The sequence below is a fragment of the Micromonospora sp. NPDC047521 genome, from assembly GCF_055587305.1.
The window spans coordinates 55,900-111,896 of record NZ_JBVJGN010000011.1; the positions used below are offsets into that span (position 1 = coordinate 55,900).

The 55,997-nt window shown below is 71.7% G+C and carries 59 protein-coding genes (2 of these 59 only partly in view); 14 read left to right on the top strand and 45 right to left on the bottom strand.

Features of this window, described 5'->3' with window-relative positions:
• Together ACZ6N8_RS22915 and ettA are read right to left on the bottom strand one after the other, a co-directional pair.
• Positions 1-53, bottom strand: the start of a protein-coding gene (locus ACZ6N8_RS22915; protein WP_139585602.1) for an acyl-CoA thioesterase. It extends 394 nt beyond the left edge of the window; 53 of the gene's 447 nt are visible here — the first part of the coding sequence; its start codon is at positions 51-53; the stop codon falls past the left edge of the window.
• A 12-nt stretch (positions 54-65) separates the two neighbouring features.
• A complete protein-coding gene (ettA, locus tag ACZ6N8_RS22920) occupies positions 66-1,742 on the bottom strand; it encodes an energy-dependent translational throttle protein EttA (RefSeq protein WP_364373553.1) in 1,677 nt (558 codons plus the stop codon).
• 330 nt (positions 1,743-2,072) lie between these two features.
• Between ettA and ACZ6N8_RS22925 the strand changes: the two genes are divergently transcribed.
• A complete protein-coding gene (locus ACZ6N8_RS22925; protein WP_139585604.1) occupies positions 2,073-3,473 on the top strand; it encodes an alpha,alpha-trehalose-phosphate synthase (UDP-forming) in 1,401 nt (466 codons plus the stop codon).
• Positions 3,474-3,514: 41 nt separating this feature from the next.
• Positions 3,515-6,076 carry a trehalose-phosphatase gene (otsB, locus tag ACZ6N8_RS22930; protein ID WP_466012748.1) on the top strand — a complete coding sequence of 854 codons (2,562 nt, stop codon included), beginning with the start codon at positions 3,515-3,517 and terminating at the stop codon, positions 6,074-6,076.
• A 301-nt stretch (positions 6,077-6,377) separates the two neighbouring features.
• On the opposite strand, the gene cobA is transcribed toward otsB, so the two are convergent.
• From cobA to cobC, 3 genes are read right to left on the bottom strand one after another with little or no spacing between them, the layout of a single operon-like run.
• Positions 6,378-7,607, bottom strand: a complete 1,230-nt coding sequence (gene cobA, locus ACZ6N8_RS22935) for a uroporphyrinogen-III C-methyltransferase (RefSeq protein ID WP_466012542.1) — start codon at positions 7,605-7,607, stop codon at positions 6,378-6,380.
• A complete protein-coding gene (gene cobT / locus ACZ6N8_RS22940) occupies positions 7,604-8,689 on the bottom strand; it encodes a nicotinate-nucleotide--dimethylbenzimidazole phosphoribosyltransferase (RefSeq protein WP_466012544.1) in 1,086 nt (361 codons plus the stop codon). The genes cobA and cobT overlap by 4 nt, the downstream gene beginning before the upstream one ends.
• Positions 8,689-9,774, bottom strand: coding sequence for an Rv2231c family pyridoxal phosphate-dependent protein CobC (gene cobC, locus ACZ6N8_RS22945; protein ID WP_466012546.1), 1,086 nt, complete (start codon positions 9,772-9,774; stop codon positions 8,689-8,691). Before cobC ends, cobT begins: the two co-directional genes overlap by 1 nt.
• Before the next feature lie 121 nt (positions 9,775-9,895).
• Between cobC and ACZ6N8_RS22950 the strand changes: the two genes are divergently transcribed.
• On the top strand, positions 9,896-12,025 hold the full coding sequence (locus ACZ6N8_RS22950; protein ID WP_466012548.1) for a transglycosylase domain-containing protein: 2,130 nt from the start codon (positions 9,896-9,898) through the stop codon (positions 12,023-12,025).
• A gap of 12 nt (positions 12,026-12,037) precedes the next feature.
• Here ACZ6N8_RS22950 and ACZ6N8_RS22955 read toward each other — a convergent pair whose 3' ends face one another.
• Both ACZ6N8_RS22955 and ACZ6N8_RS22960 read right to left on the bottom strand, forming a co-directional pair.
• Positions 12,038-12,607: a GNAT family N-acetyltransferase gene (locus tag ACZ6N8_RS22955; protein ID WP_364373567.1), complete on the bottom strand. Its 570-nt coding sequence runs from the start codon at positions 12,605-12,607 to the stop codon at positions 12,038-12,040.
• Positions 12,604-14,007 (bottom strand): cobyrinate a,c-diamide synthase, encoded by a 1,404-nt coding sequence (locus tag ACZ6N8_RS22960; RefSeq protein ID WP_466012549.1) that lies wholly within the window; start codon positions 14,005-14,007, stop codon positions 12,604-12,606. Before ACZ6N8_RS22960 ends, ACZ6N8_RS22955 begins: the two co-directional genes overlap by 4 nt.
• A gap of 173 nt (positions 14,008-14,180) precedes the next feature.
• On the opposite strand from ACZ6N8_RS22960, the gene ACZ6N8_RS22965 reads away from it, so the two are divergent.
• Positions 14,181-15,002 (top strand): SURF1 family cytochrome oxidase biogenesis protein, encoded by an 822-nt coding sequence (locus tag ACZ6N8_RS22965; RefSeq protein ID WP_466012551.1) that lies wholly within the window; start codon positions 14,181-14,183, stop codon positions 15,000-15,002.
• A 10-nt stretch (positions 15,003-15,012) separates the two neighbouring features.
• On the opposite strand, the gene ACZ6N8_RS22970 is transcribed toward ACZ6N8_RS22965, so the two are convergent.
• From ACZ6N8_RS22970 to ACZ6N8_RS22990, 5 genes are all read right to left on the bottom strand, one after another.
• The gene (locus ACZ6N8_RS22970) at positions 15,013-16,596 is read right to left on the bottom strand and encodes an ATP-dependent DNA ligase (protein ID WP_466012553.1); all 1,584 of its coding nucleotides are present in this window, start codon (positions 16,594-16,596) and stop codon (positions 15,013-15,015) included.
• Between the two features lie 94 nt (positions 16,597-16,690).
• The gene (locus ACZ6N8_RS22975; RefSeq protein ID WP_139585616.1) at positions 16,691-16,897 is read right to left on the bottom strand and encodes a hypothetical protein; all 207 of its coding nucleotides are present in this window, start codon (positions 16,895-16,897) and stop codon (positions 16,691-16,693) included.
• A gap of 71 nt (positions 16,898-16,968) precedes the next feature.
• On the bottom strand, positions 16,969-18,312 hold the full coding sequence (locus ACZ6N8_RS22980; RefSeq protein WP_466012749.1) for a M20/M25/M40 family metallo-hydrolase: 1,344 nt from the start codon (positions 18,310-18,312) through the stop codon (positions 16,969-16,971).
• Positions 18,313-18,348: 36 nt separating this feature from the next.
• On the bottom strand, positions 18,349-19,491 hold the full coding sequence (locus tag ACZ6N8_RS22985) for a M48 family metallopeptidase (protein ID WP_466012556.1): 1,143 nt from the start codon (positions 19,489-19,491) through the stop codon (positions 18,349-18,351).
• A 68-nt stretch (positions 19,492-19,559) separates the two neighbouring features.
• Positions 19,560-20,264 (bottom strand): uridine kinase family protein, encoded by a 705-nt coding sequence (locus ACZ6N8_RS22990; RefSeq protein ID WP_466012557.1) that lies wholly within the window; start codon positions 20,262-20,264, stop codon positions 19,560-19,562.
• A gap of 184 nt (positions 20,265-20,448) precedes the next feature.
• On the opposite strand from ACZ6N8_RS22990, the gene ACZ6N8_RS22995 reads away from it, so the two are divergent.
• Positions 20,449-20,850 carry a rhodanese-like domain-containing protein gene (locus ACZ6N8_RS22995; RefSeq protein WP_364374269.1) on the top strand — a complete coding sequence of 134 codons (402 nt, stop codon included), beginning with the start codon at positions 20,449-20,451 and terminating at the stop codon, positions 20,848-20,850.
• 103 nt (positions 20,851-20,953) lie between these two features.
• Here the strand turns inward: ACZ6N8_RS22995 and ACZ6N8_RS23000 are convergent, their stop codons facing one another.
• From ACZ6N8_RS23000 to ACZ6N8_RS23030, 7 genes are all read right to left on the bottom strand, one after another.
• Positions 20,954-22,495, bottom strand: a complete 1,542-nt coding sequence (locus ACZ6N8_RS23000) for a cobyric acid synthase (protein ID WP_466012559.1) — start codon at positions 22,493-22,495, stop codon at positions 20,954-20,956.
• A complete protein-coding gene (locus tag ACZ6N8_RS23005) occupies positions 22,492-23,520 on the bottom strand; it encodes a cobalamin biosynthesis protein (protein WP_466012561.1) in 1,029 nt (342 codons plus the stop codon). Before ACZ6N8_RS23005 ends, ACZ6N8_RS23000 begins: the two co-directional genes overlap by 4 nt.
• A 268-nt stretch (positions 23,521-23,788) precedes the next feature.
• A complete protein-coding gene (locus ACZ6N8_RS23010) occupies positions 23,789-24,526 on the bottom strand; it encodes a single-stranded DNA-binding protein (RefSeq protein WP_466012563.1) in 738 nt (245 codons plus the stop codon).
• A 58-nt stretch (positions 24,527-24,584) separates the two neighbouring features.
• Complete coding sequence (locus tag ACZ6N8_RS23015; protein ID WP_466012565.1) at positions 24,585-25,076, bottom strand: hypothetical protein; 492 nt, start codon at positions 25,074-25,076, stop codon at positions 24,585-24,587.
• Positions 25,077-25,204: 128 nt separating this feature from the next.
• Positions 25,205-26,155: a hypothetical protein gene (locus ACZ6N8_RS23020; protein WP_466012566.1), complete on the bottom strand. Its 951-nt coding sequence runs from the start codon at positions 26,153-26,155 to the stop codon at positions 25,205-25,207.
• 308 nt (positions 26,156-26,463) lie between these two features.
• Positions 26,464-27,210 carry a helix-turn-helix domain-containing protein gene (locus tag ACZ6N8_RS23025; RefSeq protein WP_466012567.1) on the bottom strand — a complete coding sequence of 249 codons (747 nt, stop codon included), beginning with the start codon at positions 27,208-27,210 and terminating at the stop codon, positions 26,464-26,466.
• Between the two features lie 114 nt (positions 27,211-27,324).
• Positions 27,325-27,585: a hypothetical protein gene (locus ACZ6N8_RS23030; protein ID WP_466012569.1), complete on the bottom strand. Its 261-nt coding sequence runs from the start codon at positions 27,583-27,585 to the stop codon at positions 27,325-27,327.
• A gap of 111 nt (positions 27,586-27,696) precedes the next feature.
• Here ACZ6N8_RS23030 and ACZ6N8_RS23035 point away from each other — a divergent pair, with 111 nt between their 5' ends.
• From ACZ6N8_RS23035 to ACZ6N8_RS23075, 9 genes are all read left to right on the top strand, one after another.
• Entirely contained in the window at positions 27,697-27,876 is a 180-nt protein-coding gene (locus ACZ6N8_RS23035; RefSeq protein WP_466012571.1) for a hypothetical protein, read from the top strand.
• A complete protein-coding gene (locus ACZ6N8_RS23040; RefSeq protein WP_466012573.1) occupies positions 27,873-29,084 on the top strand; it encodes a hypothetical protein in 1,212 nt (403 codons plus the stop codon). Before ACZ6N8_RS23035 ends, ACZ6N8_RS23040 begins: the two co-directional genes overlap by 4 nt.
• A 75-nt stretch (positions 29,085-29,159) precedes the next feature.
• Positions 29,160-29,342, top strand: a complete 183-nt coding sequence (locus ACZ6N8_RS23045; RefSeq protein ID WP_466012574.1) for a hypothetical protein — start codon at positions 29,160-29,162, stop codon at positions 29,340-29,342.
• Positions 29,343-29,449: 107 nt separating this feature from the next.
• Positions 29,450-29,821: a hypothetical protein gene (locus ACZ6N8_RS23050; RefSeq protein ID WP_466012576.1), complete on the top strand. Its 372-nt coding sequence runs from the start codon at positions 29,450-29,452 to the stop codon at positions 29,819-29,821.
• Positions 29,822-29,830: 9 nt separating this feature from the next.
• The gene (locus tag ACZ6N8_RS23055; RefSeq protein ID WP_466012578.1) at positions 29,831-30,088 is read left to right on the top strand and encodes a hypothetical protein; all 258 of its coding nucleotides are present in this window, start codon (positions 29,831-29,833) and stop codon (positions 30,086-30,088) included.
• Between the two features lie 10 nt (positions 30,089-30,098).
• The gene (locus tag ACZ6N8_RS23060) at positions 30,099-30,581 is read left to right on the top strand and encodes a hypothetical protein (protein WP_466012580.1); all 483 of its coding nucleotides are present in this window, start codon (positions 30,099-30,101) and stop codon (positions 30,579-30,581) included.
• 1 nt (position 30,582) lies between these two features.
• Complete coding sequence (locus ACZ6N8_RS23065) at positions 30,583-31,608, top strand: hypothetical protein (RefSeq protein WP_466012582.1); 1,026 nt, start codon at positions 30,583-30,585, stop codon at positions 31,606-31,608.
• A gap of 78 nt (positions 31,609-31,686) precedes the next feature.
• On the top strand, positions 31,687-33,615 hold the full coding sequence (locus ACZ6N8_RS23070; RefSeq protein ID WP_466012583.1) for a hypothetical protein: 1,929 nt from the start codon (positions 31,687-31,689) through the stop codon (positions 33,613-33,615).
• Positions 33,616-33,694: 79 nt separating this feature from the next.
• Positions 33,695-34,207 carry a hypothetical protein gene (locus tag ACZ6N8_RS23075; protein ID WP_466012585.1) on the top strand — a complete coding sequence of 171 codons (513 nt, stop codon included), beginning with the start codon at positions 33,695-33,697 and terminating at the stop codon, positions 34,205-34,207.
• 74 nt (positions 34,208-34,281) lie between these two features.
• Here the strand turns inward: ACZ6N8_RS23075 and ACZ6N8_RS23080 are convergent, their stop codons facing one another.
• The 26 genes from ACZ6N8_RS23080 to ACZ6N8_RS23205 all read right to left on the bottom strand — a co-directional run.
• Positions 34,282-34,473, bottom strand: a complete 192-nt coding sequence (locus ACZ6N8_RS23080) for a hypothetical protein (protein ID WP_466012587.1) — start codon at positions 34,471-34,473, stop codon at positions 34,282-34,284.
• A 223-nt stretch (positions 34,474-34,696) separates the two neighbouring features.
• The gene (locus tag ACZ6N8_RS23085) at positions 34,697-34,969 is read right to left on the bottom strand and encodes a hypothetical protein (protein ID WP_466012589.1); all 273 of its coding nucleotides are present in this window, start codon (positions 34,967-34,969) and stop codon (positions 34,697-34,699) included.
• Between the two features lie 324 nt (positions 34,970-35,293).
• Entirely contained in the window at positions 35,294-36,016 is a 723-nt protein-coding gene (locus ACZ6N8_RS23090) for a VldE C-terminal domain-containing protein (RefSeq protein ID WP_466012591.1), read from the bottom strand.
• A 9-nt stretch (positions 36,017-36,025) separates the two neighbouring features.
• The gene (locus ACZ6N8_RS23095) at positions 36,026-37,732 is read right to left on the bottom strand and encodes a DUF8189 domain-containing protein (RefSeq protein ID WP_466012593.1); all 1,707 of its coding nucleotides are present in this window, start codon (positions 37,730-37,732) and stop codon (positions 36,026-36,028) included.
• Positions 37,729-38,340 (bottom strand): hypothetical protein, encoded by a 612-nt coding sequence (locus ACZ6N8_RS23100; RefSeq protein ID WP_466012595.1) that lies wholly within the window; start codon positions 38,338-38,340, stop codon positions 37,729-37,731. The genes ACZ6N8_RS23095 and ACZ6N8_RS23100 overlap by 4 nt, the downstream gene beginning before the upstream one ends.
• 8 nt (positions 38,341-38,348) lie before the next feature.
• A complete protein-coding gene (locus ACZ6N8_RS23105; RefSeq protein WP_466012597.1) occupies positions 38,349-39,632 on the bottom strand; it encodes a hypothetical protein in 1,284 nt (427 codons plus the stop codon).
• Positions 39,632-41,773, bottom strand: a complete 2,142-nt coding sequence (locus ACZ6N8_RS23110) for a hypothetical protein (protein WP_466012599.1) — start codon at positions 41,771-41,773, stop codon at positions 39,632-39,634. The genes ACZ6N8_RS23105 and ACZ6N8_RS23110 overlap by 1 nt, the downstream gene beginning before the upstream one ends.
• 4 nt (positions 41,774-41,777) lie before the next feature.
• Positions 41,778-42,029 (bottom strand): hypothetical protein, encoded by a 252-nt coding sequence (locus ACZ6N8_RS23115; RefSeq protein ID WP_466012600.1) that lies wholly within the window; start codon positions 42,027-42,029, stop codon positions 41,778-41,780.
• A 143-nt stretch (positions 42,030-42,172) separates the two neighbouring features.
• Positions 42,173-42,676, bottom strand: coding sequence for a hypothetical protein (locus ACZ6N8_RS23120; protein ID WP_466012602.1), 504 nt, complete (start codon positions 42,674-42,676; stop codon positions 42,173-42,175).
• Positions 42,677-42,753: 77 nt separating this feature from the next.
• A complete protein-coding gene (locus tag ACZ6N8_RS23125; protein ID WP_466012604.1) occupies positions 42,754-43,233 on the bottom strand; it encodes a phage tail tube protein in 480 nt (159 codons plus the stop codon).
• A gap of 3 nt (positions 43,234-43,236) precedes the next feature.
• Positions 43,237-43,503: a hypothetical protein gene (locus tag ACZ6N8_RS23130; protein ID WP_466012606.1), complete on the bottom strand. Its 267-nt coding sequence runs from the start codon at positions 43,501-43,503 to the stop codon at positions 43,237-43,239.
• A 3-nt stretch (positions 43,504-43,506) separates the two neighbouring features.
• The gene (locus ACZ6N8_RS23135) at positions 43,507-43,839 is read right to left on the bottom strand and encodes a hypothetical protein (protein WP_466012608.1); all 333 of its coding nucleotides are present in this window, start codon (positions 43,837-43,839) and stop codon (positions 43,507-43,509) included.
• A gap of 52 nt (positions 43,840-43,891) precedes the next feature.
• Positions 43,892-44,305 (bottom strand): tail completion protein gp17, encoded by a 414-nt coding sequence (gene gp17, locus ACZ6N8_RS23140; protein WP_466012610.1) that lies wholly within the window; start codon positions 44,303-44,305, stop codon positions 43,892-43,894.
• A gap of 3 nt (positions 44,306-44,308) precedes the next feature.
• Positions 44,309-44,695: a hypothetical protein gene (locus ACZ6N8_RS23145; RefSeq protein ID WP_466012612.1), complete on the bottom strand. Its 387-nt coding sequence runs from the start codon at positions 44,693-44,695 to the stop codon at positions 44,309-44,311.
• Positions 44,692-45,087, bottom strand: a complete 396-nt coding sequence (locus ACZ6N8_RS23150) for a DUF6093 family protein (RefSeq protein WP_466012613.1) — start codon at positions 45,085-45,087, stop codon at positions 44,692-44,694. Before ACZ6N8_RS23150 ends, ACZ6N8_RS23145 begins: the two co-directional genes overlap by 4 nt.
• The gene (locus tag ACZ6N8_RS23155; RefSeq protein ID WP_466012615.1) at positions 45,084-45,476 is read right to left on the bottom strand and encodes a hypothetical protein; all 393 of its coding nucleotides are present in this window, start codon (positions 45,474-45,476) and stop codon (positions 45,084-45,086) included. The genes ACZ6N8_RS23150 and ACZ6N8_RS23155 overlap by 4 nt, the downstream gene beginning before the upstream one ends.
• A 78-nt stretch (positions 45,477-45,554) precedes the next feature.
• On the bottom strand, positions 45,555-45,812 hold the full coding sequence (locus tag ACZ6N8_RS23160; RefSeq protein ID WP_466012616.1) for a hypothetical protein: 258 nt from the start codon (positions 45,810-45,812) through the stop codon (positions 45,555-45,557).
• A gap of 11 nt (positions 45,813-45,823) precedes the next feature.
• Positions 45,824-46,732: a phage major capsid protein gene (locus ACZ6N8_RS23165; RefSeq protein ID WP_466012618.1), complete on the bottom strand. Its 909-nt coding sequence runs from the start codon at positions 46,730-46,732 to the stop codon at positions 45,824-45,826.
• A gap of 65 nt (positions 46,733-46,797) precedes the next feature.
• Positions 46,798-47,190, bottom strand: coding sequence for a capsid cement protein (locus tag ACZ6N8_RS23170; RefSeq protein WP_466012620.1), 393 nt, complete (start codon positions 47,188-47,190; stop codon positions 46,798-46,800).
• Positions 47,191-47,199: 9 nt separating this feature from the next.
• Positions 47,200-47,703, bottom strand: coding sequence for a hypothetical protein (locus tag ACZ6N8_RS23175; RefSeq protein WP_466012621.1), 504 nt, complete (start codon positions 47,701-47,703; stop codon positions 47,200-47,202).
• Between the two features lie 47 nt (positions 47,704-47,750).
• Positions 47,751-49,757: a Hint domain-containing protein gene (locus ACZ6N8_RS23180; RefSeq protein ID WP_466012622.1), complete on the bottom strand. Its 2,007-nt coding sequence runs from the start codon at positions 49,755-49,757 to the stop codon at positions 47,751-47,753.
• The gene (locus ACZ6N8_RS23185; protein ID WP_466012624.1) at positions 49,741-51,111 is read right to left on the bottom strand and encodes a phage portal protein; all 1,371 of its coding nucleotides are present in this window, start codon (positions 51,109-51,111) and stop codon (positions 49,741-49,743) included. The genes ACZ6N8_RS23180 and ACZ6N8_RS23185 overlap by 17 nt, the downstream gene beginning before the upstream one ends.
• Positions 51,108-52,604 (bottom strand): hypothetical protein, encoded by a 1,497-nt coding sequence (locus tag ACZ6N8_RS23190; protein WP_466012626.1) that lies wholly within the window; start codon positions 52,602-52,604, stop codon positions 51,108-51,110. Before ACZ6N8_RS23190 ends, ACZ6N8_RS23185 begins: the two co-directional genes overlap by 4 nt.
• A 143-nt stretch (positions 52,605-52,747) precedes the next feature.
• Positions 52,748-53,203, bottom strand: a complete 456-nt coding sequence (locus ACZ6N8_RS23195; protein WP_466012628.1) for a phage terminase small subunit — start codon at positions 53,201-53,203, stop codon at positions 52,748-52,750.
• 1,236 nt (positions 53,204-54,439) lie between these two features.
• A complete protein-coding gene (locus tag ACZ6N8_RS23200) occupies positions 54,440-55,066 on the bottom strand; it encodes a DUF7341 domain-containing protein (protein ID WP_466012629.1) in 627 nt (208 codons plus the stop codon).
• A 280-nt stretch (positions 55,067-55,346) separates the two neighbouring features.
• Positions 55,347-55,997 carry the 3' portion of a recombinase family protein gene (locus ACZ6N8_RS23205; RefSeq protein WP_466012631.1) on the bottom strand. It continues 87 nt past the right edge of the window, so 651 of the gene's 738 nt are visible here — the last part of the coding sequence; its start codon lies off the right edge, out of view; the stop codon is at positions 55,347-55,349.

Below are 55,997 nucleotides of genomic sequence, written 5' to 3' on the forward strand. Positions count from 1 at the left end.
GCGTCCAGGTCGGACCAGCGCAGTGTGCAGTGGTAGACGAACCGGTCAGACACCGTCTCGGCCGGTCAGTCGCGGGTCAGCTTGCGGTACGTCACCCGGTGCGGCCGGGCGGCCTCCGCGCCGAGGCGGTCGATCTTGTTCTTCTCGTACGCCTCGAAGTTGCCCTCGAACCAGAACCACTTAGCCGGGTCCTGGTCGTCGCCCTCCCAGGCCAGGATGTGCGTGGCGACCCGGTCCAGGAACATCCGGTCGTGGGAGATGACCACGGCGCAGCCGGGGAACTCCAGCAGCGCGTTCTCCAGGCTGGAGAGCGTCTCCACGTCCAGGTCGTTCGTCGGCTCGTCGAGCAGGATGACGTTGCCGCCGATCTTCAGGGTCAGCGCCAGGTTGAGCCTGTTGCGCTCACCGCCGGAGAGCACCTTCGTCGGCTTCTGCTGGTCCGGCCCCTTGAAGCCGAACGCGGCGATGTACGCCCGCGACGGCATCTCGACCTTGCCCACCATCAGGTAGTCCAGCCCGTCGGAGACGACCTCCCAGACGGTCTTGTCACCGTCCAGGCCCTGCCGGTTCTGGTCGACGTACGACAGCGAGACTGTCGGACCGACCCGTACCTCGCCGGCGGTCGGCTCCTCCAGCCCGACGATGGTCTTGAACAGCGTGGTCTTGCCGACGCCGTTCGGACCGATGATGCCGACGATGCCGTTGCGGGGCAGCGAGAACGACAGGTTGTCGATCAGCAGCCGGTCACCGAAGCCCTTGCTGAGGCCCTGCGCCTCGATCACCGTGCTGCCCAGGCGTGGGCCCGGCGGGATCTGGATCTCCTCGAAGTCCAGTTTGCGGGTCTTCTCCGCCTCGGTGGCCATCTCGTCGTACCGGTCCAGACGGGCCTTGGACTTGGTCTGCCGGGCCTTGGCGTTGGAGCGGACCCACTCCAGCTCCTCGGTGAGGCGCTTCTTCATCTTCGCGTCGCGGCGACCCTCGACGGCCAGGCGGGCGGCCTTCTTCTCCAGGTAGGTGGAGTAGTTGCCCTCGTAGCCGATGGCCCGGCCCCGGTCCAGCTCCAGGATCCAGCCGGCCACCTTGTCCAGGAAGTACCGGTCGTGGGTGATCGCCATGACGGTGCCCGCGTACTTGGCCAGGTGCTGCTCCAGCCAGGAGACGCTCTCCGCGTCCAGGTGGTTGGTGGGCTCGTCGAGCAGCAGCAGGTCGGGGGCCTCCAGGAGCAGCTTGCAGAGCGCCACCCGGCGGCGCTCACCACCGGAGAGCTGGGTCACGTCGGCGTCCGGCGGCGGGCAGCGCAGCGCGTCCATCGCCAGTTCGAGCTTGGAGTCGATGTCCCACGCGTCGGCGTGGTCCAGCTCCTCCTGGAGCCGGCCCATCTCCTCCATCAGCTCGTCGGAGTAGTCGGTAGCCATCTGCTCGGCGATCTTGTTGAACCGCTCCAGCTTGGCCTTGGTCTCGGCGACCGCCTCCTCGACGTTGCCGAGCACGGTCTTGGCGTCGTTGAGCGGAGGCTCCTGGGCGAGCATGCCGACCGTGTAGCCGGGCATCAGCCGGGCCTCGCCGTTGCTCGGCTTGTCCAGCCCTGCCATGATCTTGAGGAGGCTGGACTTACCGGCGCCGTTCGGGCCGACCACACCGATCTTGGCCCCCGGCAGGAAGCTCAGCGTCACGTTGTCGAGCACGACCTTGTCGCCGTGCGCCTTGCGCGCCTTTTCCAGGACGTAGATGTACTGGGCCACGGTGCGGGCTACCTCCGTCGGTTTGCTGTCGCCTGATCGGCGGCGCGGCGCGGGCTCGGACCTCCACCCGCCGCCGCCGGCCGGGAGCCGGCCGCGCGCACGCCATCGTCAATCCTGACAGGTACGGCGAGCTTCGCCCACATCACCCCGCCCGAGGAGTACGCGGCGAGCCGATCGTCGACTCCGCGCAGCGCGGCTGTCGACAAGATCACCTCGAGGATTCGGCGAGTCCGGGGCGGGTAGGAGACTCCGGCACGGGGGCCCAGAGGCCGCAGCTACGCTCAGTACGCTCATCGCGGTGGACCCGTCAGTACCCGGAGGTGGCCGATCGTGACCGTCCGTAGCTCCTTTGTCGTAGTGGCGAACCGTCTGCCTGTCGACGAGGTGAGCACACCCGAGGGACGGCAGTGGCGACGCAGCCCCGGAGGGCTGGTCACCGCGCTGCATCCCGTACTCGCCGAACACCAGGGCACCTGGGTCGGCTGGGCCGGTGGCACAGGCGCCGCGCCCGAGCCGTTCGACCTGGAGGGGATCCGGCTGCACCCGGTCCCGTTGAGTGCCGAGGAGCTGGAGCGCTACTACGAGGGCCAGTCCAACGCGACGATCTGGCCGCTCTACCACGACGCCGTGGAGACGCCCGCCTACAAGCGCCGCTGGCGCGAGGCGTACCGCCTGGTCAACGCCCGGTTCGCGGAGGCCGCGGCGGACGTGGCGGCCGAGGGCGCGACGGTCTGGGTGCAGGACTACCAGCTCCAGCTCGTCCCGGCGATGCTGCGGGAGCTGCGACCGGACCTGCGGATCGGGTTCTTCCTGCACATCCCGTTCCCGCCGATCGAGCTGTTCATGCAGATGCCGTTCCGCACCGAGATCCTGCGCGGCCTGCTCGGCGCCGACCTGGTCGGCTTCCAGCAGCGGCTGGCCGCGCAGAACTTCGTCCGGCTGGCCCGGCACCTGCTGGGGCTGCGCTACGAGGGGCAGATGATCCAGGTCGACGGGCGGCAGGTGAAGGCGGGCGCCTTCCCCATCTCGATCGACACGCAGGAGATGGAGCGGATGGCCGCCGATCCGGCGGTCCAGGCCCGCGCCAAGCAGATCCGCGCCGAACTGGGTGACCCGAAGACGATCATCCTTGGCGTGGACCGGCTGGACTACACCAAGGGCATCGAGTTGCGGCTCAAGGCCTTCCGCGAACTTCTGGCTGACGGAAAGTTGACAGTTCCCGATGCGGTTATGGTGCAGGTCGCCACACCGAGCCGTGAGCGCGTCGAGCACTACCAGGCACTTCGAGTCAAGGTAGAGCGCGAGGTTGGTCGGATTAATGGCGAATTCGGCAGGGTCGGCGTGCCGGCGGTGCATTACCTGCATCAGTCGTACAGTCGCAGTGAACTGGCCGCGATGTACGTTGCTGCCGACGTGATGATGGTGACACCGCTGCGAGACGGAATGAACCTGGTAGCCAAGGAGTACGTCGCATCGCGCGCCGACCAGGGCGGTGCGCTCGTGCTCAGTGAATTCGCTGGCGCCGCAACGGAGCTGCGCCAGGCCTTTCTGTGTAACCCGCACGATCCGGACGCGGTCAAGGACGCCCTGCTCCGGGCAGTGCACGTGGAGAAAACCGAGGCACGCCGCCGGATGCGGACAATGCAACGTCACCTGCGTACCCACGACGTGGGGCACTGGGCCAAGTCTTTCCTCTCCGAACTGGGAGTTTCCGAGGCGGAGGCCGAGTGAACACGTCCGTCAACGACGGAGCGCCGATCGTCACCGAGGTGATGGACCCTGAGCTGCGCTCCGCCATCGGCCGGATCGCCCGGGTCCCCCAGCTCCTGATCGCCTGCGACTACGACGGCACACTGGCGCCGATCGTGGAGGACCCGAGCACCGCCGTACCCCTGCCCGAGTCGGTCGCCGCGATCCGCGCGCTCGCCGCGCTCCCGCAGACCACCGTGGCTGTCGTCTCCGGCCGGGCGCTGCGCGACCTGGCCGCGCTCTCCCGCCTGCCCAGCGAGGTGCACCTCGTCGGCAGCCACGGCTCCGAGTTCGACATCGGCTTCGTCGAGCGACTCTCCCCCGAGCTGGTGGCGGTACGCCAGCGGGTGCGCAACGCGCTTCGCGAGATCGCCGCCGAGCACCCCGGGATCCGGCTGGAACGCAAGCCGGCAAGCGTCGCCATGCACACCCGCGGGGTCGACCCGCAGGTCGCCGCCGCCGCCATCGAGGCGGTCCGCACCGGCCCGGCCACCTTCGACGGGGTCACCGTCACCCAGGGCAAAGAGGTGATCGAGCTCTCCGTGGTGGCCACCCACAAGGGCACCGCTATCGACCAGCTCCGGACCCAGCTCGCGGCCAGCGCCGTGCTGTTCATCGGCGACGACGTCACCGACGAGAACGCGTTCGGCAACCTGCACGGTCCGGACCTCGGCATCAAGATCGGCCCCGGCGAGACCCAGGCCGCCTACCGGGTGGCCGAGCCGCTCGACGCGGCCCGCACACTCGGGCTGCTGCTGGAGACCCGCCGGCACTGGCTGTTCGGTGAGCGGGCGGTGCCCATCGAGCGGCACTCGATGCTCTCGAACGGCCGTACCGTCGCGCTGCTCACCCCCGAGGCCAAGGTCAGCTGGCTCTGCCACCCCAAGCCCGACTCGGCGGCGATCTTCGCGGACCTGGTCGGCGGCAGCCCGGCCGGTCACTTCAGCGTCGCCCCGGAACGCGGGGGCATCCCGCTGGGTCAGCGCTACCGCTCGGGCACGATGACCGTGGAGACCCGGTGGTCCGGGCTCACCGTCACCGACTGGCTGGACAAGCCGGCCCGGGAGACCACCCCCGACGGCCCGGCCGTCGTCACCGGCGACTCGACCCTCGTCCGGGTGCTCACCGGCCACGGCAAGGCCCGGCTGGAGTTCGCCCCCCGGCCCGAGTTCGGTCAGGTCGCCGTGCAGTTGCAGCCGCTCGGCGACGGCCTGCTGGTGCTCGGCTCCAACGAGCCGATCGCCCTCTACTCCCCCGGCGTCGAGTGGCAGGTCAACAACGACGGCGGGTACGAGACCGCCAAGGCCGTCGTCGACCTCTCCGGCGCCGGTGGGCAGGTCGTGCTGGAGCTGCGCTTCGGCACGCACAGCCTGGAGCACCACCGGGTGCCGATCCACGAGCGGCAGACAGCCGCCGAGCAGCCGTGGAAGGACTGGGTGGCCTCGCTGCGGCTGCCCTCGACCTCCCGCGACCTGGTCGCCCGCAGCGCGCTCACCCTGCGCGGCCTCTGCCACGAGGCCACCGGTTCGATCCTGGCCGCGGCCACCACCTCGCTCCCCGAGGAGCTGGGCGGCGTCCGCAACTGGGACTACCGCTACTGCTGGCTGCGGGACGCGGCGCTTACCGCCCGCGCGCTCGTCGACCTCGGTTCCATCGAGGAGGCCGAGGCGTTCCTGCGCTGGGTGGACGGCTGCATCGAGCGCACCGGCGGCCACCCGGAGCGCCTGCACCCGCTGTACACCATCGACGGGTACGAGCTGGGCGCCGAGGCCGTCATCGACACACTGCCCGGGTACGCCGGCTCCCGGCCGGTACGCGTCGGCAACCTCGCCAACCACCAGCTCCAACTGGACGTCTTCGGCCCGATCGCCGACCTGATCGCGGCCGTCGCCGACGCCCGTGGCTCGGTCCGCGACGACGAGTGGCGGGTCCTGGAGAACATGGTCGAGGCGGTCCGCCGCCGCTGGCACGAGCCCGACCACGGCATCTGGGAGGCCCGGCTGCCACCACGGCACCACGTGTTCTCCAAGGTGATGTGCTGGATGACAGTCGACCGGGCGCTGCACGTGATGCGCCAGCACGGTGGCGAGGACCGACCCGAGTGGAAGGACCTGCGCGACCGGATCGGCGCCAACGTGCTGGAGCACGGCTGGCACGACGAGGTCGAGGCGTACAGCGTCGCGTACGGCGACGAGGACATGGACGCGTCGTCGTTGTGGATCGGCCTGTCCGGTCTGCTCCCGGGTGACGACCCGCGCTTCCTGTCCACCGTGCTGAAGATCGAGGCGGACCTGCGCAGCGGCCCGGTCGTCTACCGGTACCACTGGGACGACGGCCTGCCCGGCCGTGAGGGCGGCTTCCACATCTGCACGGCGTGGCTGATCGAGGCGTACCTGCGCACCGGCCGCCGCACCGACGCCGAGGAGCTGTTCGCGCAGATGGTGCTCACCGCGGGCCCCACCGGCCTGCTCCCCGAGCAGTACGACCCGCTCGCCGAGCGCGGGCTGGGCAACCACCCGCAGGCGTACAGCCACCTGGGGCTCATCCGCTGCGCCCTGCTGCTGGACAACATGCTCAAGCAGTAGTTCGACAGACAGACCACGACGGGCCGGAGCATCGCTGCTCCGGCCCGTCGTCAATTCGGCAGGCGCCTCGATTCGACAGCACCGGCGGGTGCCGGTCACCCGAGCGCCGCCGTCACCACCCTGGCCCTGGCCCCGGCCCCGTGCGGGTCCTTTGCTCTGCTTCACTGCACGCAACACAACGCCTTCTCCGTGTTGCGTCGGTTGAAGCAGAGCAAAGGACCCGCAGGGACCAGGCAGTGTCCGCTGCCCGGGCCGCTGAGCCGCCCGCACCGCCCGGGGTCGCGTCGCCCCGGGCCACCGATCACTCGTCGAGGGCACCCACCACGTCGCCAACCACCACGACGGCGGGTGGACGGAGGTCGGCCGCCAACGCCTCGGCGGCCACCGCTTCAAGCGTCGAGCGCAGGACCCGCTGGGCACCGGTGGTGGCCTCCTGGACCACTGCGGCCGGTGTCCGTGGCGAACGCCCGTGCGCGATGAGGGTGGCCGTGATGGCGGCGAGGTTCTTCAGCCCCATGAGGATCACAAGCGTGCCGCGCAGGCCCGCGAGGGCGTCCCAGCGCACCAGCGAGGCCGGCGAGTCGGGTGCCAGGTGCCCGGAGACGACTGTGAACTCGTGCGCCACCCCCCGGTGGGTGACCGGGATGCCGGCGGCGGCCGGAGCGGCGATCGAGCTGGTCACCCCCGGCACGACAGTCACGGGTACGCCGGCCTCCGCGCACGCCAGCAACTCCTCCCCGCCCCGCCCGAAGACGTACGGGTCACCGCCCTTGAGCCGGACCACGAAGGCGCCCGCCAGGGCACGGTCGACCAGGATCTGGTTGATCTCCTCCTGCGCCCGGGACGGGCCGTAGGGGATCTTCGAGGCGTCCACCAGCTCGACGTCGGGGCGCAGCTCGTCCAGGAGCAGCCCGGGAACCAGCCGGTCGGCGACCACCACGTCGGCCACGGTGAGCAGCCGCCAGCCCTTCACCGTGATCAACTCCGGGTCACCCGGCCCGGCGCCGACCAACGCCACCCGCCCGACCGTCGCAGCGGAGGTGGCCTCGGCGTCGGGCCGGCCCCGGGTGGGAGCGGCGTCGCGCACGGCGAGCAGGTCGCGGATCGCGTCACGGACACTCATCGCCCGCCGGGGATCCCCGCCGCCCAGCACCGCCACGGTGACCGGACCCTGCCGGGTCACCGCCGGGGTCCAGGCCGTGGCGGCCGCCCGGTCGTCGGCCCGTACGCAGAAGATCCGCCGCTCGGCGGCGACGGCGCTCACCGACGCCGCCGCGATCGGGTCGTCGATCGCGACCTGGACCAGCCACGCCCCGTCCAGGTCCTCCGGCGCGAACCGGCGCGGCGCCCAGCGCAGCCGGTCGGCGTTCACGTGGGCGCGCAGCGCCGGGGTCAGCTCCGGCGCCACCAGCAGGACGTCCGCGCCGGCGTCCAGCAGCGCCGGGACCCGCCGAGTGGCGACCGCGCCGCCGCCCACCACCACCACCCGCCGCCCGGCCAACCGCAGGCCCAGAGGGTACGGACTTGTCACTTCTCGGCCACGCCTGCGGAGTCGAAGGTGGCCACCTCGTGCAGCACCCGGACCGCGCCGGTGACCACTGGCAGCGCCAGCAGCGCACCGGTGCCCTCGCCGAGGCGCAGCCCCAGGTCGATGAGCGGGTCGAGACCCAGGTGGCGCAACGCCACGGTGGCGCCCGGCTCGGCCGAGCGGTGACCGGCGACCATCGCGCCGACCGCGTCCGGGGCGAACGCGGCGGCGGCGAGCGCGGCGGAGACCGCGATGACGCCGTCCAGCAGCACAGGCGTACGGCGGGCCGCGGCGCCCAGGATCAGGCCGGCCAGCGCGGCGTGCTCCAGCCCACCGACGGCGGCCAGCACACCCAGCGGGTCGGCCGGGTCGGGCGTGTGCCGGGCCAGCGCGGCCCGCACCACCGCCACCTTGTGCGCGTACGTCGGGTCGTCGACCCCGGTGCCCCGGCCCGTGGCGTCGAGCGGGTCGGCCCCGGTGAATGCCGCGATCAACGCGGCGGCCGGGGTGGTGTTGCCGATACCCATGTCCCCGGTGAGCAGGATGCCGGCACCGGCGTCGATCAGCTCGTCGGCGATCCGGATGCCGGTCCGCACGGCCGCCAGCGCCTCGTCCCCGGTGAGCGCGGCGGTCACCGTGAAGTCCCGGGTGCCCCTGCGGACCGACGCGGTGACCAGTCGGGGCGCGGACGGGTCGAGCACCGCCGTGCCGGGGACCTCGGGGGCGGGCAGCGGGGTGGCCACGCCGACGTCGACGACGGTGACCGAGGCGCCTGCCTGCCGGGCGAACGCGTTGACGACCGCCCCGCCGGCCAGGAAGTTGCCGATCATCTGCCCGGTGACCTCCTGCGGCCACGGGGACACGCCCTGGGCGTGCACCCCGTGGTCACCCGCGAAGATCGCGACCGCGGCCGGCTCGGGCAGCGGCGGCGGGCAGGCGCCGGCCAGGCCGGCGAGGCGTACCGACAGCTCCTCCAGCAGACCCAGCGAGCCCGCCGGCTTGGTGAGCCGGCCGTGCAGCTCCCGGGCGGCGGCCATCGCCGACTCGTCGAGCGGTCGGATCGCCGCGATCGTGTTCTCCAACATCATGCCTCCATGGTCTCGCGCAGCACCTCGACGAACGCTTCTGTGGTGTTTCGGTCGCGTACCGCCACCCGCAGCCAGTCCGGGCCGAGGCCGGGGAACGTGTCGCCCCGGCGCACCGCCCAGCCCCGGTCCCGCAGGGCTGACCGGATCCGGCTCGCACCGGGCAGGTGCAGCAGCACGAACGCGCTGGCGGGGCGGCCTGCGACGCGTACACCTGGAAGGTCGGCCAGGCGGGCGACCAGATGGTCGCGGTCGGCGGCGAGATCGGCGGCGATCGCGCGTTCGGCCCGGACCGCGACGGACGTGGCGCAGGCCGACGCGGCGGCCAGCGCCGGGGTGGATACGGCCCACAACGGCTGGACGGCGGCCAGCCGGGACAGCAGCTCCGGCGCGCCGAGCAGGTAGCCGATCCGCAGGCCGGCCAGGCCCCACGTCTTGGTGAGGCTGCGCACCACGAGCAGGCCGGGCAGGTCGCGCCGCTCGGCCAGCGACTCCGGCTCGCCGGTGCGCCCGGGCGCGATCGTGGTGTCGGCGAACGCCTCGTCGACCACGAGCACCCGGCCGGGGCGGGCCAGCGCGGCCACCGTCTCCGCCGGGTGCAGTACGGAGGTGGGATTCGTCGGGTTGCCGATCATCACCAGGTCGGCGTCGGCGGGCACCCGACCGGGATCGAGCCGGAAGTCCTCGGCGGGATCCAGCAGCACCCGCTCGACCTGGTGGCCGGCGGCCCGCAACGCCGCCTCCGGCTCGGTGAACTGGGGATGCACCACGACCGGGCGGCGGACGCCCCGCAGCGCCTGGGCGATCAGCACGAAGCCCTCGGCGGCCCCGGCGGTGAGCAGCACCTCGTCCGGGTGACGCCGGTGCCGGGCGGCGACCGCGGCGCGGGCCGGCGCCGGGTCCGGGTATCGGGCCAGATCGGTGAGGCTTGCGGTGATCGGCCCGGCCAGCCACTGCGGCAGGGGCGCCCGACGCACGTTGACGGCGAGGTCGACCAGGCCGGCTGTCGCCTCCGCGTCGCCGTGGTGCGCGAGGTCCGGCTCAGTCCCGCCGGGCGGGGTCGGCGCGCTCGGCTGATCAGGCATGTCCGCGATCCTGCCGGGAAGGCGGCCCGTGGGACAGCCGATCTCGACGTAAGCCGCGTCACCACTCGCCGGTTTAAGAGTTCTTCTCATGTACGAATCGGAAATGTCATAACTTGACCGTGTGAGCAACCGACCCCTTGCTGCCGCTGGTCGACTCGTCCCTCTCCTGCGCGCCGGACTGATCGCCGGCATCGTGATCGCCGCCGCCGCGTACCCGCTGGTCGCCCTCACCGGGCTCGGCGCCAAGGCCACCGCGCACGCCGTGGAGCAGAAGACCAAGCTGCTGACCACAGCCCTGCCCGCCGAGACCTCGTACCTCTACGCGCCGGACGGCAAGACCGTGCTGACGATGTTCTACGAGGAGTACCGGCAGTACACGAAGCTGTCGGACATGTCGCCGAACATCCAGCAGGCGATCGTCGCCGCCGAGGACTCCCGCTTCTACCAGCACCACGGCGTCGATCCCAAGGGCGTGGCCCGCGCCTTCGTGGCGAACGCCCGCTCCGGCGGCTCCCAGGGCGCGTCGACCCTGACCATGCAGTACGTCCGGATGGCCCTACGGGACAGCGCGACCACCCCCAAGCAGGTCCAGGAAGCCACCCAGCAGACCAGCCTGCGCAAGGTCAAGGAAATGCGGATGGCCCTGGACCTGGAGAAGGAGATGAGCAAGGAAGACATCATGGAGCGGTACCTGAACTCGGCGTACTTCGGTCACCGGGCGTACGGCATCTACGCCGCCAGTGAGATCTTCTTCTCCAAGACCCCCAAGGACCTCACCCCCGTCGAGGCGGCCACCCTCGCCGGGCTGGTCAAGTCGCCGTCCGAGTACGACCCGGCCGACTCCGACCAGAAGGAGGCCACCGGACGGCGCAACTACGTCCTGGACCGGATGAGCCAGCTCGGCTACATGTCCCCCGACTCGGCCGCCGCCGCCAAGTCCGAACCGATCCGGCTGAAGCTCACCAACCCGCCGAACGACTGCGCCGCGATCCCGCAGAAGTACAACAGCTGGGGATTCGCCTGCGACTACCTGAAGAACTGGTGGAGCGCGCAGCCCGCGTTCGGCGCGAACCGGCTGGAGCGGATCGACAAGCTGCGCCGCGGCGGCTACCGGATCGTGCTCAGCATCGACCCCAAGATCCAGGAGGCGGCCGAGAAGAACGTCGGCGCCCAGGAAGCCACCGGCAGCCCGTTCGCCAACGGCATCGTGGTCGCCGAACCGGGCACCGGACGGGTCAAGGCCATGGCCGTCAACCGCACCTACTCGCTGGACCTGGCCGAGAACCCGCAGAGCTCCAACCCCGAGGCCGGGCCGAACGTGAAGGCCAACTACCCGAACACCGTGGCACCCCTGCTCGGCGGCGGCGACCTGCCCGGCTACCAGGCCGGATCGACGTTCAAGATGTTCCCGATGCTCGCCGCGCTGGACTCCGGCATGACACTCTCCACGTCCTTCAACGCCCCGTACCGCTACAAGTCGTCCGTGTACGACGGCTGGGCGCCCTCCAACGCCAGCGGCGCGATGACCGGCCAGCAGACCATGTGGTCCGGCTTCGGCAAGTCGGTGAACACCTACTTCGTGTGGCTGGAGGAGAAGGTCGGCGCGGACCGGGCCGTCCGACTGGCCGAACAGCTCGGGCTGCGGTGGCGCACCGACGTCGACCGGGAACAGGCGTCCCCGGGCAAGGCGAAGAAGTGGGGCGCGTTCACCCTGGGCGTCTCCGACGCCACCCCACTGGAGATGGCCAACGCGTACGCCGCAATCGCCGCCGACGGCAGGTACTGCGAGGCGATCCCCGTACAGGCGATCATGAACCGGGACGGCACACCCGCCACGTACGCCACCCCCGGTGGCATCCACCGTGAGGTCGCCAAGCCCCGCTGCCGGCAGGTGGTGAGCGCGGACGCCGCCCGGGCGGCCACCGACGCGGCCCGCTGCCCGACGGGCGACACCCCGGCACGCGGTGGCTGCGGCGGCTGGTCCACCGCCGACAGCGTGCGAGGAACCGTCGGTCGCCCGGTCGCCGGCAAGACCGGCACCACCGACAGCACCCGGTCCGCCTGGTTCGTCGGCTACACACCGGAACTGGCGGCGGCGAGCTTCATCTCCGACCCCGACAACCCGTTCAACGCGGTAGGTGACGGGCAGTCCCAGATCCCCATCGCGGCGGTCGCCAAGACGCTGCGGGACGGACTGAAGGGACAACCCACCCGCCAGTTCACCCCACCGTCGGACGCCATCGTCGGCTGAGAACGGCGGGACTCAGCGCAGGTCGGCGGCCACGAACGACCACAGCTCCAGGTCCACCCGGCCACCGCGGACGAACCCGGCGTTACGCAGCAGGCCCTCGTAGCTGAAGCCCGCCTTCTCGGCGACCCGACGCGAGGCAAGGTTGCCGGGGGCCACCCGCAGCTCGACCCGCTGGAAGCCGTGCTCCAGGATCAACGCGATGGCCACCGCGTCCACCGCCTCGGCGGCCAGCCCGAAGCCACGCGCGTGCGGCGCCATCGCGTACGAGACCTCGGTGGCCCGGGCACCCCAGTCGGTACGCCGCGTCCAGAGCGCACCCACCACCAGGTCGTCCTCACGGCGGAGCACCGAGTAGTGGTCACCGTCGCCGCTGTCGCGCCGCTGCCGGGCCAGATCGGTGCACCAGGCGTGCCCGTCGATCGGGCCGGAGTCGTCGGCAAGCGGCAGCCACCGCCGGGTCAGCCGGTCGGCGAAGATCTCCCCGGCCGCCGCCGCGTCCGCGGCGGTGACCCGCCGCACCTCCGTACGCGGGGTCGACACTGTCAACTCCGGGAAGCGGCGTACCGCCACCTGACCGATCATGCAGGCACCCCACCGGGCTGCGCGGGCACCACCTCGTCCACCGGGTCGGCCGCCGCGGCGGTCACCAACCGGGCGGCGGTCGCCGGGTGACCCGCCCAGTGCAGGGTGAGCTGCGAGGCGTGCACGTTGCGCCACACGAAACCCTCGGGCGTGCCGCCGTCCCAGCTCCAGGCCGGACGCTGACCGGCACGCGGCGTCAGCACCGCCCGGTGCTCCTTGTGCCCCACCAGCACCGTGCCGGCCGCGGCGACCACGCTGTCCGTCTGGGCCGTCGCCTCCCGGTAGCCCACCACCAGGCCGTCCCGGCTGACACCCACCGCGTCGAGCACCCCGCACATGGGCAGCCCGTCCAACTCCCGGGCCAGCCACAGCAGGCCCGCGCCCTCGGCGACGACCGGCCGGCCGGTACGCGCCAACTCGGCCACCGCGATGCAGAGCCGCCGGTTCGCCGACAACTGCTCGGCGTACGCTTCGGGCAGCGCGCCGCCGACGACAAGCGCGCGGGTGCCCACCGGCAGCGCCTCGTCGCGCAGCGGATCGACTGTCACCACCTCGGCCCCGGCGGCACGTAGCAGCTCGGCGGTCTCCGGATGGCTGAAGCTGCCACCCGGGCCACCGGCGAGCGCCACCAGCGGCCGGTCCGCCGGAACGGCCAACGCGCCGAGCGCCTCCTGCGGCGACCAGGCCGGCGCCGGAAGGGGCGGGGCGGACCGGGCCAACCCGAGCAGCCGTTCCAGATCGACAGTGGCGGCGACCGCCTCACCGAGCCGGCGCACCGCGCGGACCGCGTCGGCGCAGGACTCGACCACAGGTGCCACGCCGTGCCGCCGGGACGGCAGCACGGCCGGCAGGTCCTGCCGGCGCAGCGCCCCGTAGACGGGCACACCCACGTCGTCGAGCGCCTCGCGCAGCATCGCCTCGTGCCGGGACGACGCCACCCGGTTGAGGATCACCCCGCCGAGCCAGAGCTGCTCGTCGTACGAGCGGAAGCCGTGCACGAGGGCGGCCACCGACTGGCCCATCGCGGCGACGTCGACGACGAGCACCACCGGGCTGCGCAGCGCGGCGGCCGCGGCGGCCGTGGACTCCTGCTCGGGGCGGCCGCCGACCGAGTCGTACAGGCCCATGCTGCCCTGCACCACGGCGAGGCCGGCGCCCGCCGCGCCGTGCGCGACGAGTGGGGCGAGACGGTCGACACCGACCAGGCGGGGATCGATCACGCGGCCGGGCCGACCGGCGGCGAGGCCCAGGTACGCGGCGTCGACGTGATCCGGGCCGAGCTTGAACCCGGCGACGTCGACACCCCGCTCGGCCAGTGCGGCGAGCAGCCCGATCGCCAGCGCGTTCTTACCGTGCCCGGAGGACGGCGCGCTGAGCACCAGGCGCGGCACCACGGTCATCATCGACTCCTCGCGGGCGGCGGCGGGTACGCGACGGACAACCGAGGAGGTCGATCCGTCGGCGTGACGATACCCGCCCGTCCCGACTGGCGAGCACCGCCAACCTCTGCCGCGCGCACCGTCCCGGCCCGGTCGCGGACAGTGGCCCCGGTCATACGGGTAGCCTCGGTGCCGTGTACCGGTTCCTGCTGAGCCCACGCTGGCTGGGCGCCCTCGCGTTGACCCTGGTCGCCGCCGCCGTGATGGTGTGGCTCGGCAACTGGCAGCTGGACCGCTACCGCGGACGTACCGAGGTCAACGAACGGATCGACGCCGGCCAGCGGATGGCGCCGGTGCCGTTGACCGAGGCGCTGAGCGCGCCCACCGGCGGCGCGGGCAAGGCCGGCCCGGCCCCCGCGAAGGAGAAGGTCTGGACCCGGATCACCGTCACCGGCCGGTACGACCCCACGAACACGGTGCTGGTGCGGGGCCGGACGGTGGACAGCCGGGTGGGCTTCGAGGTCCTCACGCCGCTTGTGCTCTCCGACGGCACGGCGCTGCTGGTGGACAGGGGTTGGATCCCACCGGCGCCGGGTGGCGCGACAGCCCAGCCGCCGGTGCCCGCCGCGCCCACCGGCGACGTGACAGTCGTGGGCCGGGTGCACGAGACCGAGAGCGGCGCCGGCACTGTCGACCGGCGGGACGGGCGGCTGGAGACCCGACGGATCGCCGTCCCGCGGCTCGCCGGCGAGCTGCCCTACCCGGTGTACGGCGCGTACCTGCTGCTCGACGAGCAGACACCGGCCGCCGACCCGACGTTCAAGGCGGTGACGGTCGGGCACGCCAACAACTGGCAGAACTTCGGCTACGTGGTGCAGTGGTGGCTCTTCGCCGTGATGGCCCTGTTCGGTTACGGCTGGGTGGCACGCCGGGAGGCCCGGCGGGCCGCCGGCCTCGACACCGAGCGCAGGCCCCTGGACCGGGCGGCCGAGCCGACGCCGAGCACGCCCGCCTGACCGGGCCCGGTCAGCCGCTCACCCGGCCGGCGTGGATGGCACGGACGGCGTCGATGGTGTCCGCCTCGGCGGCGGACTTGTCGTCGCGGTACCGCAGCACCCGGGCGAACCGCAGCGCCATCCCGCCCGGATAACGCGAACTCGTCTGCACCCCGTCGAAGGCGATCTCCACCACCTGCTCGGGGCGGACCCGGACCACCCAGTCGCCGCGGTCCACCGCGAGGTCGAGGAACCGTTCGGTCTGCCAGCGCAGCAGCTCGTCGGTGAGCCCCTTGAACGTCTTGCCGAGCATCACGAACCCGCCGGTGCGCGGGTCACGGGCGCCCAGATGAAGGTTGGACAGCCAGCCCTTGCGTCGGCCGCTGCCCCACTCGACGGCGAGCACCACCAGGTCGAGGGTGTGCCGAGGCTTGACCTTGACCCAGGCGGCGCCGCGCCGGCCGGCGTCGTACGGCGCGCCCGGGTCCTTGACCACCACGCCCTCCTGGCCGGCGTCGACAGCGGCGGCGTACGCGGCGCCGGCCTGCTCCGGGTCGTCCACCTCGACCCGCCCCACCAGCAGTGACGCGTCCACCGCGCCGGCGAGGGCCGCCCACCGGTCCCGGCCGGGCATGTCGATCAGATCCTCCCCGTCGAGGTGCAGCAGGTCGAAGAAGTACGGGGTGAGCACACTCGTGCCGGTGCTGGCGGCGGCCGCGAGCACCGCCGGGGCGACAGGGGTACGCCCCGTGGTGCTGGGCGTCGTGCGTCGGGCCGCCCGGCTGGAGGTCTCCTGGAACGGCAGCGGACGGCCGGACTCGTCCAGGCCGATCGCCTCGCCGTCGAGCACCAGCTCCCGGCCGGGCATGGCGCGGACCGCGGCGACGACCTCGGGGACCCGGGTGGTGATCTCGTCGAGGCTGCGGGTGAAGACGGCGATGTCGCCGCCGGACCGGTGCACCTGGATGCGGATGCCGTCGAGCTTCACGTCGACCACCGCCGGCGTGCCGGTCGCCGCGAGCGCCTCGTCGACCGAGGGGGCGCTCTGCGCGAGCATCGGTGCCAGCGGCCGGCCGACCCGAAGGCCGAACCCGGCCAGCTCGGCGGCGCCACCGGAGAGCGCGGCGACCGCCACCGCCCGCAGGTCACCGGCGAGCAGCAGGGCGCGACGCACCGTCGCCACGGGCACGTCGGCGGCTCGGGCCACCGCGTCGGCGAGCAGCCCCGCCTGGGCGCCCTGCCGCAGCTCGCCGCCGAACAGGGCGGTGAGCAGACGTTGCTCGTCGGCGGTCGCCGCGCCGTAGAGGGCGCCGAGCAGCGCCCGCCGCCGGCCCTGCGAACCGGTGCCCTGCACCGCGGCGAGCTGCTCCATGGCGGCGTCGACGGCGGCCACTGTCAACGTCGCCTCGGCAGCCGGGGGCGGCAGGTCACGCAGACTCGCGTAACCCACCCCGGTCTGCCGCTGGCGTAGCTCGCCGGCGAGGTAGCCCGCACCGGCCTCCACCTCGGCCGGGTCGAGCCGGCGCAGCGCGTCCGCCAGCAACTCCACCTTGGCCCGACGGCCGCTGGTGGCGGTGACGGCGGCGGAGGTGGCCGCCAGATCGAGGAACCGCACGACGCCATCCTGCCAGTCGCCTCCGACACCGCCCGGGCATTGCCGTGCCCGGGCGGTGTCGGCGTGGTGCCGCCGCCCGCGAGCGGCGGCGGGATCAGGCGGAGACGGGCTCCTCGATGCGCAGCCCTCGCGCGCGGACCTCGCCGGCGACCCGGGCGAGCACCGAGTCGAGGGCGACCAAGGCGGCGGAGAGATCACCGAGCTGTTCGTTGAGCGTGTCCTCGGACCACGCGGAGACGTCGACGTCCCCCAGCGCGCTGACGGCGGCCCCCAACCGGGCCATCACCTCGTTCGTACTCATGTTCGAAAGCCTATAGCAATCCCAGCGGCGACACGCCGCAAACAGGCAGATCAGACGCGAAATTGCCGTTCTCAGGTGGCGGCTGCGGCCACCCGGCCCAGCAGCAGCGCCTCGGCGAGGCACACGCGGGCGAACTCCCCCAGGTGCAGGCTCTCGTTCGGGCCGTGCGCGCGGGCGTGCGGATCCTCCACACCCGTCACCAGGATCGCCGCCTCCGGGAACATCTCCTGGAACGTCGCGATGAACGGGATCGAACCACCGATGCCGATGTCCACCGGGTCGGTGCCGTCCCAGGCGGCCCGGAACGCCGACCGGGCCGCGTCGAACATCGGGCCGGACGCGTCGATCACACACGGGTCGCCGTCGTGCTCCAGGCTGACAGTCACCTGCGCGCCCCACGGCGCGTGCCTCTCCAGGTGCGCGCGCACCGCCTCGTACGCCCGCTTGGGGTCGTCCCCCGGGGCGAGACGGACGCTCAGCTTCGCCTTCGTGGCCGGCACCAGGGCGTTCGGCGCCTCGCCCGTGGACGGCGCGTCGATGCCGAGCACGGCAACCGCCGGCCTGGTCCAGATCCGGTCGGTGATCCGGCCGGTGCCGATCAGGCGTACGCCCTCGGCCAGCCCCGCCTCGGCCCGGAATCGGTCCTCCGGGTAGTCGACGGTCGCGCCCACCCGGCCGACCAGCCCCTCGACCGCCACGTCACCGGCGTCGTCGTGCAGCGTGGCCAACAACCGGACCAGCGTGGTGAGCGCGTCCGGCACGGCACCGCCGAACATGCCGCTGTGCACGGCGTGGTCCAGCGTGCGCACCTCGACGAAACAGTTCACGACGCCGCGCAGCGAGGTCGTCAACGCCGGTACGCCGACGTCCCAGTTGGTGGAGTCGGCGATCACGATGACGTCCGAGGCGATCTCGTCGCGGTGCTCGACGAGCAGCCGCTCCAGCGAATCGGAGCCGAACTCCTCCTCGCCCTCGATGAAGAGCACCACACCGACAGGCAACGCGTCCCCGTACGCGCGCAGCGCCGCGATGTGCGCCATGATCCCGGCCTTGTCGTCGGCCGCACCCCGGGCGTAGAGCCGACCGTCCCGCTCGACCGGCTCGAACGGGTCGGACTCCCACAGCGACCGGTCGCCGACCGGCTGCACGTCGTGGTGGGCGTAGAGCAGCACGGTGGGCGCACCGGGCGGGGCGGCCCGCCGTCCGATCACGGCGGGCTGACCGCCGGAGCGCACGATCTCGACGTCCAGGCCGCAGCCGCGCAGCAGTTCGGCGACCGCCTCGGCGGACCGTTCCACGTGCGAGTGGTCGAAACCGTCGAAGGCGATGCCGGGGATGCGGACGAGGCGTTCCAGGTCGGCCCGTACGCCGGGCATCTCCCGCTCGACGGCGGCCCGCACCTCGGACTCGGACATGATCGGTGAGGTCATGACCGGAATCGTATGACGGCCTTACCGGGGCGTGTCGGCGGAGCCCGTACCGTCGCCGCCCGACGGGCCGGAACCCGCCCGCGCGCCGGGGGCGGTCCGGCTGGCGCGCTGCGCGCGGCCGGCGGCCTCGGTGGCGGCATCCATCCAGGACCGGGCCCGGCCGGCGGTGCCGCCCACCCACTCGCCGACGTCACTGGCACCGTCGCCGAGGCGGCGCAGCAGACCGACGAGCGGGTCGGTGGAGCGGCTGAACTCCTCCCGGTACGACTCGGCGGCGGCCTTGATCTCATCCGAGACGCTTGTCGAGGAGTCGTCGTCGCGGCGCGGATAGTCCCCGGCCAGCACCCGCCCGTACGCCCCGGAGTCGATCCACTGCCGCAGCTGCGCCGCCCGCGCCACAGGCACCGGGTGGGTGCTCCACGCCGTCATCCGGATCTTGTGCAGGCTGTCGCGCAGGTCGCCGCCACCTGCGTACTCGGCCGCCTGCTCCAGGAAGGCGGTCGTGTCGATCTGGGACAGGTCACCGCCACCGGCGAGCTTCATCAGCAACCGCAGCGCGGCGGCCGGGTCCTGCCCGGCGAGCAGGCCGGCCCGGTCGGCGGAGAGTTCCGCCTTGCGCCACCACTCGAGCATCGCCGCGATGATCGCCCGCAGCGCGAACGCGCCCACCGGCAGCCAGCTCAGGTTGGCCGCCCACCGGGTGAGGATCATGAGCATTGTCTTGTAGACCGCGTGCCCGCTGCCCACGTGCCCCAGCTCGTGGCCGAGCAGGCAGCGCAGCTCGTCCTCGTCGAGCTGCTGCACGCAGGCGGAGTTCACCACGATGAACGGCCGGTCCAGCCCGACCGCCTCGGCGCCCAGCCACGGCGACTGCGTCACGTACACCTCGGGCAGCTCCGCCAGGTCGAGCGTCGCCGCCGCCTCGGTGTAGCGCTGCCACACCGCCGGATACTGGCGGTGGTCGACCCGGATGCCTGACGCCAGCACGGACAGCCGGAAACCGCGCTCGTTCCACATCCCGAAGAACGCGCGCACCACGTCGTCGAACCCGCGCAGCTCCCGCAACGCGACGAGAGCGCCCCGGTCGGCCGGATGCTCCCAGGCCCGCGAACTGATGCCGGTGAGGGTGATCCGACGCCGCGCTGGCGCGTCCGCTGCCGTCATGGTGGGCTCCCCGTTTCGCCGTAGCTTCTCGCATCGTGCCCCAGCCGGTGGCCGCCGTCCATGCCCGCTCAGCGGATCCGCACGTAGTACCGGTCCCCGTCGAGCGGCAGGGTCGGCGCCCCGTCGACCACCAGATCGGCCTGGGCGGCGGTGTCGTCTGCCTCGAAGTGCGCACGCTCCCCCACGTGCCACCGACGCAACTCGGGCAGGATCTCCGGGCCGTCCCGCCGTACCGCCCGCGCCAGCCGCAACGAGGCGGGCGCCGTCACGAACACCGCAAGCGTCACCTCCGGCCGGACCACCGCCCGGGCGGCACTGACCCCCTCCAGCAGCAGCACCGGCGCCACCGGCACCGACACCGGGCGGGGCAGAAAACGTCGCCGCACCCAGCTGTAGCGACGGTAGGCACCCGCCCTCCCCTCGCGCAGCGGCGCCAGCACCTCCTCGTCGAGCCGGGACCAGAAGGTGAGCTGGTCGTCCCAACCGTCGAGCAGGTCGTCGGTGTGCACCACCGGCGGCCGTCCACCGGGCAGCGCCGCCAGAGCCTCCGCGAGGCGCGCGGCGAACCGGCTCTTGCCCGCGCCGCTCGGCCCGTCCACCGCCACCAGCCGGGTCCGCCCCAACCGCGCCGGGCCCGCGAGCACCCGACGCGCCAACTCGGCGTACGCCTCGACGACCGCCACCGGCAGCCTCCCGGTCCCGCCGTGGGCCGTCACCCCGTCCGGCGTCGACCCACCGTGGTGAGCGGTCGGACGGCTGGCGGATTCGGACACGGTCGCAGTATGCCGTCGCCGCCGTGGGCCAGGTGATCGAGCCACTGCGACACGTGTGGTTGACCGTCCTGGTCGGCCACACGTCACGTCCGGGGGAATTGGGGCGGCGGCGGGTGACGCCCGACCCGTTCGCCGTCCGGGGCGGCATCGGAATCGGCATCATCGGGTGGTGCTCCGAGACGTGATGAGCCCCGGCATCGACGCCCTGCTCGAACAGGCCCGAGCCGGGCTGCACCGACTGACTCCGCAACAGACCGTCGAGGCGGTCCGGGGCGGGGCCCTGCTTGTCGACACCCGTACCGAGACGCAGCGCCGCGAACAGGGCGACCTGCCCGGAGCGATAGTCATCGACCGGACCGTGCTGGAGTGGCGTCTCGACCCGGCCAGCGCCTGGCGCATCCCGGAGGCCACCGGCTACGACCGGGAGATCATCCTGGTGTGCCGGCAGGGCTACAGCTCCAGCCTGGCCGCCGCCAGCCTCCAGACCCTCGGCCTCCGCCGGGCCACCGACATGATCGGCGGCGTCGACGCCTGGCTCGCCGCGGGCCTGCCCACCAGCGACCGCCCCGCCGACATCCGCCCCTGAACCCCCACCGACATCGGCGTCATGCCTGTCCGCGCCGCCCGCCGCCCGCCCGGCCCCGCGTCACGCCTGCCCGCGCCGCCCGCCGCCCGCCCGGTCGGGTCGGTCAGGAGGGTGGAGGGCCGGGTGGGATGAAGGGGAGGCCGGCAGGTGGGCCGGACTCGACGAGCCGCCAGAGGGCGTCGGTGTCGAGGTGCTCCTCGACCAGGTCGCCGAGCAGGTCGAGTGAGCGTTCCCGGGCCGCGGCGAAACTGGTGTCCGGTGCGACCTGGAAGCCGGTACGCCCGGCCAGCCGGGCCGCCTCGGTGAGGAACCAACGGCGGAACGCGTCGGACTCGAACGCACCGTGCCAGTGCGTGCCGTGCACCGCACCGAGCACGGCGCCCTCGCCGGCACCGTCGGCACCTGTCAGCAGCGGGGCCAGGGTGGGATCGGCCTGCGAGACGTACCCGTGGTGGATCTCGTAGCCGCGTACCGGAAGGCCGCCGTGGGCGGTGCCCACCGACTGCCGGACGGTCTTTCGCGGATCGAAGGTGATCTCGATGGGCAGCATTCCGAGCCCCGGCACGCTGCCCTGCCGGCTCTCCACCGGGTCGTGGATGGCGCGGCCGAGCATCTGGAAGCCGCCGCAGAGGCCGAGCAGAGGCTTACCGGCGGCCACGTGTGCGGCAACCGCGTCGGCGAGCCCTGTCTCGCGTAGCCAGGCGAGGTCGGCGACTGTCGACTTGGAGCCGGGCAGGACGACGAGGTCGGCGGCGGCCAGTTCGGCTGGTTCGACGGTGAGGCGTACGCGGACACCCGGCTCGGTGGCAAGCGCCTCCACGTCCGTGGCGTTGCTGATCCGGGGCAGCCGCACGACTGCCACGTCCAGCCATTCGGTGCCGCGTGGGGCGGCCGGCCGGCCGAGCACCCGGCCGTAGGCGAGGGAGTCCTCCGCGTCGAGCCACAGGTCGAGCGCCCACGGCACCACCCCGTAGGTGGGACGGCCGGTGACGTGACGCAGCATGTCCAGTCCGGGTTGGAGCAGGCCGAGATCGCCCCGGAACTTGTTGATCACGAAGCCGGCGATCAGCGCCTGGTCCTCGGGGTCGAGCAGAGCCACCGTGCCGAACATCGACGCGAAGACGCCGCCTCTGTCGATGTCGCCGACCACGATGGTGGGCAGGTTTGCGTGTCGGGCCAGCCCCATGTTGACGTAGTCGCCGGCCCGCAGGTTGATCTCCGCGGGGCTGCCGGCGCCCTCGCAGACGACCACGTCGTACGTGGCGCGCAGTTCCGCCAATGCCGCGTACGCGGTCTCGGCGAGCCGGGGACGCAACTGCCGGAACGTGCCGGCGGTGATCGTGTCGACGGCCTCGCCGAGCAGCACCACCTGGCTGGCCAGGTCACTGCCCGGTTTGAGCAGCACCGGGTTGAACCGCAGGTCGGGTGCCAACCCGCAGGCGGCGGCCTGCATGGCCTGCGCGCGCCCGATCTCGCCGCCCCGCCCGTCCGGCCCGACGACGACAGCCGAGTTGTTCGACATGTTCTGCGCCTTGAAGGGCGCCACCCGCACGCCCTTGCGGTGCAGCCAGCGGCAGATGCCTGCGGTGAGGACGCTCTTTCCGGCGTCGGAGGTCGTGCCGGCGACGAGCAGTCCGCCGCTCACCGCCCGGTCCCCCGCCGGACGGCGCCGAACCCACGGCGAGCCGCGCCACCGAGCCCGCGGCGACCCACGGCGGCGACCAGACGGCCGACTGTCACCGGGTACACGGCGGCCAGCCCCAGCGCGGCCAGACCTACCGTGCCGGAGATCCGGGCGGCCCGTTTGAGGTGCCGCGCCTCGGGGCGGGGGCCGTCACCGAGGAAGGGACGCACCTCGGAGCGGCTGAAGTAGACGTTGCGTCCGCCGAGACGGACCCCGAGCGCACCGGCCATCGCCGCCTCGCACTGCCCGGCGTTGGGGCTCGGGTGGTCGTTGCGGTCCCGCCGCCACACCCGCCAGGCCCGCTCCCGGTCGCCGTTCGCCACCGGCGCGACGGCGACGGTGAGCAGCCCCGTGAGCCTCGACGGCACCAGGTTGAGCAGGTCGTCCAGCCGGGCGGCCGGGGTGCCGAAGCGTTCGTAGCGCGCCGACCGGTGCCCGACCATCGCGTCGAGGGTGTTCGCCGCCCGGTAGCCCAGCAGGCCGGGCAGGCCGGCGACCGCACCCCAGAACAGCGGTGCGACGACCGCGTCGGAGGTGTTCTCGGCGACCGACTCGACGGTTGCGCGCGCCAACTCCGGCTCGTCCAGCATCGACGGGTCCCGGCCGCAGAGGTGACCGAGGCGTCGCCGCGCGGCGGGCAGGTCGCCGGCGCGCAGCGTACGACCCATGACGGTCGCCTCGTGCCGCAGCGTACGACCGCCAAGCACGGCCCACGTGGCCGCTGCCACGAGCACCGCCCGGGTCACCGGCCGGTGCCGGGTGGCTGCCGTGGCGACCACCCCGAGCACCACCGGCCCACCCACGGCCAGCGCGGTGAACGCCGTACCCGCCGTCCGGTCCGGCCGGTAGAGGCGGCGCTCCAGCGCTCCGGCGGCCTGCCCGAAGCCGGCCACCGGGTGCCACCGGCGCGGGTCGCCGATGAGCCTGTCCAGCGCGTACCCGGCCAGCAGACCCACCGCGTTCGCCACCGGCGCTGTCCGTCGCACGCGCACCACCTCCGGCCGGCCAGCCTAGACGAGTGCCCGGTGCGCCGGCCGGGGCAACCGCGCGTGCCGCTGCCTGCCCGGGCCCGCCGACAGGTACGCCGCACGCCGAACGGTGGCCCACGCGGGGTGACGACGCCGACCGCGTCGCCACCCCGCCCCCGTCGTGCCACGGACGCCGGAGCACCACCAGCGACGTCAGCGGACCTGCCGCCCGGAGCACCGCAGCGACGTCAGCCGGCGGCTCTGCCGCTCGGCCCGCACCTGTCGGTCACGCCGGCTGCGGAACCCGGCCGCGTCGCCGCCGACCGGTAGGCGCGACAGCCGGCTCGCCTTCGTCCGGCACCGGCCCCAACTCGTCGTCCGAGTCGTCGGCCGGGTCACTGTCGGGCGCTTCGGCAGGGGTCGCCAGCTCGTCGTCGTCGAGCCCGGCCGGGTCGTCGGCCCGCCCAACCGGCACGTCACCCCCGGACGAGCCGCTGAACGAGCCGCCGCCAGCCAGGGTGGCACCCATCGGGCCGGTGCCTGGGGCCCCGAAGTCGGACAGCTCGAAGTCGTCGTCCAGCGGGCGGTCGTCGGGCAGCACCGGGGCCTCGCCGGCGGGCACCGGCTCGGTCGACTCGCCGTGCACCCGACTCTCGGCCTCCGCGTCCTCGACGGTGCTGGTGGTCATGCTCGGGCGGTTACGCAGGAAGCGGGCACGGCCTCGGGACAGGTCGTGACCGACGGCCACCGCCTCCAACTCGTAGAGGGTGCGGTGGTTGCCGGCGTCGTCGGTCCAGTCGCGGGTGTAGAGCCGGCCGCAGACCACCACCGGGTCGCCGACCATCACCGAGGCGGCAACCCCTTCGGCGAGCTTGCGCCAGCAGTTGACGCGTACGCGAAGGGAGTTTCCGTCGACCCAGCGACCGCTGTCGCGGTCGAGGCGGCGGGCGGTGGAGGCGACCTTGAAGTTGGCCACCAGGGTGTTGCTCTGGGTGGTACGGCGCCACTCGGGCGTGGTCAGCACATTGCCGACGATCGTGGCGGACGCCTAAGGCCTATCATCCGGCGTCCGCCACAAGCGTCTACTGCTGGTCCGCTCGGGGGGTCAGCCGCAGGTTGATACGTCGCACGGCGGCGGCGGTCGCGGGGTCCATGCCCGTGGGCATCTGGACGGTGTCGTTTTTCCCTCCAACGGCGACGGCCGCGACCGTGCGGTAGGTCTGGCCCGCAGTCGCTTGGCTGCGCTGGGGCAGGTACGACACAGACGTCGGGTTGTCGCGGATCGCCTTTTCGATCCGCTGGGCGTGCTCGTCGAGCCGCCAGTCGATGTATCTCTGCATCCGGTTCTCACTGGTTCGGGTGAGCCAACCACTGAAGGCGAGGATCGACACGCAGACCGCGAGTGCGTAGGCGCCGCGGTTGACGTCGATCGGTGTTGTGCTGTCGAAGACGTAGGCCATTCCGGCAGCGGCGAAGCTGCCAGCGGACAGGGCGAGGAACGTGACGCCGGGCAGGCTGTTGCTGTCGACGGACCGTTCACTCTGCCGGTTGGCCGGACCTTCGATGGTGCTCATGTGCAATCAGCTCCGTTCGGGGGTTCTGACGGGGGTGAACGGAGGTCGGGCCAGAGGGATCGCCGGCCTCCCGCCGTAGCCCGCAGGCTGCGGCCGTTGCCCGCTGTCGCGCTGCGGGCGTGGGCAGGTCAGGCTGGTCCGGGCTCGGGGTGTTCGGTGCGGCCGGCGAGGGTGTGGCTGCGGGGTCGCAGCTGCGCCAGCCGGTGCAGCACCGGCTGGCTGTAGACGCCGGCGGCGGTGAGGGCGACGAGCTGCTCACCGGTGGGCGGCGGGGGCTTCATCGTGAACATCTCGGCGGCCTGCCCACCGGGCCCGGCGGGCGTGGGGCAGGGCTTGCCGGTGCGGGTCGTCTCCCCGCTGCCGCTGCTGGCGGGTGCGCGGCGCTGTTGTTTCCCGTCGCCGGTGGGGACCGGCTGGCGGTCGCCGTGGCGGCCCTTGTCGTCGCAGTCGCCGACGCGGGGTGTGGGCTCGGGGAGGACGCCGGGCGGGTAGATGCCGTCGTCGGCGTGGTGGGCGCCGGTGGCGGCGACAGGCCCGATGACGGGCAGCGCGGTCGGCTCCGGTTGCGGGTCGGTGGCCGGTGTGGCGGCGGGCGCTGTCGGGGTGGGTTCGGCGGTGACGACCGGCGGCGGGTTCACGACGACCGGCGGGACATCCACGACGGGCGGGTTCACGACGACCGGCGGCGGGTTCACGACGACCGGCGGGACATCCACGACGGGCGGGGTGACGATGACGACCGGCGGCACGTCGACGGGAACCTCGACGGGTGGCACCTCGACGCGCGGCTCGGTGGCCGGGTCGGCGGGTGCGTCCTGCTCGGGCTCGTCGGCCTGCTCGGGTTCGGGTGTCGGTTCGTCGGCGTGCTCCGGCTCCGGGTCCCTGGTCGGCTCGGGCTCGGTGGTCGGCTCGGGTGTCACCTGGTCGACGACCTCGACGACGGCACCCAGCACACCCCCCGGCTGCTGGGTGTCGTCGTCGGCGTGGGCGGCGGTGGACAGGGCGAGCGCGCCGAGGATCCCGGCGCCGGTGAGGACCGCACCGAGGGCGAGACGGCGCAGCGTGGTGTTGGTGGTCATCGGCGTCGTCACCTCCCCCCGGAGTGCGTGCCAGCGTCCTATGAGTAGGACTCTAGGGTGCTGTTGTCCCCGGTGAATAGTTGCCTGCGGGAACGTCCCTCAGTGTTGCCGTGATCACTGGGAGAGAGCCATAGTGCCCTTGGACGGCGACGGATGCACGGGCGTCGTTGGTCGTCAGACGTTCGGCTGGGTGGGATTCCTGTCCGGCTGCCCGAATCATCCGCAGTGGGAGCGCTACTACGGGTGCGTCATCTGTAACTCGGGCGTTGCGGGTGGTGCGAAGACGTCCTCCCGGCCGGCGGCAGCTCTCACTCCTTGATGGAGGTGTTGTAGCGGTCGAGCGTGGCTTTGCTGGTCGACGCATCCTGGAACACCAACTCCCACGGGCCAGTGTTGATGTCCATGTCCTTGCCGAACCCCACCCACTTCCCGGCCATGCGTCGGCCGGTCGGCTCGACGAGCATCTGGATCGCCCCGTGGTAGCGGGCGCCGCGGTAGTAGCCGTTGGGATCGGTCTGCTCGACCCAGGTGCCGGTGGTGACGCTGCCGTCGACGGTCAGGTCGATGGACAGCGACGAGTTCGCCGACTTCGGCAGGCTGCGGACGGTGAGCAGTTCGCCGTGTTGGAGGACGACGACGTAGTGCTGGCCGGTGTAGGTGTCGCTCCGTCCGCTGGAGAAGTACTGGTAGCGACTGAGCCACACCCCCGAGTAGGAGCTGCGAACTGCCACCTGGGGCGCGGCGGGTGTGGCGAGGCTGGCCATCTCTGAGGTGACGTCGTGGCCGCCGGCCTCGTCGGTGGTGACGTCGGGGTTGGGGACTGCGGCGAAGCCGAGCAGCTCGATGGGCAGGCCGGTGACGACTTCCAGCGCGCGGGCGTAGGTCGGGCGTGGGGCGGCGATGAGGCCGGCTTCCCACCGCTGGACGAGGCGCTTGTTGGCGTCGTTGGGCTCGCCGGCCCGCTGCCCAGCCGTGCGCAGGGCGCGGGCGAAGTCGTCCTGGCTCATGAGCATGCCGGCGCGCACTGCCCGTAGGGCATGGTTGGGTGCGGTCATGTCTTCACGCTAGCCGTATGTCGCCTTAATGTCGCCCCCGATGTGCCCGCTTTGGCGGGTGCCGTGACGTCGCGTCCGGCGACACTGCGGCGTCATTGTGGCCGCATGGGATTGCTACTCGGGTTTGGCGGGCTGTCGACGGGCGGCGATCAACTTGTCGACGGCGGCGACGGAGACCATCCGGTAGTTGCCGCGTTCGGTGCGGTACCAGCCGTCGTCGGCGCCTTCGCGGCCGAGGTGTCCGCTGTCGATGAGGCGGCGGATGGTCTGGCCGCTGTCGTGGTAGCCGGCGGCGATGAGGCGGTCGCGGACCTGGTTGATGGTCAGGTATCCGCTCTCGGCCACGTCGTCTCCCAGGTCTTCCAGGTCTCGCAAGTTGACCAATGGTCGCATGGCGAGGCCCAGAGAGGGAGTAGGTGGTGGGCTCAGCATGTGAGTACCCTACCAAGCTTTCCAACCTTTCCAAGTTGTGTCATGCTGACAGGCATGGAGTACCGAGCTGACATCTACGTCGCCGACGTCACCTTCGTGCGCCGCGAGCGATTCATCGCCCGCGACAACGACGAGGCGGACGCCACGACGCACGGCCTGGTCGTCGCGTTGGGCGCGGACTACGCGGAGCTGTACGTCGCCGTGCACGTGAAGACCGTGAAGGCGGAGCGATGAGCGACGCGAAGGGACTCACCGCTGAGCAGCTCGCCGCGCAACTGCGTGAGCAGCGAGCGCTGATCGACGTGCAGCGCACCGACCACCGCGAGCGGATCCGCCTCGACGCCGAGCACCGCGAAGGTCTCGCCGAGATGGCCGAGCAGACCGAGAGCCGCAAGCGTGCCCGCCGTGAGCGTGGCCGCGATGAGGTGGAAGCCGTCGAGCTGTCCGCCCTCTACCGGCGCGCCTCCCGCTCCGGCGCCAGGGCGCGCATCCGCGCCGATATTCAGCGGTCCGCCGAGATGCGGGCGCTGCGCATCGCCATGGTGCGCAAGGCCACCCTCCTGCTGGGTGTGCCGGTGCTGGTGGCGTTCGGCGCGTGGTCGACGGCCGGCGTTCAGGCTGGTGTCGTCAGGCTGCTGGCCCTGGGCCAGGGTTCGGCGGGCTGGTGGGCGGCGTGGGCTGTCGAGCCGGCTCTGCTGACTGTCGTCGCGGCCATCATCGTCGGTCGCGCCGTGCTGCGGTCGGCGGGTGGCGACACGGACGGGCGCGCGGCTCTCGTTGAGGCGGTGGCGCTGGGCACGTCGGTGGCGCTCAACATGGCCGGCGGGTGGGCGGGTACCGGCTTGGACGCGTTCGGTGGGGCGCTCGCGCATTCGGTGGGTCCGCTCGGGGCGGCGGCGACGGCGTGGCTGATCGGCTTGTTCGACGGCTATGTGACGAAGGCCGACCCGTGGACTGGTGCGCCGCGTCTGGCCGAGCTGGACCTGGCGGGCCCTCCGGTCGCTGCGTCGTGGCGCGCGCCGCAGCTCGGTGATGCGCCGGCCGAGGTGGACCAGCCCGAGCCGGTCCAGTCGGAGCCGGAGCGGGTGGACCCGTGGACCTACGCCGTGCCGGTCCACACCGCGCCTGCCCCGGTCCACGTCGAGCCGGTCCACAAGCCGGCAGAGCGGACCGCCCCGAGCAGGAAGGTGGACCGGTCCACCCGGACCGCGACCCAGAAGAAGCCCGCCCCACGGGTCCTCAAGATGGTGGACCAACTGTGGGTGGACTACCCGCTTGACCAGCCCGGTCCACGCCGCGTCGAGGACGTGGTGAACCGGTACCGCTGGCGCAAGGGCGACGCCACCGAGGCGGTCCGGATCTACCGGGCGGAGCGTGACGCGCAGTCCGCTCCGGTCCACGTTCCCGATTCCCCCGCAGACCTGGACCGCGTCGCGGTCTAGCCACAAGCTGCGGCGCCCGGTCCCACCTCCTACAGCCGGGCCGGGCGCCGCCTCCAACGAACGGAGATGCCCATCATGACAACCACCCAGAGCAGGCCGCCGGTCGAGGTGCGTGAGCGCCCCAGGTCCGCGGGTCCGCGTCGCCGCACGAAGGGCGATCAGAGCCTCGGCGTGCTGCTGACGGTGTACCTGGCGCTGCTGCTCGTGGCCGGCGTGTCGGCGGCGGTCCTCGCGCAGTGGATGCGGGGTGCGTCGTGACCCAGACCGTGACGCAGGGTGACTCTGAACTCTGCACTTCAGACTTCCCCGCCGGGGCCGCTGAGCGTGAGATCGGCCCGGAAGGCACGGGAACTCTGCACTCTGCAATGACGGACAGTGAGCGTCGCCCGTTCGACACGGCGGCGTGGCTGTCCAAGTTTGGCGCTTACTTCACCCCGCCGCCGCTGCTCACCGAGCGGCGTCCGGCGGTGGACACGATGCGCGAGTACGCCCGGCGGGGCCGGTACACGGCCGAGCTGTACGGGCCGCTGCGGCGTCTCGGCCTGATCTGGCTGGGCGCGGTCGCCGTGCCCGGTCTGGTGGTCGCTCGCACGTGGGAGTGGCTGCTGGAGCGGCCCGCCCGTTTCGCCGTCGCGGTGCTCGTGGTGAAGGCGCTGTCCACCCTGCCCCCGGTCGCCTGGACGGTCGACCACGTCATCAAGCCGGGCGCGGACTTCGCGCTGTGGCTGTTTCTGTAGGAGGCCCTGATGTCCCGTATCTGGCACACCGCGCTCGGCCCGTTGGAGTCCCGGCTGGAACGCCTGGGCGCTTTCGAGGCTGGCGACTGCTTCGTCGGCCCCGACCTGCGCAGCGTCTACCGAGTGACGGTGGATCACCAGTCGCACCCCGAGGGTTTCGTCGAGACCATCGAGCTGACCGCCGGTCCGGGCGACGACCCGGAAGTCACCTGGCCGTACAACCCGAACACGCCGATGCACTACGTCATCTCCGGCCTGAGTGAGTGAGGAGCATCTGATGCGCACGATGGGAGGGGGCGGCGGCCGGTTCAAGGCCTTCCGCTCGAAGGGTGTCCGGGCGCTCGCCTGGGCGTCGATGGGTGCCGCGCTGGTCGGCGGTCCCCTGGTCGCCGGGATGTTCCTCGGCGACGCGATCGACGCGGTGTTGACCGCGATTCCGTGGTCGTGGATCCCGCCGGTGCTGCTCGGGGTCATGGCGGTGGTGTTCGTCCGGGACCTGTTGGTTGACGGCGAGCCGAACCGGGCGGCGATCTGGATGCTGCTGCTCGCTCCGTCGGTAGCCCGCGCTACCCCGGGCAAGTTGGGCGACCGGATCGGCGAGTGGACGAGCGCCGCGTTGGACCTGGTCGCCGGGCCGCTGCGCGAGTGGCTGGGTACCAGTTCGCCGATCGCGCTGGCGCTGTTCGTGGGCGCGACTGCTGTGCTGCTGGCGCAGCGCTCCATCAAGGGCGGCGGTACCGCCGTGGCTGTGGGGGTCTGACGTGGAGATCGTCCTGCTGTGGTGCTTCGTCCTCGCCTGGATGGGCAAGCGCGGCGCCGAGGATCTCGTGCATGCGGTGAAGGGCACCCCGAACCCGCGGTACGAGCTGAAGAAAGCCAAGGCCAAGGCGGCTGGTCAGCGTCCGGCGCAGCAGCCGCGTTACGGCGGCCGGGAGTGGTTCGCGGACCTGTACACGGACGCTCTGGCGGCGCACACGGAGAAGCGCCGGGCGGCGGCGAAGGCGAAAGCCCAGCCGCTCGACGACATGATCGGCATCCTGCGGGAGCCCAAGCCGCAGCCGACCCCGAAGGAGTACGTGTACGACCCGAACAACACCCGCAACTGCCCGGACTGCAAGGGCGAGGTGGTGCTCGACGGCCGCCCGTGCCCGCGCTGCCTGGCAGTGCAGGAGCGCCGCAACGCCGAGTGGGAGGCGCGGGGCGGCCTCGACCAGGTGTTCGGTCAGCCGACGCAGAAGGAGAAGCCAGTGCCCCGACGCGACAAGCAGCTCACCGCCGACGACGTGATCGGCGGCCTGGTCGGGGGGCTGTTCTCCGGCGTGAACCGGCCGACCTGCCCCCGCTGCTTCAAGTCCATCGAGGTCGGCGCCGACGGCAAGCCGCAGTGCTGGTGCAAGCCGTACACCCCCTCCGACATCACCCGCCCCGACACCCGACCCACCGCACAGATCATCCAGTTCCCCAACCCGAAGAACATCGAGAAGGAGATCACCATGGCCAACTCCGAGGTCACCAGCCTGTCCACCGCCATCGCGTTCGCCGACCAGGCGTCCAACGCCCACACCTCGTTCGCCACCACCGGCGCCGAGGGCTACGTGGGTGCCCTGGAGCAGGGCGGCAACAGCGGTGAGGTCATCGGCTCCGCCAGGGAGGCGATGGAGGCCTCCGGGATCGCCGCCGACAAGTGGGCGGCGCACAAGGCGGTGCTGGAGCAGCAGATGTCGGTGAAGGAGGCGTACCAGGCGCAGCCTGACGCCGGGAACAAGAACTTCCAGCTCAACGGCTGACCCGGCTACCGCCGTGGGGCGCGGGCCAACACGGTCCGCGCCCCTGCGGTGGAAGCCGGGTCACCCCGAAGGAGAGTCATGAGCACGACAACCGAGGTGCCCCAGCAGACGGCACCAGTAGAGGGTGGGTTGCGTCCGCAGCTCGCCCCGCACGGCGCTGTCGGCGCGCTGGTCGTGGCCGCGGTCGCCTGCCGGGTGGCGGTGCACGCGGTCGGCGACGAGCAGACGGTCGCGGTGTGGGTGGCCGGCGCCGCGTTCGTCGTCGCCGTGGTGGCCGCGACGCAGGTCCGCCGCCGGGTGCTCGACAAGCGGGCCCGCCGGCGGGCGTTGGCGTTCCTGGGTGTCGCTGTCGGCTGGTTGACCGGGGTGACCGTCACCGGCCTGAGCCTGGGCGCGGTGGGGCTGCTCATGGCGGTCGCGTACGCGCTGTCGATGCACTGGTGGCGGCAGCACCCGGTCGGCCTCATCCAGCCGAAGGCGACGTCGCAGTACCAGCGGTTGTGGGCGGAGAACAACGGCGCCAGCGACGGCGCGCTGCCCGGGTCGCGGCTGACCAACGCGGAACAGATCGCCGCTGGCGTGCGGTACGCGCTCAAGCTGCGGGCCGGCAAGCAGACGTTGGAGATGGCCATCGCGGCGATGGGCCGGCTGCGCGGCGGGCTGCACCTCCAGGCCGACCAGCAGATGCTGCTGGAGCCGCACCCGACCGAGCCGGAGCCTACGCTGCTGCTGACCATCGTCACCCGCTCCCCGATCAAGGAGGCCGTCGACTGGCCCGGCCCGTCGGCGTTCGACTCGAAGACCGGCCGGGTGCGGCTCGGCCCGTTCGCTGACGGTGAGGGCGTTGCCACCTGGCGGGCGTACACCGACAACCGGCTGTGGGGCGGGTTCATCCAGGGTGGCACCGGGTCGGGGAAGTCGCGGCTCATCGAGTCGATTGCGTTCTCCCTGGCCGCCAGCGAGTCCCACCCGACGGTGATCTGGTACGGCGATGGGCAGCGCGGCGCGTCGTCCCCGCTGCTCATGCGCCACGCTGACCTGTTCGCGGGGACGTATGACCAGATCCACGCGATGCTCGTGGGCATGGAGATGCTGATGCAGCTCCGGCAGCAGGAGAACGTCGAGCGGGAGCTGGAGGGTTTCACTCCGACCGCTGATCGTCCGGGTGTGCTCGGGGTCATCGACGAGCAGCACAAGGTCTTCGACAAGGAGCAGAACCCCCGATCGGCGGTGCAGTGCCTGCGGATCGCGGCGACCATCGCGCGGGAGGGCGGCAAGGTTGGCGTCGCGCTGCTGGGCGCCAGCCAGGAGTCGACGCTCGGCGCGTTCGGAGGGTCCGGCCCCGGCAACGACAGTGAGGTACTGCGGTCCAACCTGCTGGCCGGGAACGGCGTGATGCTCGCCGGCAACGACCCGAACGCGAAGACCATCTTCGGGGTGGAGGACAACCCGAAGAAGTTCCCCCGATACGGCGGGTACGGGATGGTCACCGCCCCAGCGCCTGGTGAGCGGCGTGCCCACTTCCGCAGCTACTACCTGAACGAGCAGTTGCGAAAGTACTGGCCGGGCCGGATCACGTGGCGGGACCTGTCGGTGCCCGAGGGGTACGTGGCAATGGGCAGGGCGTACGGAGAGCGGGCGCGGTCATGGGCCGACCGGAAAGCGAGCCTGACTGCCCAGGGTCCGGCGGTTCCTGTCGCACCCTTGCGGCGGCCCGAGCCGGCTGCTGGCGGGGACGGCGCCGTGCTGGAGTCGTTCGGTGGCGCGTCGTTCCCGTCGTGGTCGGTGATGGTGGCGCAGGCCCAGCAGGAGGCGCGCAAGCGGCTCGGGCCCAGCCACGCCAAAGTGCTCGACGCGATCCGCGCTGGCCACACCAGCCCGCAGCGGATCGCCGACGAGGTCGACCTGTCGGTGCGCCGAGTGCACCAACTGCTCGGTGAGCTGGCTGAGGCTGGTCGGGTGCGCGGTGGTGGCCGGCAGTACGAGGCGGTCAGCCAGGCTGCCTGAGCCGACCGTCCGAAGGGGCCCCGCCGATCACCGTGTCGGCGGGGCTCACTCGTTGCTGCCGGTCGGTAGCGTGCCGTGCATGACCCGCATCCGCCTCACCGCCACCGTGCTGGCCCTGGCCGTCGCCCTGACCGGCTGCGGCAGCGACGACGAGCCCGCCGCCTCAGCAGCCAGCGCGCCACCCGCACCCACCAGCGCCGCGCCGACTCCGAGCGCCAGCCCAACGCCCTCCCCGACGCCGGCCGCGCCGAAGCCCCCGGTCGACGGCGGCAAGTACGCCAACCCGCTGCGCCTCATCGAGGCACTCGGTAAGGGTGGCATCGACTGCGCGGGCTACGAGGCCATCGCCAGCCCCACCGGGGCGCTCGCCCGAGGCAGCTGCTACGTGGGCGCCGAGGAGTACACGATCGGCATCTACAAGAACGAGGCGCAGGCCCGGCGGCAGCCGAAGTCGATGGCCGTCCTACTGGAGGACGTCGCCGACGTGAATCTGGTGTTGGGGCAGAACTGGACGGTCGGCTGCCCGGACCAGCCGTCATGCAAGTCGGTGGCGACGGTGCTGGGCGGCGAGGTGTTCCACCAGCCGATGTGACCCTGGACAGCACGAAAGCGCCCCCTGCCCAGCCGTGAGGCCGAGCAGGGGGCGCAGTGCGTTGCGGGATGGGACTACCGGTCGATGCGGACCTCGGTGTCCTTGGCGTTGGGCACGACGTACACGCCGAGCGCGCCGAGGACGGCGAGGGCGACGGTGATGCCCTCGGTCGCGGTCAGGACGTCGTCGCCCATGGCGACGGTGAGTGCGGTGCCACCGGCGACAACACCGGCGACGATGGTCTTGGCGTACTTGGCGACGCGCATTGCGTTCCTCCTGGGTACGGTCGATGGGTGCAGCTGTACGAGCAGACGCCGGATGGCATCGCTGAGGTGCCCCGCCCGTGTCCGGCTGGGCATGCCGAGACGACCCCGGCGTGGGGTGCGTGCACGACGCATGGGTGTTGGGAGATGGGCCGTCAGTGGCGCTGCCAGCGGCCCGGCTGCGGGCTCACCACGCAGCACGACCACGAGTGCCGGCGGCCGTAGGTCAGTCGCAGCCGAACTGGGTGCGCAGCCGGGACACCTCGGTGGCCAGCGTCCGCCCGGTGTCCGTCACCGGCGGCGAGTCCTGGTACGCGTCGTCGTACGTCGCCAGCAGCGCACACCACCGCCGGTTCGACTCCTGGTCGATCTGCTCCGCGCGCCGCTCCGACCGCTGCGCACGCTCGTTGGCGTAGATCACCGACGCCGCCGCGAACGCGACCACCACCACGAACGTCACCGTCATCGCGTACCAGACCCGGATGGCTTTCGTCGTCACGGGCTACCTCCCGGGACGCTGGGCGATGGCGGCGACGGCGTAGGTGACGGCGGAGGCGGAGGCGACGACGACGAGTCGGGGGTACCAGCGGTCCCAGACCCGCTTGGCTTGATGGACCACAGGTGCCACACCCCCGGGGCCCCCAGCAGGGCGAGGAACGCTGCGAGTAGCTCCCAGCTGACCTGCCCGGTCACCTGCTGGTACGCGATTCCCCACAGACCCACTCCGATACAGCCAGCGTCCCTGACCACGGTCAATACCCGCTCCAGCCTCACTCACTTTCCCTGCCTTCCGGTTGGCCAACCAGGCGATGCCGGCGGCCCATCAGCTCTGTGGGGTGGTGTTGCCGCCGACCACCCGGCGCAGCAGGGCGTCGGCCAGCTGGTCGTAGTCGATGGTCACCGCAGGCTTCTCGGCCAGGGCGCGCAGCTGCTCGCCGAGGCTGGCCAGCGACGGGTGGTCGACGGGCTTCGCGTCGGGCGCGTCGTCCTTGCCCACGGCGAGCCGCAGGTAGGCCTGCCCGATGGGTTCGCGGCCGTCGAGGCGGGACAGCATCGTCTCGACGCGGGTGAGCTGCTTGGCCTGCTCCGGGGTCATGTCGGGTACCTCCAGGGTCTTCGTGGCCACGGCGGGCCAGCTCGCGGTGTTCTCGTCGTCGGCAGCCCAGCCGGACGCGTGGACGTGGTCGGTGTGCTGGTCCTTGCCGGTGTACTTGGTCTTCTTCCACCCGTTGGAGCGCGACCAGATGTAGCCGTTCCAGATGATGTAGAACAGCCGGGCCTTGGCTTTCGGGTCGGCGAGCAGCCGCGCGACCAGCGCATCGGCGGCACCCTTGGTGAACGGGCCCCGGACCATGATGTCGATGGCGCGGTGCTCAGGCCGGCTGTCGGAGTCCTCCAGCTCGGGCTTGCTGCCCGGGGTGTCGTCCTCGTTGTGGCCGGACTTGCTCGCCTTGTGCGCGGTGTCGCCGATGCCGTACACGACGACCCCAGGCCACTCGCGTTTGACGTCGTTGGTCAGCGCCTGCATGTTCGCGGCACGTGCCACAGTCCCTCCTCAGGGCAGGGTGGTCCACGCGGGATCGGCCAACGGCCGGCACGCGGGACCGCCGGTGAACAGCAGCGGAGCCCCCGCCACAGTCGTCAGCGCGGGCACGTCGCAGGTCTCCCCGTACGGGGTCCACCCGTCGGGTTGCCCGGCCGGGTCGATGGTTGTCGCCGACACCCCGCCGGTTGCGTCGCGGCAGGCCAGCCACACCTGGCCGGAGCACACGGCGGCGGCGACCTGCCCGTGACCGCCCGGACCCGGCACGGTGACCGGCTGCTGCCACGGCCCATCCGGCGCGGCCTGCGCGGTGAGCACGAGCCCGTCGGCGGTGCGGTAGGCCAGCAGCAGCCGCCCGTCGGGCATCCGCACCGCGCTCGGCGGGCAGCCCGGGGGCAGGCCCGGCAGGTTGCTGTTCAGCTTGAAGGGGCCGTTCGGGCTCGTCTGGTACCAGTGCAGAACACCGGTGGTGGTGGCGGCGAACACCTCGATGCGCCCCGACGGGCCCGCGACGGCGGTGAGGCCGTCCTGCACGTCGGTGCCACCCAGGTCGATCCACGAGCCCCACGACCCGCCAGCGGCCGTCTGGGAGCGGCTGGACAGTCCGCCGCCGCCGTTCTTCACCAGCACACACAGCCGGCCGTCAGCGTGCCGTACAACCGTCGGGACGCCCATCTGCGCCGCATTCGGCTGGCCAGCGTTGTGGTTGCCCAACGACGACCACGACGACGCCCACGGCCCCGACGGGGACTTCTGCCAGATCACGACCAGGGCGTGGTCCGACAGGCGGCGGGCGACCACCTCCATCCGGCCGTCCGTGTCGTAGCCGACGGACAGGCCGGGCGCGATCGGACCCGCACCGAGCACCTTCGGCTGCGACCACGACCAGTCGTCCATCTGCCACCACGTGACCACCCGCCCGGCACGGACCGCGAACACCTGAAGGCGCCCGTCGGCGTTGTAGCCGACCCAGTCCGCGCCGCGCGGCCACCGGTAGAGCATCCGCTCGCACCACCCGTACGGGAGCGCGTCATCGTCGTACGCGGCGTAGATGTCGAAGATGGCCCGCTTGTCCGCCGCCGTGCCGGCCGGCAGGTTCGCCGGCACAGCGGTGATGGAGTACCCGCGGTACGGCAGCGCCGGCACCCCGGCCGCGACCGCCGCGTCACCGGCGATCCGCGCGGACGCGGTGTGGTCGGTGTGGTCGTGCGGGGTGTAGCGGGCCTCCGGCCACGGGTCCAGGGTGCACACCTGCGACGGCTGGTACACGCCGATCAGCTCGACCAGCGTGTTCACCACGTCCGCACGGTTGTAGCCGTACGTCGGGGCACCCAGACCGTCAGGGAGCGGCACCGTGAGCTGCGGGGTGCCCGCGTCCAGGGCGGCGAGCTGCCCGTCGGGCAGGGCCAGCCACACCAGGTGCACACGCCCGTCCAGGCTGTACCGCTCGACCTGCTTGCCGTTGACGGTGACCAGCTCACCGGTCCACTCCGACTGGTCGCCCAGCGGGCTGTAGCCGGCCATGTAGGCGTACGCGTCCATGATTCCGCGCTGCCGCCCGTACGCCCGCTCACCCGCCGTCAGACCCGTGCCGGATCCCTGGCCGGCCGTCACGTACACGGTGGTCACCTGCCCGCCCGCGCGGATCGCGTCAGCGATGTCCGGGTTCAGGAACAGCAGGTCATCGTCGGGATGAGACACCACAGCCAGGAACGTCACGCGACACGCTCCAGCATCAGCATCGAGCCCTCTTGCACGATCGTGTTGGAGGCGTTCGCGCCGTTCTGCGCCCACCGGAAGTTCAGGGTTCCGCTGGTGCCACCCACGATGACGACACCCTCAAACGTCTGCGTCTGCCACGTCGGACCGAGCGTCACCACCGCCGCCACATCCGTCTCGGTGAGCTTGCCCAGCGTGGTGCCGGTCTGCGCGTCGATGGCCGTCCACCACAGCTTCGCGCCCGCCGGATACCCCCACCCGAACTTGATGTCCGGCGTCGGCGGGGACACGAAGTACACGCGCAGCCGCATCTCGTACACCGCACCCGCCACCACCGGCAGGAACAGCTGGTCATCGTCCTGCAACGTCGCGTTGTTGTTGACCGTCTCGTCGCCCGTCTTGCGGGCGTACGTCCGGGCACCGCCGGTGATCTGCCACGCCGAGCCGTTCCACGTCCGGATCAGGTCATGATCCGTCTCGTAGATCGTCATGCCGTCCACCGGCGACGACGGACGCGTCGTCGACGTGACCGGGATGACCGACTGGCGCATCAGCCCGTTGAAGTACGTCGCATCGGGCACGTCGCCGTTGGCAACGATCTGGAACACCGGGCCTCCTAGTAGGCGATGGCGTTGGCGCCGATGACCCCGAGGATCGGATCGGCGATGGTGAAGAACGCGTAGCGGGACGCGGGCTGCGTCGCGAGGGCCGACGTCCACTTCTCGCCGTCGCTGTCGTGCTCCACACCCCGCACGAAGACGTCCCGCTCGATGGGGTCGCCGCCGCCGGGAGGGCGGCGCACCACCGTGATCCGGTCGCCGAAGTCGCGGCCCAGCACCGCCGGCCACACCGCCGCTTCCACCTCGGGGGTGGGGGTGCGGAACGCGATGCGGCTGAACCGGCGGCCGGGGTCGCCGAACTGGGACCGGAGCATCTGCGCGTATCCCAACGCGTCAGCGTCGGTTTCCAGCAGCAGGCCCGTCTTGGTGAACGTCTTGGTCAGGTAGCGGGCCTTCGCCGCCTCGTTGACGGCGGTCTGCGGGGTGCCGCCCGCACGCGTGATCGTGACAGTGTTCGCGAGGCCCTCATCGGCGGACGACAGCTCGACGTCCGCGTACGGCAGTTCGCCGGTGAGCGCGTATCCGCCGTCGCCGAACGTGGCCTGCGGCGCCTTTGACCTGGGGTCGGTGAGCATGGCGTGCCGGTTGCGGAACACCACCCGGCCCGTGGCATCCACGAACAGGTGCCCCAGCTCGGAGTCCTGGACCAGCTGCATCTCGGCGAGCTGGTTGCCGTCAAGGTCAGTGGCCTGCAATGTGCTGTCGCCGGCGCTGATGGACCGGTCTGCGGTGGGCCAGTCCGAGGCGTCGAGGATCCGGGCGATGCGCGCCCCCGAGTCCTCCCCGGCGCCCACCGGCGGGTCGATCGCCACGCGGTCGTTCGCGGCGAACACCTTCGTGGCGTCGGTCGCGGTGAGCGTCACGTACGTCCACGTGTTGCCCTGGTAGTCGGGCTGCCAGTCGTCGGCGAACCCGTCGAAGATCGGATAGGTTTCGCCGTCCCACACGGCGCGGATCCGCACCCGACGCATCGGCTCGACCTGCGACCAGCCGTTAACCACGTACGGGCCGGCGAGGTTCTCCGGATCGAATCGGCGGTCCGGGTCGTGCAGCACGATCGTGGCCGTGCCCGCGTCGTAGCGGACCAGCGGCGCGTCCGCGCGGTTGGCGCCACGGCGGGTGCGCCACGACCGCACCCATTCGGAGACGTCTGTCCACGTCGAGTTGGAGCCGATCGGGACCATGCCGATCCGGCCGCGCACCGGGTCGTCGATGGTGAACACGTTGCCGACGGTCGGCGAGGAGAAGCCCACATCCACGATGACCTGCGGAAGCGCCATCAGGGCGTCCTGACCTTCAGGGTGCCACCCCGATCGAAGTAGGCGCTCAGGACGTCAGCGACTTCCCGGCCCACCTCCGCCTTGTTCGCACCCGGCGGCACGTTGACGTTCAGGTTGACCTGCGTGTTTCCGGTCGCCGACCCGGCGCCCACCGCGACAACCGTCGGTGAGGACGGCTGTGCGCCGAGCCAGTTCCGGCCGACGTACTCCCAAATGGCCCGGGACCGGTCGGTGTCCCCGCGCTTCGGGATGAACGCTTCCCCGCCCGTCGCGGGCTCAGCGAACCCGTACCGGGCACCGGCGGCGACCGGGTTGAAGATGCTCGCGTCGCGCAGCAGCCCCGACTGGGCGTACTCGGTGACGCCACCCCACCTCTGCCCGGTCGAGTAGCCGGAGCCGGTGCCCTTCCCACCGCCGTACGACGCGTAACGGGCGTTGACCACCACGTCGACACCGATGCGGCGGGAGATCTCCGACAGGCGGGCCTTGATCCGCGACACCGCCGCCTCCGCCTGCCCCGTGTTGACCGTGACGGTGGTGCTCCGGGATGCGGGGATGCCGAACAGCTGGTCGGCCAGCCGCTGCGCCTCACCCGCGCTGACATTCATCGCCCGGGCCGCTTCCAGGAACTTCGCCCGACCTCGGTCGGTGGCGGCCGACGCCAACTCCTGCGAGCCCGTCTGAATCCAGATGGCGTCTGCGCTGGCGTTCGCCGCCTCCGCGATCCCGATCAGCGCCTGCCGGTTCGCGCGGCCCTTCTCCGTGTTCGCCGAGATGCCGTCGTTGTTCTTCCTGCCGGCCTCGGTGGCCCGGTCGATGGCCTCTTCCAGCCGGATGTTGGCCTGCTCGGCGGTGATGTTCTCCCCGGCCATCCGGCGGATCGCCTCAGACAGGGACTCCACCTCGACCGTCGCGGCGGCAGCCGTCGACCCCGTCTGGGTGAACCCGTTGATCAGCTCTTGGAGGATCGGCGACAGCTCACCGCCGGCGGCCTTCGCGTTCTGTTCCTCGGCGACAAGCTGAGCGAACTTGTCACGGTCACCGACCAGCAGCGCGCCGATCTTCTCCATCCACCCGTACGCCTCGGTGAGAGCGAAGATGGTGCCCACGATCACCCGCACACCGCCGGCGAAGACCCCCCACAGGGCGGCGAGCGCCCGAGACCCCTCGTAGGCGTTCTCCGACAGATCCGCGAACATGTCACCGATCAGCCGGCCGGCGTCCTGGACGATGTCGCCCAGCACGTCAACCACCGGCGCGGACCGCTCCACCGCGGTGGCAAACCCCTCGACCGCCGACTCGGCGCCACCCAGCACATCGCGGGTCAACGGCACCAGCATGGTCGAGGCGGCGGACGACGCCCGCTCCCAGGCTTCCCCGATCCCACCGATCTCCGACCGGACGACACCCAGCGCCTCGACCGTGGCGGGGACGAAGCTGACCGCCCCGCGCTGCATCTCGGACTTGAGCGTGTCGCCGGTCAGCTTCGCCGCAGCCTGAACAGCTGGATGCTGCGCCGCCACGGCGACGCCACCCACGATGCCGCCCGCACCGGCCGCGCCCACCACGGCGGCGGACAGCACCCCGCCGATGAGCGGGCCCGTGGCGGCCACCGCACCGACCACGCCGGCGCCGATCGCCGCCTGGGCCTGCGGGGGTAGACCACCGAACACGCTGGACATGGCATTGGAGATGGGTCCGCCAGCCCGGGCCAGGCCCGTCGCCAACCCCTCGGCGAAGCGGGCACCGTAGCGGACGCCCTCGCCCTTCACGTCCCCGATGTCCGTGAAGTCGATGAGCTTGCGCAGGCTGGTCTGATCGCGCAGGTTCCCCTGCTCACCGGCCAGTTTCTCCGTCAGCTTCGCCCGCTGAGCCGCGTCGCTGGTGTGCGCGATCTCCCGCGCCAGTTCACGGATCCCGCGGGCCGTCTCGTCGATTTGCGCGTCCAGGCGACGCGCGTCGGCGGCCAGGTCGGACATCTCCCCGCCGAGGCGGTCCGTGTCCCGGCTGGTCTTCTCGCTGGCCTTGCCGAGCCCGTCAACGGAGTCGGTGACGTCGTCCGTCGCCCGCACCGTCTCCCGGGCGCCGCGCACGTAGCGCATGTTCTCCAGGACAAGGTCGACCTTGACGGTGCGCGTCACCCGGTCACCGCCTCTCCACGTGCCAGAGCAGCGCCTGCGGCTGCGGAGTGTCCTGGTACTGGGCCTGCGCGATCGTCAGCGCCGTCGTCACGTGACACCTCATCGGCGGCGGCACCACGAACGCGCCGTCGCCGTCAGGTGAGCAGCACACGGAGGCGTCGCCGCCGCAGGACGGACACCGGCCCGCCCGGTACGCGGCCAGCGCCGCCATCCACGCCCGGTCCTGGTCGGACCACTCCGGCTCCCGCACGGTCACCGACCGCACCAACCGGCCACCGTCGTACTCGTAGGTGGTGGTCTCCGCCGGCTCCCAACCGTCCAGGCGCCGCGGGGCGACCCCGAGCCGCTCGGCAGCCTCGATGCGCGCAAGCGTGGCCGGTTCATCGGCGAGGCGGCGGATCAGAAAGGGAGGTCGACGTCCTTGCGGTTCAGCGCGTACGCGGCGTTGCACACCTTGCTGACCTGGCCGTCGGTGAGCTTCCCGTCGTCGCCGACCAGCGCCTGCCAGTCCTCGTCGTCCAGGTCCGGCGCGACGGTGCACGCGCGGGCCAGGGCGAGGAAGAACGTGTCGGCGTTGAAGCCCAGCCGGTCACGTGGCTCCAGCACGCCGTCGGTGACGCGCGGGGGGTGCTCGTCGAGAAGCTGCTGGTAACGGTGCGACGGCAGGGCCCGCAGCGTCAGCGTCAGCGTCGAGGCGGCCATCTCCTCACGTAGCGCGGCCAGCCGCTCGTCGAGGGCCTGCACCGCCTCGCCGGAGCCGGCGAGGGAACCGGCGGCGCTTTCCCGCGCCTTCGCGTGCTCGGACTGCACCCGCTCGTACTCGACGACCAGGTCGGCGCGCAGGCACAGCGGCACGGTTGTCTCCGGCAGCCGCGCGTCTCTGATCAGCGCTTTCACGTCCATGTTCACTCCAGCCCTTCCAGCCCGGGTTGGTGCTGGGAGGCGGACCGGGCTGGTGGCCCGCCTCCCAGGTCTGTCGGTCAGGCGACGGTGGCGCGCAGCTCCGGCGCGGCCGAGATCTTCGTCGGCACCTCGTACCGGGCGACCGTGTTCGCCTCCGGGGCCAGCCGGCGGGCCTGCCCGACGATCACCGGGTACACCTCGACCTTCTGGCTGGTGGCCCACGCGGTCGTCTCGACGACGTCGCGGCGGATCACGACGTAGCCCTGCGCACCGCGCACCAGCGTGTTCCACGCGGTGTCCGTGCCGTCCTGCTTCTTGAGCCGCAGCATCGTGCCGGAGAACGTGTCCCGGCCGATGGTCAGCGTGTTGAAGGTGGACGCCAGGCTGGTGGTGTCGACGTCGGCGGTCTCCGCCTCGAACCCCACCAGACCGTCAGCGGTGATCAGGTTCTGGAGCAGGATGCCGGCGTTCAGCTCGGTGGTGGTCGGGGCGGCCTTGTTGGAGATGGCGGGGACCCAGGCGACCCGGGTGTTGCCGTCAACGGGGATGTCAGCCACAGGTCACTCCTTGGATGCGTCGGCGCCGCGCTGGCGGCCGGCGGTGGTGGGCTTGGTCCGCACCGGCAGGTCACCGGCGGTGGTCTCAGCGGCCCGCTCAGCGGGCGTGACGGGCGTTTCACGGCGCGGCTCGGCGGTCGGGTCCGGCTCGACCGGCTTCTCCACCGGCTCCCACCCGCGCGCCTGCCAGAACTCGACGGCGTCCGGCGCGAACGGGGCAGCCTCACTGCCGCCGGGGTGCTTCATCCACACCCACTCGACGTCGGCCATCGCTCAGCCCCCCAACGGCAGCAGCTGGTAGGTGACCAACGTGGTGCCCGAGTAGGTCACCGTGACGACGTTGGTGGTGAAGTCGACGGCGGCCGGCGAGATGTAGAAGACCTTGCTGGTGCCGTTCGCCACCGACACCGCGCTGGTCGTCGCCACATTCCCCGCCGGGGTCCGAGACGCGTCGGAGACGGTGACGGTGATCGGCGACCCGCCGCCATTCGTCACCACCAGGTACGCGCCCCGCGACCCGAGGTCGTTCGCGGAGATCGTGTCCGACGAGGTCACCGCCGCCCCGGCGATCGTGGTCCCGCCCGCCGTTGGGCGGACAGCAGTCATCAGCGCCATCGGGCGCCCCCTTCATTGGTTGGTTCCCGCCCGATGGCGGAGGTCAGGCCGGCACAGATTCGAGCCGGTACACGTCCACCTGGTCCATCACCAGCACGCCCGTCGACTCATCGCGCTGCGGCGGCTGCGAGTCCACGTGCCGCACCGGCCAGCACCGCCGGCCAGACACCGACAACACCGCGTCCAGCAGCACCCCACGCACCCGCTGGGCCACACCCCGAGCGGCCACCGCCGCGCCACCGACGCTGTGGCAGTAGACGTTCAGCACGAACCGCTCCGACGCACCCTGCACAGACCGGGAATCCGGCAGCTCAGGCGTATCCGCGTGCAGGTACACCACCACGTACGCGGGCGCCGGGCCCTCCGGGACCTGCCCGTCGTAGACCACCAGCGACGGCGACCCGGGCGCCGAGCGGAGCCTCGCCAGGACGGCGTCGGCGTGGGCCTGGACCGTCACCGCTCAGCCCTCCAGCAGGTCGACGCCGAGCTGCTCGACAGCCGCCACGAACCGGGGACTCTCGATGTCCAGCGCCGGCCCGAGGTGCGCGTACGGGGCGTTCTTGACCGTGCCGTACTCCAGGATGTTGCCCAGCGCGCCCTGCCGCTTCGCCTTGTCCGGGCCGATCTCCGCGCTCACCGTGGTGCCGACCGTCCGCACGTCGTAGCCGATCGCGTACGGGTACGCCGGCGCGTGCGCGATGCCGGACGCGAACCGGCGCGCATCCTTCTTGATGTTCAGCGCGCCCTTCGACACCACCTTGCGGGCCTCGTCGACCGCGTCGTCAGCAGCCGACTCCAGCACCGCACGCAGCTCGTTCAGGCCGTCCGAAGTCACCGTCACCTTCACGACGTGACCTCCTCACACCCGAGCCTGCGGGCAGTCGCATGGGTCTTGTGGAACAACTCCCGCACCCGGAACCGGCGGCCCGGCAGATCCGGGTCATGCACCGACGCGGTCACCTCGACGACGTCATCCACCCGCACCCCGACCACCGCCATCGGCAACTGCACCTCCAGGCGCAGCAGCAGCAACGCCGCCTCACCCACATCGCGGTCACCCGCCGACGCCGAACGCTGCTGCACCCGGGACTTGCCGACGTACACCTCGCTCGTCGACTCGGTGGGGTAGCCGGTGTCCGGGTCGTACGTCGTCCCGCCGTCACGCCGGATCACGCACGCGTCGACCATCAGGGCCTCGGCCGCCGCCCGGCCGCGCGCCAACACCGCCGCGGCGCTCACCAGGACGCCGCCGTGACATCCGGCGATCCCGGACGGATCGTGAAGGCAGCCGACCTGCGCAACCCCAACGCCCGCCACAGCCGGTCCCGGTCGTCGGAGGTGAGGAACGGCGCCGCCAGGGTCTCCGACGCGTAGGTGACCGTCTCCGAGTAGTCGTCGATCTGCGACGCCACGGACCGCCGCCCGTCCGCGTTGCGGATCATCCGCCGCGCCACATCCAGGGCGACCGGCTTCAACGGCGACAAGTCGGTCAGCGCGTCGTACCGGTCGGCGCCGACCTCACCCCGGATCAGGGTGGTGACCAGCTCCAACACGAGCGTGCCGGTCGCCTCGGGCACGGTGGTCTGCGCCCACGCGTCCAGCTCGGGCAGGGTGAACAGCTCCGGCACCACACGCCCCTCTCAGCTCGACACAGGTTGATGCGGGTGGGCCGGGCGGCGGGGAGGAATGCCGCCCGGCCCGGCACGTCAGCCCCGCGGGTCCGCCGCGACACCCGCGACCACGGCGCCGTCGTCCTCGCCGATCAGCTCCATCTCGCGGAGCCGGTCCAGCTCGGCCTGCGGGGTGCCCTGCGGCAGCTCCGCACCGCGGTACAGGTACTGGATGCGACCCTCGGCGTCGCGCACCGACACCAGCGGCGCCAGCACCACGAGCTGCTTGGCGCGGCTGCGGGTGCTGGTCGAGGTGTCGGTGGTCTTCGTGGTGGTGCTCTTCGTCTCGGCCATCAGTTCTCTCCTCAGATGCCGGTGATCTTGATGGCCGCGTTGGGCTCGGTGATGTACGGCACGAACACCGCCCGGGCACGCAGACGCCACTGGTCGTTGTGGTCCTCGCGCATGGTCTTCGACTGGATGAGGTCCCCCGCGGCCTGGTAGCCGCCCTGGAGGTCCTCGGTGGCGATCCCGCCCAGCTGGGTGGAGTCGAGCACCCACGCGCCAGCCGCCGGCAGGTTCGGCGTCGGCAGCACCCGCAGCCCGGCGATGATGCTGAACTCGCCCGAGTAGACGGCGTTGCTGGTCGTCTCCCGCTGCATCGCGTTGATCAGCACCGTGTCCGACGCCAGGTACGCCCACGTCGCGTCGTTGACGATCAGGGTGTCCGGCTCGTAGCCCTGGTTCAGGGCGGCGATGTCGGCCTTGGCCAGCATCAGATCCCGCAGGATCGTCGCCGTGCTGCCCGACCACACCGCCGAAGCGGCCCGGGTCTGCACGACGCTCGACGCGATCAGTGACAGCGCCACCGAGTCGACGTTCTTCGCCGCCGCGTTGACCAGCTTCAGCATCGCCCGCTCCGCGGCGGCCATGCGCTGCCGGGTGACCGCCTCGTCGGTGACCAGGGTGTCCTGACCCCACTTGACGATCTTCACGAGCTGCGTCGGGCCGGCCGCGACGGTGGTCAGCGGGTACTCGCCACCCGGCGACACCGCCTCGACCGGACGGTCCGGGTAGATGCCCTCGTTCTGCTCGAAGCCGATCGCGCCGCCGGTCACGGACTCACGCCCGGACAGGATCGACGTGGCGATCAGCCGCTGCTCGGCGAGCGTCCGCAGACGCCGCGCGACCACGGCCGGGTTGTTGAGGAAACGGCTGACGGTCAGGTAGTCACCCGACAGCGTCGGAGCCGCCGGAGGGTAGGTGTAAGGCACAGTCCACCTCTGGGAATCCGGAGGAGGCGAACAGCCTCACTCCTAACTGGGAAGGAAAGGGCAGGTCAGCGGGAGAACTTGACGCGGACCTTGTTGCCGTTCGTGGCAGTGGTCAGCGCGACCCCGACCAGCGCGCGGGCGCCGGTCACGTCCGCGGCCGTCGGCGTTGTCACCGCTGCCAGCGTCGACACCTGACCCGAGGCGGCGCACACCACCAGGTCCCCGGCGGTGACCGTGCCCGACGCGGTCAGCTCCTGGACGCCGTCGCAGAAGATCGTCACCTGGTCGCCGGAGATCGCGTCGACTGCGGCGACCCCCAGCCAGTTGAGGGCGGTGGCGCCGGCGACCGCGACGGTCCCCGCGCCGGAGACGGCCACCATCTGGCCGCCCGTGATCGTGCCGGAGGCAGTGGCGACCAGCGCCGTGCCCGGCTTGCGGATGGGAAGGTACTCGGCCATGTCGGTGGCTCACTTCTGGGCCGCAGGCCCGTAGATCGACTCGTACAGGGCGTCGTCCTCGGACTGAGGCGACGGTGGGCGCGGACCCTGACCCGGGTCCGGCCGCGGGCTCGCCGGCGGCTTGGCCAGCGCGGACCGCAGCTTCTCCGCCCGCTCCAGCAGCGCCGACTCGTCGGCGATGCCCTCGGGCAGGAACTCGTGCAGCTCCGCGGGGAGCTGCGTCTGTGCGATCACCTTGTAGCGGGCCACCTGAGCCGCCAGCTGGTCGGCTCGGGCGGCGGCGTCGGTGGCCGCCTTGTTCGCCTTCTCCAGGTCGGACAGCTTCGCGTTCTCCGCCTCCTGGGCGGCAGCGCGGAGCTTCTCCAGTTCGGCCTCGCGGGCGCGCAGCTCGCGCCGGTACTTCGCGGCCTCCTGGTTGGCCTTCGTGACCCGAGGGTCGTCGGCCTGGGCGGTGTCGGTGCTGGTGTCGGCCGGCTCGGTCTCCTGGACGTCGCCGGTGGGTTCGTCGGACATGTGCCCTCCAGGGGCGGGACTTCCACCGCCCTCCAGGGGCGGGAAGATCAGGTGATGTAGCCGAAGCGGCGCAAGAGGCGCTGCGCCTCCGCGCGGTCATCTCCGGCGATCTGAAGGATCGACTCGGGCATCAGCCGCGGGGTCCTCGCCGACCGGTACCGGGCGCCAGGCTGCCGCTTGCCGGTCTCCCGGGCGCCCAACCGCTTGCCGGCCACACCCCGGACGGTCACACCCTCCGAGGTGACGAACAGCTGCCGGCCGTACACGTCGACCGCTTCCAGCCGGCCGCGGTCCCGGCCGCCGCGCAGCATCCGCGCCTCATCGCCGGTCACCCGCGCGCCGGCCGTCAGCAGACCGCGGGCGCCTCGGCGGGCGTTCACCACCTGGCCGATGTCGGCGCCCAACCGGATCGCCTCCGCCCCGGCCGCCGTGAACGCCCGGTCCTGCTCCTCACGGGACAGGCTGGCGAAGTACTTCTTCGGGTCGGTGTGGATCTCGTCGGCCGTGTCCTCACGGGCCGGCACGTGCACGCAGTCGCAGTTCGATACAATAAAGCCATTGGCTGAGTACCAGCCCTCAACCGAGGTGAGGTTGTAGACGTGGCCGCTCCACTCGACCCTGCGAAGCTCGACCACGCGATCCAGCTCTACCTGGCCGGCGAGCCGGAGGAGAAGATCCTGACCACGGCGGGCGTAAGCAAGACGACTCTCCACCGTGAGCGGACCCGGCGGTGCATCCCACCGCGTACCGAACTCGTCCTGCCGGTCGCCGACATCGCCGCCGCCTACACCGCTGGCGAGAGTGAATACAGCCTCAGCCTCCGCTTCGGGGTCAGCCGCAACGTAGTCCGGCGTCGCCTCGAAGCCGCTGGCGTCGAGATTCGCGGCATGTCCGCCGCCGGCAAGGTACGGGCTCGCCGCATGACGCCCGACGAGCGTCGGCGACAGGCCTCCGCCTCCCACGAGGCCGTACGCGGCACCAAGCAGCCGATGGAAGCCCTGCTCCGCCGCTCCGCCCAGCGCGAGCAGCGCGGCCTGTGCGACTCGCCTGGAGAACTGTTCCTGTTCGGCGAGCTGGCTAGCCGCGGCCTGCGGCCGATCCCGCAGAAGGCGATCGGCAAGTACAACGTCGACATCGCCGTGGCCCCCGTCGCCGTGGAAGTCCTCGGCGGCGGTTGGCATATGCAGAAGCGGCACCACTCCGTCCGGACGCCACAGATCCTCAATTCGGGATGGCACCTGGTCTTCGTGTGGAACCACGAGGGCAGCAGCGCCCTGACTGCGGGTGCTGCGGACTACGTAGTCGCCTTCCTGAATGAGGTTGGCGGGCAGCCACCCGCGCTTGGTCAGTACCGGGTGATTGCCGGTAGCGGGCAACTCCTGGCCGCTGGCGGTGCGAATGACGACCAGTTCCCCCTGGTAAGGCCGCCGAGAGGCCGCTAGGTGCTCGGGACCTGACACCAGCACTCCGGCGGGGAAGCAGCTTGGATGCCGGTCGAACCCGGCGTTCCACCGGAAGTACTTCCCGGCCAGCACCGCACACCGATCGCAACCGCCGCCCACCAACATCCGCCGGTAGCCAGGCACGTCCCGCGCCGCCATCGCCACCTGATCCGCGACCCGACCGGCGTCCGCGACCTGCGTCCGAACCAGCATGTCCAACCCGGCTCCACCCCCGGCAAGGGCCTGATCGACGGTCGCGCCGCGCTGGATCCCGACCAGCGTCCGCACCGCCGGCTGATACAGCAGGTCTGCCAGGTCGCGGCCATCCGACGCCACGCCGGACAGGGCCGCAGCGGACACCCCGCCGACCGGCCTCGGCGCAGCGCCCTGAACGTCGAGCACCTCGTCGAGGTAGCTGTCCGCCCTCGCCGCCACCGCCAGCTGGGCACCCGTGAGCACCGTCAGCAGGCGCGGCAGCAGTGAGCGCCACGACAGGGCGATCCGGGCCGGGTCAACCTGCGACCACAGCCGTCCCGCCTCTCCGGCCGCGACCAGAGCCAACCGGCGGCGGAACCGCGAATGCTCCCGAGCGACCTCAACCAGCGAGGGCATCGACCGCACCGGCCTGCTGCGGCGGCAGCGCCCGAGCAATCTCCAGCACCGGGTCGCGGGACGCCGCCCGCTCGTCCATCTCCGCCATCCGGCGCCGCTGCTCCGGCGTGTAGCCCATATCCTCGCGGGCCATCTCCACCGGCAGGATCGCCGCCCCACCAGTCAGCTTCTGGATCGCGTCGGCCTTCTGCGCCACCGTCGGCGTCGCCGGGTCCCGCCACATCGTCTCCAGCGACCGGGCCTTGACGTCCCACTCGCCGGTCTGGATGCGCAGCACCATCCGCATCACGTCTTCCCAGGCGCCACCCAGGTAGGTTTGCTTGCGCTCGACCCGCTTCACCAGCTGCGTCTCCGCCGACCGGATCGCATCCGCCGACGTCGGGTTGTCGCCGGTGAACGCCATGTAGTGCGGCGGCAGAGCGAGCTGCTGTGCGGCCACCTGCGCCAGCATCCGGATCGTGTTGTGGAAGACCGCCAGGTCCGCCTCCGGGAACTGGCCCATCTTCACGTTCGGGTCCTCGTTCGCCCACAACCGGCCCGCGATCGACGACCACGTCGACATCGGGTTGCCGTTCTCGTCGACGAAGTCCTCGGCCTTCACCCCGACCGCCCAGCGGCGCGGCATGGCGTGGAACTCACCGGACACCATCATGTCCGTGGCCATCTTGTTGGCCGCGTCAGCCAAGGGCAGCACGTCGTGGAACTCGGACACGCCATCCGGGCGCAGCAGCCGGGGCCGGTTCACCAGCGGCACCACCGGCACCTGACCCATGCCGTGCCTGTCCTCGGCAACGGTCTGCCACTCACCGCGGCGGAACACCAGCAGCCGGGTCGAGTCGGGCAGGTACAGCGTCGCCCACTTCTCCATCGACGGTGTGCCGACCTCTTCGTCCCACCGCTTCAGCGCCGACAGCACCCGCCGCGTGCGCGGATCTCGCCGGGCGACCACCTGCTCCGGTGACTCCACCGAGATGATCGGCGCGTCGTCCTCGCTGTCCCCGGCGCCGACGATGACGAATGCCCGGCCCAGGATCAGCGACTCCAGGTGCCCCTGCTGGGACTGCTCGTCGCAGTTGTTGGCCTGCCACACCGCCCACAGGTCCTCATCCCGGGCGGAGTCGCCGGCGTACCGGAAACCCTCGACGTCGAGCCGATTCTCGTAGGCGTCCGCGCCCAGCCGAGGCCAGTTGATGACCAGTTGGGTGATGCGGTCCCCGACCTCCTTCTCCAGGGCCGGGGCCATGTACTTCAGGGGCTGCTCGCCCTCGTAGTAGGCGTCGTAGGTACGCAGCCGCTCCAGGCAGTGCCAGCGGATGCCCTCCAGACGGCGGATCTCGTTGTCGAGGTCGCTCACCGTCTCACCACCATCCGCCGTCGGGGCTGCTCATTCGTCCAGCCACCTACCGCCAGCACGTCAAGGCGCGCCTGCCACGACAGGCCACCGGCCATCGCAAGGTCGATTTTGTTGGGCGAATTGTGGCGCTCCTTGGTCATCACCCACAGCGCTTTGCCCTCGTCGTCGAACATCTTGGTGTCGCGCTTGCGGGCGGCACCGATGTGCCTGGCGAAGTCGACGTCACCGTCGTTGGTGACCTCGCCGCCCCTGATCGCCGAGGCGTAGGTGCGGCACATCATCGCGGTCTTCCGCAGGTTGCGACTGTCGGTGTAGAACTCCGCAACCACCTTCGGCCCGTGCCGGCCCGACCAGTCCGCGAGCTTCGTATCCCAGCCGGCAGCCGGGTCGCCGTACATCCGCAGCACCCGCCACCGGGCGAACATCTCCGCGACCCGCTCATCGACCTCACCGGCCGGGATCGGCACGATATCGCCGTCGTCGAGTTCCTCCGGCACCCACAGCCCGAAGTTCTGCTGGAACCCCGTCTCGATGTCCGTGACGACCAGGGCGGTGGTGTCCCGCCACCGGGAGCCGTCGAAGCCCGCGGACACCGCACGGCCCTTGGCGATCTCCTGGCCGGGGCGGCGCAGCTCCTTCCACCAGCTCGCGTCGAACGCCCGAGCGTCGGCCTGCGTCCACCGGTTCAGCCACACCCGCTCCAGGTACGACAGGTCGGCGCCCGGCCGGTCCCACTGCTTCGCGATGCCCCGCAGATCCGACCACTCCGCTGCCGGCCCCGACGCCTCACGAACCGCCTCAACGCGGCCCTCCAGCGTCTTCAAGTCGTGGCCGGGGGACGCCTCGCGGTGGAAGTAGAACAGCTCCGGCTCTTCCACTTCGCCGCGCTCGATCAGCTCGGCCTCGTCCTTGTCCAGCTCCGCCACTGAACCGCCGCCCGGGACGCCCGCAGTGGTGATACCCATCGACCACGGGTCGTCCAGGGGGCGCTTCGGCAGGTTCGCCTCCATCGTCTCGTACGCCTCAAGGTGCCGAGGCATGTCCAGGCGGTGCGTCTCGTCGTAGCCCTGGAACGTCGTCCGGGCCCCGTCTCGGGCGTTCGGCGACTGCGCCAACGGGACCGCCTTGCCGTCCGCCCGACCCCGCTCGTCGAGGCGGATGATGCGCTCCAGGCCGGAGTCGAACAGGTCCGCGTCCGGGCCCTCCGTGCACACCACGTACAGCACGTTGTAGGCCAGCTCTTCGACCTGCTCGGCGGTGTAGGCCAGCAGCGGAATGTACGGGTCGCGGACCGGCCGTCCGACCGGTTGGCCGTAGGCGTCCCAGCCGTCGAAGCGGACCTCCGCCTCCGGGTGCAGCTCGGCATAGGCCACCCAGCCGAGCAGCTCCGTTTTCGCAGTGCCCTTACGCCACGAGATTCGTACCCGTCGGAACCGCCGCCGCCCCGCCAGCGGGTGGCCCTTCGGGTACACCTCGTACGCCTTGTAGATCACCGCCCGCTTCTCTGGGTCCAGCTTTGCTGGCTGACCCTTCAGCGAGCCCGGACCGAAGACTGCACGCTCTTCGATTAGGTCGCACACCTGCCGGCCAAGCGATGGCCATGGCTCCTCGTCCAGCGGGGGGACGACGAACGTGCTCACACCGCCCGCAGGACGGAGCGCGGGTCAGCGCTCGCGTCCGGTGACGGGGCCTTCGGGGTGGTGGTGCGTCGGCGTCGACCACGGTCCTGCGCCTCGTCGCTTCGCTCGATCTCCCACTGAAGTCGGCGCCGGTCGATCGGGGTCAGGCCGAAGCACTGTCGCTGGAGGCGGATCTCCGCTGCCAGTTCCTTGCTCGGGTGCTCCCAGAAGCCATTCACCAGCGTGGCCAGCAGGTAGAGGCCGTGGATGTCAGACGGGTCGAACTCAGGAGCCATCGGCGAGCGCCAGAGGTCGTCCCACCACGCCACCGTCATTGGGTGCCACTGCTGATCGGCCAGCGGCGGCAGCGGCGGCACCGTCGAGCTGCGAGCTGGCACAGACAGGGTCGACGCAGTTGTTGACCGGTTGCGGCGGGTCCTGGTGGAGGCGTGTTTCGGCGCCGGTCCGGGCATCTCACACCACCTCACGCTGAGTCATGATCGAAGTCCTGGATCCCGTACAGACCGAAGTTTCCCTCCCCGGCGGTACTGCTCAGGGGGGGTGGGGAGGGGCATGGCCCCACCCTCACTCACCGTGAGTGACGACCGGCAGTAGTTGACGACGACCGCCTCTGCGTAGACCCGCGACGGTGTCGTGCCGTGACCAGAAGCCGGCCTCGCGCAGGGCGGCCGAGCGTGCCTGCTGGGCACGCGCCACATTGCATGGCCCGCAGCTCGGGACCAGGTTGTCTGGCCGGTTGTCGTCGCCGACACCGTTGAGGTGGTCGACCTGAAGGGGCCGACCGTCAGCTGGGTCCCAGCGCACCGTGCCCGCGCACCAGTGGCAGGCGTGCGGGCCAGGGCCGATGGCGTCGTACAGCACCGCGCGGTGCTCGTACACCCTGCCCGACCTCATGGCCAGCGGGTGGTTCGGCAGGTGCAGCGACCGGTACCTGCGGCCGTGGCTGACGGAGATGCCAGCCCGGTGGGCGACGCGGTCCACGGAACCGTGCCGGTACTGACGGTGGTAGTGCTTCTTGCACAGCTCAGCGGAGCGCGTCCGCTTCGGGTTGTGGCAGCCAGGGACAGAGCAGGTTAGCTCGTTCACGGTGACCTCCCGGAATGGCGGAAGCCCCGAGCCGGGAGACTCGGGGCTTCCCACCTGCGGTAGCTACTCCGCAGGCTGTCTTCGATGGTCAGCGGGCGTTGAACCCACCGGGCTGGTGTCGTGCCGTCTCGCTGCTGTGGCAGGGCTGGCACAGGCCGCGCCCGCGCTCGGGGGCGTACGGGTTCAGCCCTCGGGCCCGCAGCTCACGCAGGCTAAGCGGGTGGTGGTCGGCGTGCTTGCTGGGTGCCGCCTTGCAGCGCACGCAGGTGGGGTCACGGCGGAGGACGGCACGCCTGAACGCCTCGTGCTCGGGCGTGTATCCGCGTTGCTGTCTGCTGCCTCGCGCCTGGTCCGCCTCGCGTCTATGCGTACCGCAACGGCCGCCGTCGGTTAGCTGTGGGCATCCAGGTGTTGAGCAGACTCGCTTCGCTCGGGGCATCGTCCACCCCCGTTGGTCCGGTGCGGGCAGGCCGTCCGCCACAGTCGGCCTGCCCGCTGTCCCCGCCCCCGGACGTGACGAAGCCCCGCAGCACGGGGGTACTGGCGGGGCTCCGAAGACAGTTCTGTTGCTGGCATCCATCGTAGGTGACGCCAACGAAACGTCAAGCTGCGGCGCGCTGGACCCTGGCCTGCATGTACTCCGCGAGTGCGTAGAGGCTGCCGTCGTCGGATGCCCACGTGGCCTGGCACGCGCGGCAGTGGGCGGCCTGCGCGGTGAGGTTGACGCGCAGCTGCCCGACCACCGTGCAGGCGGGGCAGGGGACGTGGGGTGCGAACAGGGGTGCGGTCCAACCGGTGGCGACGCTGGCCCAGCGATGCCAGGTGCGGAGTTCGACGGCGAGCAGGGTGAGGTCTTCGTCGTCGAGGGTGGGTGCGGCGCCGACCAACGCGCGGATGTTGCTCTCCACGGTGTCGCGGGGGTCGAGGTTGAGGGAGAAGCACCAGTGGTGGACGTGCGTGCAGATGGCCGCGTGGGTGCTCAGAGCCTCCAGGGCGAGCGGGGGGCGGCTGCCCGGCGTTGGGCGTGGGCCGGCGTCTGTGGTGGCGCGTACGGGCTCTACAGCGGCGTCGTGGAGCTGCTGGAGCAGTCCGGGTTGGATGGTGCGGTGCTCGCGGTACTTCTCGTTGCGGTTCTTGTCCCAGTAGCGGACACGTTCGGTGTGTGGGCCGGCGTCGCAGAGCGCTTCGGCGAGGCCGGTGATGGTGGTGAGTGTGGCGTCGCGGTCCATCTGGCTGGTCCCCCCGGGTTGTAGGCTGGCCGGTGCGTACAGGCGCGCCCTACAGGGGTGCGGTGGTGGGCCTCCGGGATTGCTGTCCCGGAGGCCCACCGGCGTTTCAGCTACTGCCTGGGCAGGTCGAGAAGGTCGGGATCCACTCGCCGGGCTGCCACTCGCGTCCGCACTGCGCGCAGCGGGTACCCGTCGCCTGGCCGTTCGCCACGATGGCTTCGAGCCTGTGCGTAGCGTTCTGGGTGTCGCTCATGGTCGTTGTCCTTCCGGTCGGCACCGCTCAGCGCGGCGCGGTGGTGGTCTTGCCTCGGTGTTGGCCGGTGGCGCGGCGTCGCAGCACGTCGGACACCCCGGCGGACGTCCACTGCTTCCCGCGCTTCGTCGTGCGGCCCTCGGCGTTGAGCTGGGCGGCGACCTGCCGGGTGGACAGGCCGGCGCGACGCAGCTCCAGCAGCCGGCGCAAGGTGGCCTGCTCGGTGGGGTCCTTGGCGAGCTGCTTGTTGACGGAGCGTTGCCCGAACGCCGGGCTGCCGTAGGCGAAGCCGCCCCGGTTGGCCTTGGTGCGTCGGCCGCGCCGCATCCGCAGGGTGATCATGTCGCGTTCGTAGGTGTTGACCGCGCCCATGATCGTGCGGATGAGCTTGCGAGACGGGTCCTCGGGGTCGTCGCGCAGGTTGCTCTCCGTGGGGCTGGTGGAGTACACCTCGCCGCCGAGCTTCCACACGGACTGCATCAACGTCTCTTGGACCATGGTGTCGCGGGCGAGCCGGTCGAGCTTGTAGGCGACCACGCCGGCGGCGCGCTTGGAGCTGATGGCGTCTTCGACGTCCATCCAGCCGTCGCGGGCGAGAAGGGTGCCGCTGATGCCTTCGTCGCGGTACCAGGCGACGATGCGCCGTTTGTTGTTCTTGGCCCAGTCTTTGATGGCGGC

Bases quoted from the DNA above. Each gene is read 5' to 3' on its own strand.
- otsB (WP_466012748.1), top strand. From the start codon at position 3,515: ATGGACCCTGAGCTGCGCTCCGCCATCGGCCGGATCGCCCGGGTCCCC.
- cobT (WP_466012544.1), bottom strand. From the start codon at position 8,689: ATGTTGGAGAACACGATCGCGGCGATCCGACCGCTCGACGAGTCGGCG.
- cobC (WP_466012546.1), bottom strand. From the start codon at position 9,774: ATGCCTGATCAGCCGAGCGCGCCGACCCCGCCCGGCGGGACTGAGCCG.
- ACZ6N8_RS22955 (WP_364373567.1), bottom strand. From the start codon at position 12,607: ATGATCGGTCAGGTGGCGGTACGCCGCTTCCCGGAGTTGACAGTGTCG.
- ACZ6N8_RS22960 (WP_466012549.1), bottom strand. From the start codon at position 14,007: ATGACCGTGGTGCCGCGCCTGGTGCTCAGCGCGCCGTCCTCCGGGCAC.
- ACZ6N8_RS22975 (WP_139585616.1), bottom strand. From the start codon at position 16,897: ATGAGTACGAACGAGGTGATGGCCCGGTTGGGGGCCGCCGTCAGCGCG.
- ACZ6N8_RS22980 (WP_466012749.1), bottom strand. From the start codon at position 18,312: ATGTCCGAGTCCGAGGTGCGGGCCGCCGTCGAGCGGGAGATGCCCGGC.
- ACZ6N8_RS22985 (WP_466012556.1), bottom strand. From the start codon at position 19,491: ATGACGGCAGCGGACGCGCCAGCGCGGCGTCGGATCACCCTCACCGGC.
- ACZ6N8_RS22995 (WP_364374269.1), top strand. From the start codon at position 20,449: ATGAGCCCCGGCATCGACGCCCTGCTCGAACAGGCCCGAGCCGGGCTG.
- ACZ6N8_RS23015 (WP_466012565.1), bottom strand. From the start codon at position 25,076: ATGAGCACCATCGAAGGTCCGGCCAACCGGCAGAGTGAACGGTCCGTC.
- ACZ6N8_RS23020 (WP_466012566.1), bottom strand. From the start codon at position 26,155: ATGACCACCAACACCACGCTGCGCCGTCTCGCCCTCGGTGCGGTCCTC.
- ACZ6N8_RS23025 (WP_466012567.1), bottom strand. From the start codon at position 27,210: ATGACCGCACCCAACCATGCCCTACGGGCAGTGCGCGCCGGCATGCTC.
- ACZ6N8_RS23035 (WP_466012571.1), top strand. From the start codon at position 27,697: ATGGAGTACCGAGCTGACATCTACGTCGCCGACGTCACCTTCGTGCGC.
- ACZ6N8_RS23040 (WP_466012573.1), top strand. From the start codon at position 27,873: ATGAGCGACGCGAAGGGACTCACCGCTGAGCAGCTCGCCGCGCAACTG.
- ACZ6N8_RS23045 (WP_466012574.1), top strand. From the start codon at position 29,160: ATGACAACCACCCAGAGCAGGCCGCCGGTCGAGGTGCGTGAGCGCCCC.
- ACZ6N8_RS23050 (WP_466012576.1), top strand. From the start codon at position 29,450: ATGACGGACAGTGAGCGTCGCCCGTTCGACACGGCGGCGTGGCTGTCC.
- ACZ6N8_RS23055 (WP_466012578.1), top strand. From the start codon at position 29,831: ATGTCCCGTATCTGGCACACCGCGCTCGGCCCGTTGGAGTCCCGGCTG.
- ACZ6N8_RS23060 (WP_466012580.1), top strand. From the start codon at position 30,099: ATGCGCACGATGGGAGGGGGCGGCGGCCGGTTCAAGGCCTTCCGCTCG.
- ACZ6N8_RS23070 (WP_466012583.1), top strand. From the start codon at position 31,687: ATGAGCACGACAACCGAGGTGCCCCAGCAGACGGCACCAGTAGAGGGT.
- ACZ6N8_RS23075 (WP_466012585.1), top strand. From the start codon at position 33,695: ATGACCCGCATCCGCCTCACCGCCACCGTGCTGGCCCTGGCCGTCGCC.
- ACZ6N8_RS23080 (WP_466012587.1), bottom strand. From the start codon at position 34,473: ATGCGCGTCGCCAAGTACGCCAAGACCATCGTCGCCGGTGTTGTCGCC.
- ACZ6N8_RS23105 (WP_466012597.1), bottom strand. From the start codon at position 39,632: ATGGCGCTTCCGCAGGTCATCGTGGATGTGGGCTTCTCCTCGCCGACC.
- ACZ6N8_RS23120 (WP_466012602.1), bottom strand. From the start codon at position 42,676: ATGGACGTGAAAGCGCTGATCAGAGACGCGCGGCTGCCGGAGACAACC.
- ACZ6N8_RS23130 (WP_466012606.1), bottom strand. From the start codon at position 43,503: ATGGCCGACGTCGAGTGGGTGTGGATGAAGCACCCCGGCGGCAGTGAG.
- ACZ6N8_RS23135 (WP_466012608.1), bottom strand. From the start codon at position 43,839: ATGACTGCTGTCCGCCCAACGGCGGGCGGGACCACGATCGCCGGGGCG.
- ACZ6N8_RS23160 (WP_466012616.1), bottom strand. From the start codon at position 45,812: ATGGCCGAGACGAAGAGCACCACCACGAAGACCACCGACACCTCGACC.
- ACZ6N8_RS23170 (WP_466012620.1), bottom strand. From the start codon at position 47,190: ATGGCCGAGTACCTTCCCATCCGCAAGCCGGGCACGGCGCTGGTCGCC.
- ACZ6N8_RS23175 (WP_466012621.1), bottom strand. From the start codon at position 47,703: ATGTCCGACGAACCCACCGGCGACGTCCAGGAGACCGAGCCGGCCGAC.
- ACZ6N8_RS23180 (WP_466012622.1), bottom strand. From the start codon at position 49,757: ATGCCCTCGCTGGTTGAGGTCGCTCGGGAGCATTCGCGGTTCCGCCGC.
- ACZ6N8_RS23195 (WP_466012628.1), bottom strand. From the start codon at position 53,203: ATGCCCGGACCGGCGCCGAAACACGCCTCCACCAGGACCCGCCGCAAC.
- ACZ6N8_RS23200 (WP_466012629.1), bottom strand. From the start codon at position 55,066: ATGGACCGCGACGCCACACTCACCACCATCACCGGCCTCGCCGAAGCG.